Origin of the sequence: Streptomyces sp. NPDC047917 (genome assembly GCF_043204345.1) — a bacterium.
Taxonomy (GTDB): Bacteria; Actinomycetota; Actinomycetes; order Streptomycetales; family Streptomycetaceae; genus Streptomyces; species Streptomyces sanglieri.
The window spans coordinates 772,747-829,382 of record NZ_JBIDCA010000001.1 but is presented as its reverse complement, the minus strand read 5'-3'; the positions used below and the strand labels follow the sequence as shown (position 1 = coordinate 829,382).

Here is a 56,636-nt window from a genome sequence, read left to right as displayed (position 1 = left end):
CTCCATCCCCACCGAGGAGACCGGCACCCGGCACCGCACCGCGGACCGGGTCTCCAAGCAGTGCAATTTCCCGGTCGTCTCGGTCTCCCAGTCGATGCGTCTGATCGCGCTGTACGTGGACGGGGAGCGCCGGGTCCTGGAGGAGTCCGCCGCGATCCTCTCCCGCGCCAACCAGGCCCTCGCCACCCTGGAGCGCTACAAGCTCCGGCTCGACGAGGTCGCGGGCACGCTCTCCGCGCTGGAGATCGAGGACCTGGTGACGGTCCGGGACGTGACGGCCGTCGCGCAGCGGCTGGAGATGGTCCGCCGGATCGCGACCGAGATCGCGGAGTATGTGGTCGAGCTGGGCACCGACGGCCGGCTTCTCTCGCTCCAGCTGGACGAGTTGATCGCGGGTGTCGAGCCGGAGCGCGAGCTGGTGGTGCGCGACTACGTGCCGGAGCCGACCGCCAAGCGGTCCCGCACGGTCGCCGAGGCGCTGACCGAGCTGGACGCGCTCTCCCACACCGAGCTGCTCGAACTCGCGGTCGTGGCACGGGCCCTGGGCTACAGCGGCTCGCCCGAGACGCTGGATTCGGCGGTCTCGCCGCGCGGCTTCCGGCTGCTGGCCAAGGTGCCGCGGCTGCCCGGGGCGATCATCGACCGGCTGGTGGAGCACTTCGGCGGTCTGCAGAAGCTGCTCGCCGCCAGCGTGGACGACCTCCAGACGGTGGACGGCGTCGGCGAGGCGCGGGCGCGCAGCGTGCGCGAGGGGCTGTCCCGGCTGGCCGAGTCGTCGATCCTCGAACGCTACGTGTAGCAGTCGTCCGGCAGTCGTCCAGCAGTCGGCGCGGACAGAACGACCGGGGCCCGGGAGACCGGGCCCTACCGCGTTTGCCGGGTCCCGCACCGTCTGCCGGGCCCCACCGCGTCTGCTCGGCCGGCCCCGGCGGCGGGGCCGTGTGCGACGCCGTCGTCCTCGCGCCGCTCAGTCCTTCGCGAGGACGAACGAGGCGCGCTGCACCGGCTCGCCCGGAGCCTTCGCCTCGACCAGATACGTGCCGGGCGCCGCCGTTCCCGCGGGCGGCGTCGCGCACTGCGGGGAGCTCTTCCTGCGGTCCCACTCCACGGTGTGGACGACGGTCGCGCCCGCCGGGACCTTCAGCAGCAGCCCGGCCGCGTTGCGCGGGCAGTCCTTGGAGGACCACACCTGGTCGTCGTCGCCGCCGGCCTCGGTGATGGTGAGCACCGCGCTCTTGGGCCCGAGGTCGGCCTTGCAGGTGGTGGCCGAGGTGTTCTTGACGACCAGTTCGAACTTCGGCTTCTCGCCGGGGGCGTATTCGAGTTCGGTGCTCAGGCTCAACCGGATTGCCGTGGGGGTGCAGTCCGGGAGCGAGGAGGAGGCCGGGACCTGCTGGCCTGCCGTACCGCCGCCGCTCGCACCGCCGGACCCGGCGTCCGAGCCGCCGCCCGCGCCCGTACCGCCGCCGCCGGGACCGCCGCCGGAACCCGCGTCCGTACCGCCGTCGCCCGAGCCGCCGCCCGAGTCGTCCGACTCGTCGCGCCCGCCGGGCTGTTGGCTGATGGCCGGGCCCGATCCGTCGGGGCCCGGCGTGATCTCCTGCACGGGGCCCGAACCGGCGGGGCGGGAGTCGTCCTTGCTCTTCTTGTCCCCGCCCGAGGTGACGACCCACACGATCAGCAGCGCGAGCAGCGCAACGAGCGTCGCCGCTACGGCCCTCCGTCGCCAGTAGATGGTGGAGGGAAGCGGACCGATCGGATTACGCAAAGATCCCACGGCTCAAACTGTACGAGAGATCGGCGCCAACTCCCGCCCCACCCGCCGCCCGGAGCCGCAAGTTTTACGGATCATCATCACGGACAGCCCGTTTCGGCCCCGTACAGGCGCCCAGTTGACCGTCCGAACGGCTTCCTCACCGCCCGCCGGGTTGACCGCCGGACGACGCCCGGATGAACACCAGGTTTCATTGACTACCCTCTGTCACATGGATAGTTCAGTCACCGCGCCCCTCTACCGGGACATCACCGACTTCGCACATGACATGCCGTCATGGGTGCAGCATCTGGCCGAGATATGGACGGAGCTCGGACTCCTCCTCTTCGGTGTCCTGTTCATCACCGGGTGGTGGCGTGCCCGGCGCCTGGGCGACGGCGCCCTGGCACTGGCGGTGCTCGCGCCCGTCGCGACGGCCTTCGGCTATGTGGTCAGCGAGGTGCTCAAGTCGGTGGTGGACGAGGAGCGCCCGTGCCGGTCGGTCGCCGGGGCGGCGGCCTCGCTGGTGACCTGCCCGCCGACGGGCGACTGGTCCTTCCCCAGCAACCACTCCGCGATCGCCGGCGCGGCGGCGGTCGCCCTCGCGATCGCCCGCCCCCGGCTGGCCTGGCTCACCGTGCCGATGGCCCTGCTGATGGCCTTCTCCCGGGTCTTCGTCGGTGTGCACTATCCGCACGACGTGGCGGTCGGGCTGCTGCTGGGGGCCACCGTCTCGGCCCTGGCGGTCGCCGTACTGCGCCGCCCGGCGGAGTCGCTCGCCCGGACGGTACGGAGCAGCGGGGCGCCGCTGGCGGCCTGGGCCTCGGGGCCGGGCGCGGCGCCGGCCCGCCGCTCCCGGCGACGGGGGAAGCGGCACTGACGGCCCGGGGGCGCCCGCTTGGGCCGGTTGCCGGACGACCGGGGCGCGGACGGGTGGCATTATCACCCCAAGGGCCCTCACAAGGCGCGACACCACCGTGCGCTCATCCGTCGTCCGCGCTTCCGTGCCAGGATCGGCGGTGCGATGACTGCCATGACTGCGACACAGACGCCCCCCGCCTCCCTCCACTCTCCCGTCATCGGGTGGTTCGACCAGCACGCCCGCGATCTGCCCTGGCGCCGCCCCGAAGCGGGCGCCTGGGGTGTGATGGTGAGCGAGTTCATGCTGCAGCAGACCCCCGTGAACCGGGTCCTCCCGGTGTACGAACAGTGGCTGGCCCGCTGGCCCCGCCCCGCCGACCTGGCCGCCGAGCCGCCCGGCGAGGCGGTCCGTGCCTGGGGCCGGCTCGGCTACCCCCGCCGGGCGCTCCGCCTGCACGGGGCCGCGCAGGCCATAACGGAGCGGCACGGCGGCGACGTACCGAGCGAGCACGGTCAGCTGCTCGCACTGCCCGGGATCGGTGAGTACACCGCGGCGGCCGTGGCCTCGTTCGCGTACGGACAGCGGCACGCCGTGCTCGACACCAACGTCCGCCGGGTGTTCGCCCGGGCCGCGTCCGGGATCCAGTACCCGCCGAACGCGACCACCGCCGCCGAGCGCAAGCTCGCCCGCGCGCTCCTGCCCGAGGAGGACGAACGGGCGGCCCGCTGGGCCGCCGCGACGATGGAGCTCGGCGCCCTCGTCTGCACCGCGAAGAACGAGGACTGCAACCGGTGCCCGATCTCCGGGCAGTGCGCCTGGCGGCTGGCCGGGAAGCCCGCCCACCAGGGGCCCCCGCGGCGCGGCCAGACCTACGCCGGCACCGACCGGCAGGTGCGCGGGCGGCTGCTCGCCGTGTTGCGGGACGCCATGACACCGGTGCCGCAGTCGGCGCTCGACGCGGTGTGGGACGAGCCGGTGCAACGCGCCCGCGCACTGGACGGCCTGGTCGCCGACGGCCTGGTCGAACCGCTGGCCGGCGGGCAGTACCGGCTGCCGCTGAGCTGAGCTCCGTACCCGCCCCATACCCGCTCCGCTCCCCTCCGCTGTTACACAACCGATGGACAGCCGTGCGTCGGCGTATGGCTGCTCCGCACAGCCCCGTGACAACAGCTCCGTAGCGTCTTCTCCGTCAGCCCGGCCGAACGATGGCCGGCGGCGGCTCTACGGGGATACACGGGGACGGAGGCGGTTGGAATGGCGCACGGCGAGGTGCTCGAATTCGAGGACTACGTACGCACTCGGCACGACGCGCTGCTGCGCAGCGCGCGACGTCTGGTCCCCGACCCTGTGGACGCGCAGGACCTGCTCCAGACCGCCCTGGTCCGTACGTACGGCCGCTGGGACGGCATCGCCGACAAGTCCCTGGCCGACGCCTATCTCCGCCGCGTCATGATCAACACCCGTACCGAGTGGTGGCGGGCCCGCAAGCTGGACGAGGTTCCCACCGAGCAGCTTCCCGACGCGAGCGTCGAGGACGGCACCGAGCAGCGTGCCGACCGCGCCCTGCTGATGGACGTGCTCGGCGTACTGGCTCCGAAGCAGCGCAGTGTCGTCGTGCTGCGACACTGGGAGCAGATGAGTACGGAGGAGACGGCTGCCGCGCTCGGCATGTCGGCCGGTACGGTGAAGAGCACGCTGCACCGTGCGCTGGCACGGCTGCGCCAGGAGCTGGAGAGCCGTGAGGCGGCGAACCGGGAGACCGTGCTCGCCGAGGAGCGGCGCCCGGCCGCGGGTCGTGCTCCGGCGCGTGCGCGGACGCGGGCGGGCAGGCATATGGACGAACGGGGGCGGGAGCGTTGCGCGGCCTGACAGCCAGCGACGACGGTGGCGGCGGCGACCGTGGCGGTGGAAGAGACGACGGTGGCCGTGCGGCCACCGTCGGACGTGGCCGGATCCTGACCGGCTGGGCGGCGAGCGCCACGACCCTGGTCGGCCTCGCCGCCTTCGGGCTGCTCATCGTCGGCTGCTCGACCGGCGGCACCGGCACCCGGGACGAAGGCCCGGCCGGCACCCAGCCCGTCGCCCAGGTCACGCCCAGCGGGGAGCCGTCCTCCACCGCCCGGCCTTCCTCGCGGATCGACCCGGTGGCACTGCTCAAGCGGGACCCCAAGGTCAGCGAGCGGGTCCGGACGGATCTCAAGCCCTGCACCGGGTCCGAGTACCCGGTGGACACCTCGTACGGCACCGTGACCGGCGGCCCCTCCCCCGATGTCGTGGTGAACGTGATGACCTGCGGCGATTCGGTGGGCGTGGGCACCTATGTGTACCGCCCGCGGAGCAACGGCTCGTACGAGAACGTGTTCGCCATCGAGCAGCCCGCGGTCTACGGCACCATCGACCGCGGTGATCTGGTGGTCACGACCCAGGTGTACGAGAAGAAGGACTCGGTCGCCTACCCCTCCGGCGAGGAAGTGATCACCTACCGCTGGGCGGGCAACCGGTTCAACGAGCACGACCGGGTGCACAACGACTTCAACCGAGCCGTCGGCAGCGGCGGAGCGGCTCTGCCAGGAGACGCCGAGCCGGCGGGGAACTGAGAGCAGTCTGATGGCCGAGACCCACGTCCTGTTCGTCGAGGACGACGATGTCATCCGCGAGGCCACCCAGCTGGCGCTGGAGCGCGACGGCTTCGCGGTCACCGCCATGCCCGACGGTCTGTCGGGGCTGGAGGCGTTCCGGGCCGACCGCCCCGACATCGCCCTGCTCGACGTGATGGTGCCGGGGCTGGACGGGGTGAGCCTCTGCCGGCGGATCCGCGACGAGTCGACGGTGCCCGTGATCATGCTGTCGGCCCGCGCGGACTCGATCGACGTGGTGCTCGGCCTGGAGGCCGGTGCGGACGACTACGTCACCAAGCCCTTCGACGGCGCGGTCCTGGTCGCCCGGATCCGGGCCGTCCTGCGCCGCTTCGGCCACGCCACGGGCGGGCGGCCGGGCATCGGGGAGCCGGAGCCGCAGCCGGTCGGCGGGGTGCTGGTCTTCGGTGATCTGGAGGTCGACACCGAGGGCATGGCGGTCCACCGGGCCGGCGAGCAGGTGGCGCTGACCCCGACCGAGATGCGGCTGCTGCTGGAGTTCTCCGCGGCGCCCGGCACGGTGCTCTCCCGCGACAAGCTCCTGGAGCGGGTCTGGGACTACGGATGGGGCGGTGACACCCGGGTCGTGGATGTCCATGTGCAGCGGCTGCGCACCAAGATCGGCCAGGACCGGATCGAGACGGTCCGCGGCTTCGGCTACAAACTCAGGCCATGAAGCGGCCCGCCCTGCGGACCGGAGTCCGCTGGAAGATCAGCATCGCGATCGCGGCGGTCGGCGCGCTGACCGCGGTCGCGCTCAGCTTCGTCGTCCACAACGCGGCCCGGGTCTCGATGCTGGAGAACGCCCGCGAGGTCCAGCTGGAGCGGCTGACGTACGCGCAGTTGCTGTACGAGGCGACGAAGACGAAGAAGACCGACCCCCGGTTCGGCGCGAAGCTCAACGATCCGACGATGCCGCGCAGCCTGCGCACGGAGACCGGTCGCAACCGGCGCGCCACCCATGTCGAGGAGACCGCCAAGGGCGTGCCCGACGTGTGGGCGGCCGTGCCGGTCGGCAACGGCGACGTGCTCTCGTTGCACACCCGGTTCGCCGGCCGCAGCTCCACGATCATGCGCGATCTCGACCGGGCGCTGATCATCGGCTCGGTCTCGGTGGTGTTCGGCGGCTGTGCGCTGGGCGTGCTGATCGGCGGCCAGCTGTCACGCCGGCTGCGCAAGGCGGCGGCAGCGGCGGGCCGGGTCGCGCAGGGCAACACCGAGGTACGGGTCCGGGAGGCCGTCGGCGGTGTCGTCCAGGACGAGACCGACGAGCTGGCCGGTGCGGTGGACGCGCTGACGGACGCGCTGAACGCGCGGATCGAGGCGGAGCGCCGGGTCACCGCGGACATCGCGCACGAGCTGCGTACGCCGGTGACCGGTCTGCTGACGGCGGCCGAGCTGCTGCCGGACGGCCGCCCCACCGAGCTGGTACGGGACCGGGCGCAGGCGATGCGCACGCTCGTGGAGGACGTGCTGGAGGTGGCCCGACTGGACAGTGCCTCGGAGCGGGCCGAGCTCCAGGAGATCGCGCTGGGCGAGTTCGTCAGCCGGCGGATCGCGCTGCTGGACCCGGATGTGCGGGTGCGGGTCGTCCACGAGTCCTGGGTCAACACCGATCCGCGCCGGCTGGAGCGCATCCTCGGCAATCTGCTGGGCAACGCCGCCAAGCACGGAGCCACCCCGGTGGAGGTCACGGTCGAGGGCCGGGTGGTACGGATCCGCGACCACGGCTCCGGGTTCCCGGCGGCGCTGCTGCGGGAGGGGCCGAGCCGGTTCCGTACCGGGAGCAGTGACCGGGCCGGGCACGGGCACGGTCTCGGTCTGACGATCGCCGCCGGTCAGGCGCGGGTCCTCGGGGCCCGGCTGACCTTCCGCAACGCGGCGCCGGAAGGGGCGGCGCCGGGGACGAACGGGGCGATCGCGGTGCTGTGGCTGCCCGAGCACGCGCCGACGAACACCGGCAGCTTCCCGATGCTCCAGGTGTCCGAGCAGCGGAGTCCGAGCGACGGCGACGACGACGGCGGCGCCGCGAAGGGCGCGAAGGGCGTGAAGGGCGTGAAGGGCGTGAAGTCCGGCCGCGGGCGAGCCGGCGCCTGAGCCGGATACGACGAAAGGCTCCCGGGGCGCGCCCGGGGAGCCTCCTTCGTACACCGCCGTGGATCAGACGGACTCGGCCTGATTGGTGGCCGGGCCCGCGCCGCGCAGCGGCACCTCCTTGACGAAGACCGAGGCGAACAGGGCGGTCAGCCCGGCCACGACGCCCACCGTGAACGCGATGTGCGTGCCGGACGACACCGCGAACTGGTACGCCTCACGGGCCGCCTCCGGCAGCTTCGCCAGGCTCGCCGCGTCCAGCTGCGCGGACTTCTCGGTGGCCGCGCCGCCGCCGCGGGCCGCCATCTCGTCCTGCACCCGCCCGGTGAACAGCGCGCCCATGATCGCGACCCCGAAGGAGCTGCCGAGCGTACGGAAGAGGGTCGTCGCGGAGGAGGCGACACCCATGTCCTTCATCTCGACGCTGTTCTGCGCGACAAGCATCGTGATCTGCATCAGGAAGCCCATGCCCGCGCCGAGCACCGCCATGTAGACGCCGGAGGTGAACCGCGTGGTGTCGACGTCCATCCGCGAGAGCAGGAACAGCCCGGTCGCCATCAGTACGGAGCCCACCACGGGGAAGATCTTGTACTTGCCGGTGCTGGTGGTGACCCGGCCCGCGACGAGCGAGACGACCATCATCGACAGCAGCATCGGCAGGAGCAGCAGACCCGAGTTGGTCGCCGAGGCGCCCTGGACGGACTGCTGGTACAGGGGCAGGAAGAGCACCGCACCGAACATCACGAAGCCGGACATGAAGCCGACCACGGACATCAGGGTGAAGTTGCGGTTCCGGAAGATGTGCAGCGGCATGATCGGTTCTGCCGCCTTCGTCTCGACGAAGAGGAAGCCGACGAGCGAGGCGACACCGATCGCGGAGAGCTCCATGATCATGGCGGAGTTCCAGTCGTACTCCGTACCGCCCCAGGTGGTCACCAGGACGATCGCGGTGATGCCGAGGGTCAGCAGCCCGGCGCCGAGGTAGTCGACCTTGGCCTTTGCGGCCTTGCGCTTCGGCAGGTGCAGCACGATGGTGACCATGGCGAGGGCGACCGCGCCCAGCGGCAGGTTTATGTAGAAGCTCCAGCGCCAGCCGAGGTGGTCGGTGATGGTGCCGCCGACCAGCGGTCCGCCGATCATGGCGATGGCCATGACGCCGGCCATCATGCCCTGGTACTTGCCGCGCTCACGGGGCGGTACGAGGTCGCCGATGATCGCCATGACGCCGACCATCAGGCCGCCCGCGCCGAGTCCCTGGACCGCCCGGAAGCCGATCAGCTGGCCCATGTCCTGGGCCATTCCGCTCAGCACCGAGCCGATCAGGAAGATCACGATGGACGTGAGGAAGATGCCCTTGCGCCCGTACATGTCGCCGAGCTTGCCCCAGATGGGGGTGGAGGCCGCGGTGGCCAGGGTGTACGCGGTGACGACCCAGGACAGGTGCTCCAGGCCGCCGAGGTCACCGACGATGGTCGGCATGGCCGTACCGACGATCAGGTTGTCCAGCATGGCCAGCAGCATCGTGATCATCAGCGCGAGCATCACCACCCGGACGCTGCGCTGCGGCGTCCCGGGTTTCTCCGCCGGACGGCCGGCGACGGCCGCCTTCCCGCCGACCGCGTTCTTCAGATCGGACATTGGTCCCCACTCCCCTGATCCCCTGTGCGGGCCGGGCACTTACTTGCCGCCCGGCTAGTAACTACACTGGGGAAAGTAGACCCCTAACTAGCCGGGCGTCAAGTAAGTTTGTAGCAAAGGAGAGCTTCATGGGGAGCACGCCGCAGCAGCGCCGTGGAAACACGCGCCAGCGCATTCAGGACGTCGCTCTGGAGCTCTTCGCCGAACAGGGCTACGAGAAGACCTCGCTCCGTGAGATCGCCGAGCGGCTGGACGTCACCAAGGCGGCGCTGTACTACCACTTCAAGACCAAGGAAGACATCCTGGTCAGCATCTTCGAGGACCTCAACCGTCCGGTCGAGGAGCTGCTCGCCTGGGGCAGGGAACAGCCGCGCACGCTGGAGACGAAGAAGGAGATCCTCGTCCGCTACAGCGACGCCCTGGCCGCCGCCGCCCCGCTGTTCCGCTTCATGCAGGAGAACCAGGCGGCCGTACGCGACCTCAGCATCGGGAAGACCGTCAAGGAACGCGTCATGGCACTGGTCGACCTGTTCATCGAACCCGATGCCTCGCTGTCCGATCAGGTGCGCTGCTCCACCGCGCTCTTCACGATGCACGCCGGCATGTTCACCATCAAGGACCGCGAAGGCGACCCCGAGGAGAAGCGCAAGGCCGTCCTCGAAGTCGCCTTCGAACTGGTCACCCGGGCACACGGCGTGGAATTCGCCGGGTAGCGGGGCCGCCCCGGCCGGATCAGACCGAGACGCCCTTCTTGTGCAGGAAGCCGACCGGGTTGACCGCGGAGCCGTAGTCGGCGGTGTGCCGGATCTCGAAGTGCAGGTGCGGGCCGCTGGAGTTGCCGGTGTTGCCGGAGAGCGCGATCTTCTCGCCCGTCTTCACGGCCTCGCCGATCCGCACCTCGATCTTCGACAGGTGGGCGTACTGCGAGTACGTGCCGTTGGCGTGCTTGATCACCACGGCGTTGCCGTACGCGGGACCGTCGCCGCCACCGTTGGGGCCGGCCTTCACCACGGTGCCGCCGTGCGCGGCCTCGACCTTGGTGCCGACCGGCACGGCGAAGTCCTGGCCGGAGTGCTTGTGGGCCCAGCGGCTGCCGTCGTTGCCGAAGCTCGCGCTCAGCTCGTAGCGGCCGACCGGGGCCTCCCAGCCGTGCGCCTTCTTCAGGGCCGCCTTCTTCGCCGCGGCCGCCTTCTTGACCGCCGCCGCCTTCTTGACCGCGGCCTTCTCGGCGGCCTTGCCCTGTACGGCCGCCTGCCGGGCGACCGAGTCGGCCGTGCCGGCGTCGATCAGGTTCACCGAATCCGGGGCGCCCGCGGTGCCGGCCGCGAACGCAGCGCCCGCACCGAGAACCATCGACGTCCCCAGACCGGCCGCCACGACGGCGCCACGGACACGGGACAGGGACGGGCGGCGGGAGTGCTGGAACGAAACGCGCTTCGACATATGCGGAGAACCTCCGGAGATGACTGGACCCGGCACTTCGCCGGGCTGGCCATCCCTTGGTAACCCGCACCCCGGCCATTGCTCAAACACCCCATCTACGAACAAATGCCGTAGTCGTCGCCTCGGGAATTCGCCGCGACGGGTTTACGTCGACCCGCCTCCGAACCCGTCGAAACCCTTGTTCCGGCCAGGTTTAACCCCAGTTCCAAACCGCTCGAACCGGACAGATCCTGGCATCACGGGCGCCATCCCCACCCGCACCGCATGCCCCCTCCACCGCCGGGCCGAAGGTCCCCGACACGATCACGACCACCCCTCCTACCGCCCCTAGTAGGCCCGGATCGGGCTGTGCGCCTTGTCACCGCCGACGGCCCCGAAGCCCGTCCGTTTCGGGACCTTCGGCCTGTGCGCAGCCCTTAGGCTGACCCGACGACCACTCCGGGGGGCAGGCCATGGCCACTGACGGCGCAGGGACCAGCGACATGGACGGCATCGAGCTCGCCGATGCCGTCGAGTCGATCCGCAACCAGCTCATCGACGCCGCGGGCCGCGCCACCGGCCGCCCCGTGGCCTTCGAGGTCGGTGACATCCAGATGGAGTTCACCCTCGAACTCCGCAAGGAGATCAAGGGCGGCGGCAAGGTCAAGGCCTGGGTGGTCGAGGCGGGCGCCGACGCCTCCCGCGCGACCGGCCGCACCCACAAGGTCGCGTTCACCCTGAAACCGCGCGACGCCGCGACCGGCGGACCCTGGCAGATCGGCCACGAGGACCCGGGCAGCACCGCGCACTTCGGCGCCGGGGCGCCCCGGCCGTGAGCACCGCACCACCCGCCGCACCCGCGACACGCACCGTCGTCGTCCTCGGCGCCGGAACGGTCCAGGGCAGCGGCACCCTGCTCACCGACCGGCTCGTGCTGACCTGCGCCCATGTGGTCAAGGGCGGCGGCCGCGCCGAAGTCGCCCACCCGCGCCTGCCGGACCTCCGGCCGGCGACCGTCGCCTGGATCGACCACGACCTCGACGCCGCCCTCCTGCTGACCGCCGCCCCGGTGCTCCCGTTCACCCCGGTACGGCTCGGCGTCCTCCACGCCGAGCAGGCGCTCTCCGGCTGCGAGATCACCGGCTTCCCCGACATCCAGCGGTACGGCCCCGACGGGCGCCTGGAGGCCGACCAGTACACGGCCACCGTCCTGCCGATGGCCGGGCACCTGCGCGGACTGCTGGTCTGCGAGCTGGACGGCCCGCCACCGCCGGGAAACGACCGGGAGCCCCCGTCGCTGCGCGGCATGTCCGGCGGCCCGGTCTTCGCCGGGAACATCCTCATCGGCATCGCCCGGCAGATCCCCCGGCAGCGCGGCGGCCGGCGCGTGGAGTGCGTACCGCTCGCCCCGCTCGTCGCCTCGCAACCGTTCGAGCTGGTCTACCGGCAGACCGGCACGGCACTGCGCCACGAGCGGGTGCACGGCCACTTCCCCAGGGACGCGCGGTACGAGGAGGAGTACGCGACGGCGCTCGGAGCCGCGTACCGCCGCACGAAGATCTTCGGCCTCGACGAGCTGGGCCGGCGCGACTCCGAATGGGACCTGGACACCGCGTACCTGAGCCTGGAGGCCCAGCAGGGCCCCGGGCGCGCGGGGCTGCCGCCCACCCGGATCGACGCGCTGCTCCCCGACCGCCCCCGGGTACTGCTGCGCGGCGAGGCCGGCGCCGGCAAGACCACACTGCTGTGGTGGCTGGCCGCCCACGCCTCGGCCGGCACGCTGGACGCGCGGCTCGCCCCGCTCAACGGCCTGGTCCCGTTCGTCGTGCCACTGCGCACCCTGCGCGCCCGGGGCGGTACGTTCCCCGCCCCCGCGCAGCTGCCCGACGCGGCCCGGCTGGTGATCGACACGGCCCCCGAGGGCTGGGTCGGCCGGGTCCTGGAGTCCGGCCGGGCGCTGCTGCTGGTCGACGGCCTGGACGAGGTCCCGCGGGACGACCGCGAGCAGGCCCACGAGTGGCTGTCCCGGCTCCTCGACCGGTACCCGGGCGTCCGCTGCGTGGCCACGGTGCGCCCGCTGGCCGTCGAGCCGGGCTGGCTGGACTCCCAGGGCTTCGAGGAGCTGCGGCTGCTGCCGATGGGGGACCGGGACATCGAGGCCTTCGTCGCCGCCTGGCACCGGGCCGCCCGGCTGGACGACGACGACCACGAGACGCTCGGCAGGCTGGAACGGGACCTGGTCCAGCAGTTCGCCCAGAACCCGGCCCTGCGCGATCTGGCCCGTACGCCACTGCTCTGCGCGGTGATCTGCGCCCTGCACCGCCGACGCCAGGGCCTCCTGCCGGAGACCCGCTGGAGCCTGTACGACTCGGCCCTCACCATGCTGCTCGGCGACCGCGACAAGCAGCGCCGGATCGAGGCCCCCGAGGGCATCACCATGAACGTGGAGGAGCAGGCCCAGCTCCTCCAGCGGATCGCGATCTGGCTGGTCCGCGGCGGCCAGTCGGAGCTGCACCGCTCAGCGGCACTGCGTCAGCTGGAACGTGCTCTGCCCGGCATGGAGCGGCTGCGCGGCCAGGGCTCGCCCGAGGCGATCCTGAACCATCTGCTGAACCGCAGCGGGGTCCTCCAGGAACGCGCCGACGACATCTACCAGTTCGCCCACCGCACCTTCCAGGACTTCCTCGCCGCGAAGGAGTTCGTCGAGGGCGACCAGCTGCACGAACTGCTGGGCCGGGCGGGCTCCCAGCAGTGGTACGACGTCATCCTGCTGTCGGCCGGCCACTGCGGCCGCCGCGAACACCCCGTACTGGTCAACGGTCTGCTGGACACGCGGCCCGGCCCCGCCGACACCGTCACCCGGGACGAGCTCACCGTCCTGGCCGCCCTCTGCGCCCAGCACGCGACCTGGCTGGACGAGACGACCCGGGACCGGGTCCGCACGGCCGTCACCGAACTCTTCCCGCCGAGGAACTACGAGGGCGTACAGCTGCTGGCCCGCCTCGGCCCGGCCGCTCTGGACCATCTGCCCGACCCGGCCCACGTGGCCGACGGGGACGGGTCCCGCCCGTTCGTCGACCTGATCAACGAAGTCGGCCGGGCGGAAGGCCTGCCGCACGCCCGCCGCTGGGCACTGGCCCACCCGGAACACAGCTACGCGTTCACGAAGCGCTGGGACAGGTACCCGGTGCGGGCATACGCCCGGCAGGTCCTTGCCCTCTTCGACCTGGCGTACGGCGATCTGCGGATCGACACCCCGGAGAAGCTGGCGGCACTGCGCGACCTGCCGTCCGTCAAGGGCCTGGAGATCGCCGGGGACTTCACCGCCGCCGACCTCCACCCCGCTCTGCACGACGGCCCATGGACCGAACTGACCTTCCGGCGGAACTCCCGTCTGACCGACCTCTCGTTCCTGACGGACTGCGCCACGCAGCTCAGAACCTTCTCGCTGAGCGACTGTCACGGCGTACGGGACCTCGGCCCGCTCACCGGACTCCCCGCGCTGAAGAATGTCGTGCTGGACATGAGCTGTCTCCCCGGCACCGCACTGGCCGCCACGGCTTCGAGACAACTACGCTCCCTGTGGCTCGACCACCTGACCGTCGAACGGCTCTCCCAGCTGCCCGCCCATCCCGAGCCGAACTCGCTGAAGATCGAGCGGACGGCTTCGCTGGAGATCGACTCGCTCGACGGCTGGACGAACCTGCGCCGGCTGGGACTGAGCACCCGCACCCCGGCCCGGCCGCTGCTCGCCGCTCTCCGGCAGGCTCCGCGGGTGGCCCACCTCACCCTGTCCCTGTCGTCCGCGACGGAGTTCGCCGACGAACAGCCCGTGTTCTCCCTCGCCGATCTGGGCCTCTACCTGGAGACCGATGTGCTCGGGCTGGAATGGATCCCCCGGGTCTTCCCGGCTCTGAGGTCGTTGACGCTGCTTCCGCCCAGACATGTCGAACACATCGACATCTCGCCGGTCCGGGCGCTGCCCGGCTGTGAGGTGAGAGTGGCCGGCTCCGCGACGGTCGTGGGCGCCGCTCCCTCCCCCTGACCCTCCACACACCGAAAAAAAGGGGCTGCCCCGGACCGTTTCGCACGGTCCGGGGCATCCCCTTCGATTACTGCTCAGGCGCTCGGAGGCGTCCTCACACGTCCTTCGACATGTTCGGGCCCGCGCCGCCCGCGGCCTGCTCGATCGGCGGGACGTCGGGCAGTGCCGACTTCTCCTCGCCGCGGAAGGTGAAGGTCTTCTCCTCACCCTCGCCCTCGGTGCCGACGACCACGATGTGACCGGGGCGCAGCTCACCGAAGAGGATCTTCTCGGAGAGGATGTCCTCGATCTCGCGCTGGATCGTCCGGCGCAGCGGCCGGGCGCCCATCACGGGGTCGTAGCCCTTCTTGGCGAGCAGCGTCTTGGCTTCACCGCTGAGCTCGATGCCCATGTCGCGGTCCTTCAGACGCTCGTCCACCTTGGCGATCATCAGGTCGACGATCTGGATGATGTCTTCCTGGCTGAGCTGGTGGAAGACGACCGTGTCGTCGACACGGTTGAGGAACTCGGGCCGGAAGTGCTGCTTGAGCTCCTCGTTGACCTTGTTCTTCATCCGCTCGTAGCCGGTCTTGACGTCGCCCTGGGCGGCGAAGCCCAGGTTGAAGCCCTTCGAGATGTCCCGCGTCCCGAGGTTGGTCGTCATGATGATGACCGTGTTCTTGAAGTCCACGACCCGGCCCTGGGAGTCGGTCAGGCGACCGTCCTCCAGAATCTGGAGCAGGGAATTGAAGATATCGGGGTGGGCCTTCTCGACCTCGTCGAAGAGGACGACGGAGAACGGCTTGCGGCGCACCTTCTCGGTGAGCTGGCCGCCCTCTTCGTAACCCACGTAACCGGGGGGCGAACCGAAGAGGCGGGAAACCGTGTGCTTCTCGCTGAACTCCGACATGTCGAGGGAAATCAGCGCGTCCTCGTCGCCGAAGAGGAATTCGGCGAGCGTCTTGGAGAGCTCCGTCTTACCGACACCGGACGGACCGGCGAAGATGAACGAGCCACCGGGGCGCTTCGGGTCCTTCAGGCCGGCCCGCGTACGGCGGATCGCCTGCGAGAGGGCCTTGATGGCGTCCTTCTGCCCGATGACGCGCTTGTGGAGCTCGTCCTCCATGCGCAGCAGACGGGAGGACTCCTCCTCCGTCAGCTTGAAGACCGGGATGCCGGTGGCGGTGGCCAGGACCTCGGCGATCAGCTCGCCGTCGACCTCGGCCACGACGTCCATGTCGCCGGCCTTCCACTCCTTCTCGCGCTTGGTCTTCGCGGCGAGGAGCTGCTTCTCCTTGTCGCGCAGGGACGCGGCCTTCTCGAAGTCCTGCGAGTCGATCGCGGACTCCTTGTCGCGGCGGACGCCGGCGATCTTCTCGTCGAACTCGCGGAGGTCCGGCGGCGCGGTCATCCGGCGGATGCGCATCCGGGAACCGGCCTCGTCGATCAGGTCGATCGCCTTGTCCGGCAGGAAGCGGTCCGAGATGTACCGGTCGGCCAGCGTCGCGGCCTGGACCAGCGCCTCGTCCGTGATGGAGACGCGGTGGTGGGCCTCGTAGCGGTCGCGCAGACCCTTGAGGATCTCGATGGTGTGCGGCAGCGACGGCTCCGCGACCTGGATGGGCTGGAAGCGGCGCTCCAGCGCGGCGTCCTTCTCCAGGTGCTTGCGGTACTCGTCGAGCGTGGTGGCGCCGATGGTCTGGAGCTCGCCACGGGCCAGCATCGGCTTGAGGATGCTGGCGGCGTCGATCGCGCCCTCGGCGGCACCCGCACCCACGAGGGTGTGGAGCTCGTCGATGAACAGGATGATGTCGCCGCGGGTGCGGATCTCCTTGAGGACCTTCTTCAGGCGCTCCTCGAAGTCACCGCGGTAGCGGGAGCCGGCGACCAGCGCGCCGAGGTCGAGGGTGTAGAGGTGCTTGTCCTTGAGGGTCTCGGGCACCTCGCCCTTGACGATGGCCTGCGCCAGTCCTTCGACGACCGCCGTCTTGCCGACGCCGGGCTCGCCGATGAGGACCGGGTTGTTCTTGGTGCGGCGGGACAGCACCTGCATGACCCGCTCGATCTCCTTCTCGCGCCCGATGACCGGGTCGAGCTTGGATTCGCGAGCGGCCTGGGTGAGATTGCGGCCGAACTGGTCGAGCACCAGGGACGTGGAGGGCGTGCCTTCCGCGGGGCCGCCCGCGGTCGCCGCCTCCTTGCTGCCCGAGTACCCGGAGAGCAGCTGGATGACCTGCTGCCGCACCCGGTTCAGGTCGGCGCCCAGCTTCACGAGGACCTGGGCGGCGACGCCCTCGCCCTCGCGGATCAGGCCGAGCAGGATGTGCTCGGTGCCGATGTAGTTGTGGCCGAGCTGAAGGGCCTCGCGGAGCGAGAGCTCCAGGACCTTCTTGGCCCGGGGCGTGAAGGGGATGTGCCCGGACGGGGCCTGCTGGCCCTGGCCGATGATCTCCTCCACCTGCTGGCGGACCGCCTCGAGCGAAATCCCGAGGCTCTCCAGGGCCTTAGCGGCGACACCCTCACCCTCGTGGATAAGGCCCAGGAGGATGTGCTCGGTGCCGATGTAGTTGTGGTTGAGCATCCGGGCTTCTTCCTGAGCCAGGACGACAACCCGCCGCGCGCGGTCGGTGAACCTCTCGAACATCGTTAATCGCTCCTCAGAGCGGTCAGGCAGTAAGGGGTCGGTCCCCTCCCTGTCCTTCCGCAGCTTAGTCCCGCAAGCGGGGACCGCTCATTCCAACTGCCGACACCGTCCTTGGCCTCCTGCCCCGAACGCCGACAACTTCTCCAACCCGATGGTGCGAGACGATGTTCCCGCAGGCCAGGCAGATACCCCTTTCGCCAGTACGCCGATGGCGAACGTGAGATGCCCGAACCTGCGTGTCGCCCCTCCCCACTAGGGATGTCCTACCCGCAATTACAGACAGTCCATGCGGCGCGCGCCGGTTCCCTCCGCTACGGGCGAACATATTGCCGCTCCCGAATACGCCCCTACACCCCCATCCCGGACACATCGCGCACCCGCTCGCGGACTCTGCGTAACCCTGGGGGTGTCCGGGCCGTTCTTCCGGCATGGCCATCACCGTCCCGTACCCCGCGCCATCGGTCACCGGCGAGCGGGAGAGCGGCGACTGTGCCCGCTGGGCGCAGTGGTACGAACGCGAACTCGGCTGGGCGACGGCGGGGACCGCACCGGTGCGGTTGCTGACCGGGCTCCGGTTCGACGTGCTCCAGGTTCCCGCGGCCGCCGGCCACGCGGCGCTGCGGCGGCTGGACCGTACGGGGCCCGTGGCGCTGTCGGGGGCGCGGATGAGCCTGCTGGTCGCGGCGGGGAGCGCCGACGAGCTTCCCGGGCTGCTCGACTGGCTGGAGTGGGGCGGCGTCGCCCTCTCCCTGACCGCCATCGGCGCGGGCGGCCGGATCACCGCGCCGGTGCCGCCCGGACGGATGGCGGGCCGGCCGGGGACCGCTGCATGGCTGCGGCCCCCCGGGCTTCGACACGAGGAAGGGTCGGAATTCCCGGCCCTCGCCGGCCTCGGGAGCAGGGGTGGGGGTGCTCCCGATCTCGTACGGCTGGTGGACGCGGTGGCTACGGAATGCCACCGGGCCCGGTTGATGCGTGCCCGAACGGGGCCGTCGACGGATGCGTCGACAGCTCAGCCGTTGGCCTTCTCGTAAAGGTCGCGGATCTCCGCGGGTACACGGCCGCGGTCATTCACATTGTGGCCGTTCTCGCGGGCCCACTTACGGATCTCGGCAGTGTCCTTGTTGCCACCCGCAACGGCGCGACCCTTGCCACGGCCGGACGCGGCGCGGCCACCCGTACGCCGGCCACCCTTGGTGTACGGCTCAAGAAGACCACGGAGCTTGTCCGCGTTGCTCGTCGTGAGGTCAATCTCGTACGTCTTGCCATCGAGAGCGAACGTGACCGTCTCGTCCGCCTCGCCGCCGTCGAGGTCATCGACAAGAAGGACCTGAACCTTCTGTGCCACTGGATTCCCTTTCATCGAAAATGCAGTACGCGGAAAGGAAACCGCTTTTCCCCGGAAAACACAAACCCCCGGGAGAGGTTCAGGATCGCTGGAACGCGGGAAACATGCGCGATTCGGACATAGGGCTCCGGTTTCTTGTGACGGTCACAGATCGCTGTCACAGATGCAGAAGCATCCGGCTGTTGCCCAAGGTGTTCGGCTTCACCCGTTCGAGGCCCAGGAACTCTGCTACACCCTCGTCATAGGAACGCAGCAGCTCACTGTAGACATCTCCGTCGACCGGCGTCTCTCCGATCTCCACGAAGCCGTGCTTCGCGAAGAAGTCGACTTCGAAGGTGAGACAGAAAACCCGCCGTACGCCCAGCCAGCGGGCGGTCTGCAACAACTTGTCCAGCACTTGATGGCCGACTCCGGCGCCCCTGATGCTGTGGTCGACCGCGAGAGTACGCACTTCGGCGAGGTCTTCCCACATCACGTGCAGTGCCCCGCAGCCGATGACCCGGGCGTCCTCGTCGCGTTCCGCGATCCAGAACTCCTGGATGTCCTCGTAAAGCGTCACGGTCGCTTTGTCGAGCAGGATGCCTTCGCGTACGTACCCGTCGAGGAGACGGCGGACCGATGCCACATCGCTGGTCCTGGCCCGTCGGACTGTGATGGCCGTGTTTATGACCGGTGGTTCGGTACGGGAATCGGCATGGGGAAGCTCTGAGGACATACCCCGACGCTATCGCCCGGCCTCCGGGCCCGCCCCATCGGCCGGATCTCCGACCGCTTCGCCGGTTGCTTCCCCACCCGCCGCGCCGGCCGGTTCGCCGGCGGGTTCGCCGGACTGCGGCTCGGAGGTCCCGGAGAGGTTGGGCTGAACGATCCGCATGGCGTCCTGGAGGGCTTCGCGCTGCTCGGCGGACATCATGCCGAAGAAGGCGACAAGAGCGGCCGCCGGGTTGTCACTGCGCGACCATGCTTCGTTCATCAGTGCGGCCGAGTAGGCGGCGCGGGTGGAGACCGCCGTATATCTATATGCGCGGCCGTCGACTTCCCTGCGCACCCAGCCCTTCTGATGGAGATTGTCCATTACCGTCATGACGGTGGTGTAGGCGATGGAGCGTTCCCGCTGAAGGTCCTCAAGGACTTCCCGCACGGTGACCGGACGGTTCCATTGCCAGACCCGTGTCATCACGGCGTCTTCCAGATCTCCCAATTGGCGGGGCACAATGTCACTTTAGTGCCACATGACCGGAATGACCGGTTTATTGATCCGGCAAAAGGGCGCACGGCTCCTCAGGAGCCGTGCGCCCTTCGTGTGCCGCGGGGTGCCGGTTCAGGCGCCGTCGGCGCGCGGGGTCTGCTGGACCGACTCGGCGCGGCCGATCGCCAGATCCACGGCCGCGTCCTCCTTGGCCTTGTTGGGACCGCCCTGGCTCTTGACGATCGTCACGACGAGGCCGATGAAGAAGACGGCCATCACCACGGGGGGAACGAGCGCGGATACGTAGTCCATGCCGTCCAGAGTAGCGAGGCGGATATGGGCTTCCGCGCCGCCCCTCCGCTATCCCGCGGCGCGCTGCTGCGGCGGCGGGACCGGGCGGCGGCGGGGCGGGAAGACCTCCGAGGGCTTCGGCGCGGGCCGGCCGGCCGGCCGGGTGGGCCGGGCGGGTTCCGCCGGGGTCTTGGGCCGTTCGGGTTCGGCGTCGGCGGCCCGGCCGCCGGGCAGGGCGAGCAGCCTGCTGCGCGGCGCGGGCGCCTGCACCGGCACGGCGCGTCCGGCGAGGCGGGCGCGGACCGAACGCTCGGCGAGCACCTGACAGCGCTCCAGGAGCGCCGCGGCCACCGGCCGGTGGCGCAGCGCCCGCAGTGCGGCGAGGTCGTCGGGGCCGGGGTCGTACCCGCCCGCGAGGGCGTCCTGGAGCAGTTCCAGGTAGCCGCTGACGGAGCCGGGGAGGGCGTTGCGGTAGCGGACGAGGTCGGCGAGGAGGAACGTACGCAGCCGTCCCGCCTCGCCGACCGCCTCGTCCACCGCGTCGGCCAGCCGCAGGCAGTCCTGGACGTCCTCGTCCGGCAGGGGCATGGGATGGAGGGCGATGGCGAGGGCACGTCGGAGCACCCGCAGCTCGTCCGCGCTGAACGCCATGCCGCCGCGTGATCCGTATGGCGTGGGCATAACGCGACAATACGTGCTAAATGGACAAAATCCGCTTAACTGGCCGTCGGCGGCGCGGCGGCGGCGCACCGCCACCGCGGGCCGTTCCCGCAGGTACGGCCGGTGTCCGCTACATCCGGGACACGTTCCGCTCGTACACCAGACGCAGTCCGATCAGGGTGAGCCAGGGCTCGTGCTCGTCGATGACGGAGGACTCCCCCAACACCATCGGCGCAAGGCCGCCCGTCGCGATGACGGTGACGTCCTCCGGGTCGGCCGCCAGTTCCTTCTTCATCCGGGCCACGACGCCGTCGACCTGGCCGGCGAAGCCGTAGATGATGCCCGACTGCATCGCCTCGACCGTGTTCTTGCCGATCACGCTGCGCGGCCGGGCCAGCTCGATCTTGCGGAGCTGGGCGCCCTTGACGCCGAGCGCCTCGACCGAGATCTCGATGCCGGGGGCGATGACACCGCCGGTGTACTCGCCCCGGGCGGAGACCGCGTCGAAGGTGGTGGCCGTGCCGAAGTCGACGACGATCGCCGGACCGCCGTACAGGTCGGCGGCGGCGGCCGCGTTGATGATGCGGTCCGTGCCGACCTCCTTCGGGTTGTCCATCAGGATCGGCACCCCGGTCTTGATGCCCGGCTCGACGAGGACTGCGGGGACGTCGCCGTAGTAGCGGCGGGTCACCTCGCGCAGCTCGTGCAGGACGGCCGGGACCGTGGAGCAGATCGCGATGCCCTCGATGCCGTCGCCGAGTTCCATGCCGAGCAGCGGGTGCATGCCCATCAGGCCCTGGAGCAGCACGGCCAGCTCGTCGGCGGTGCGGCGGGAGTCGGTGGAGATCCGCCAGTGCTCGACGATCTCCTCGCCGTCGAACAGGCCGAGGACGGTGTGGGTGTTGCCGACGTCGATGGTGAGCAGCATCAGGCGTCGGCCCCGTCGGTGTCGCGGAAGTCCAGGCCGATGTCGAGGATCGGCGAGGAGTGGGTGAGCGCCCCGACGGCCAGGTAGTCGACGCCCGCCTCTGCGTAGGCACGGGCGGAGTCCAGGGACAGCCGGCCCGAGGACTCCAGGACCGCGCGGCCGCCGACCAGCGCGACCGCCTCGGCGGTCTGGATCGGGGTGAAGTTGTCCAGCAGGATCAGGTCGGCGCCCGCGTCGAGCACCTCGCGGACCTGCTGGAGGGTGTCGACCTCGACCTCGATCGGTACGTCCGGGAACGCGTCCCGTACCCGCTTGAACGCCTCGGCGACGCCGCCCGCGGCGATGACGTGGTTGTCCTTGACCAGCGCCGCGTCCGACAGCGACATCCGGTGGTTGACGCCGCCGCCGCAGCGCACCGCGTACTTCTCCATGGCGCGCAGGCCCGGGGTGGTCTTGCGGGTGTCGCGGACCTTGGCGCCGGTGCCTTCGAGCACGTCGGCCCAGGCGCGGGTGGCGGTCGCGATACCGGAGAGCCGGCACAGCAGGTTGAGCGCGCCGCGCTCGCCGGTGAGCAGGTCGCGGGTGCGGGTGGTGACGGTCAGCAGCTTCTGGCCGGGGACGACCCGGTCGCCGTCCTCGACGTGCCGCTCGACCGCGAACTCCTCCGTGCAGACGATGGACAGGACGGCCTCGGCGATGCGCAGACCGGCCACGACGCCCGCCTCGCGGGCGGTGAAGTCACCGGTGGCCACGGCGTCCTCGGCGACGGTCGCGACGGTGGTGACGTCCACCCCGCCGTCCAGGTCCTCCTCGATGGCGACGTGCGCGACGTCCTCGACCTGGACCGGGTCCAGGCCCGCGTCGGCGAGGAGCTGGGCGAGGTCCGGGTCGAGGCCGCACTCCAGCGGGTCGAGCTCGTAGTCCCCGCCGCAGCCGCAGCCGTCCCCGCAGCCTCCCTCGGACGGTGCGGGCGCGCCGATCCGGACCAGCGGTACGTCCACGGGTGTGGGGCGCGGATTCTCTTCGGGCGTGCTCACGGTTACGGCTCCTCGGTGACGTCGGCGGGGTGGGTGGGGGGTGCTGCTGCGCAGTCTGGTGCCTGCGCGGGGCCTACGGGCCCGAATGCCTCGGTCTCCGTCCGACGGAGGACGGGCAGACGCTCCGGGGTGAGCCGGACGACGAGGTGGCGGCGCCAGTTCTCGTCGTCGCGCTCGGGCCGGTCCTCGCGCCAGTGGCAGCCGCGGGTCTCCTCGCGCTGCCGGGCGGCGGCGACCAGGACGCGCGAGACGAGCAACAGGTTGGTGACCTCCCACGCCTCGACGCCGGGCACCGCGACCTTGGGCTCGTCCGCCGCCACCGCCAGCGCGGCGCTGTCGTGGAGGGCCTCCAGCTCGTCGGCGGCGGTGTCCAGGCTCTCCCCGGAGCGCAGCACTCCGGCGCCCCGGGTCATGATCCGCTGGATCGTGGACCGGGCCTCCGGCGCGATCAGCGGGGACGGCGCGCGGTGGTCGCCGGCTTCGGCGGGGCCCGCGCCGGGCCGCTCCTCGATGATGTCCGCCGCGATGCGCTCGGCGAAGACGAGGCCTTCCAGGAGGGAGTTGGACGCCAGCCGGTTCGCGCCGTGCACACCAGTGCAGGCGACCTCGCCGCAGGCGTACAGGCCGGGCACCGTGGTACGTCCGCGCAGGTCGGTGCGGATGCCACCGGAGGCGTAGTGCGCGGCGGGGGCGACCGGGACCGGTTCGGTGACCGGGTCGATGCCGTGGGCGCGGCAGGCCGCCAGGATCGTGGGGAAGCGCTGCTCCCACATCTCGGCGCCGAAGTGGCGGGCGTCGAGGTACATGTGCAGGGTGCCGTGCAGTTCCATCTGCCGGGTGATGGCCTTGGCGACGATGTCGCGCGGGGCCAGCTCGGCCAGCTCGTGCTGCCCCACCATGAAGCGGGTGCCGGACGCGTCGACGAGATGGGCGCCCTCGCCCCGTACCGCCTCCGACACCAGCGGCTGCTGGCCCTCGGAGCCGGCGCCGAGGAAGAGGACCGTCGGGTGGAACTGGACGAATTCCAGGTCGGAGACCTCGGCTCCGGCGCGCAGCGCCAGCGCCACGCCGTCGCCGGTGGAGACCGCCGGATTGGTGGTGGCGGAGAAGACCTGGCCCATGCCGCCGGTGGCCAGGACCACCGCGGGGGCGCGGACCGCGCCGACGCCGTCGTGCTGGCCCTCGCCCATGACGTGCAGGGTGACGCCCGCGGTACGCCCTTCGGCGTCGGTGAGGAGGTCCAGGACGAGCGCGTTCTCCACGGTGTGCAGGGCGGCCTCGCGGACCGCCTCGACCAGGGCGCGGGAGATCTCGGCGCCCGTGGCGTCGCCGCCCGCGTGGGCGATGCGGCGGCGGTGGTGGCCGCCCTCACGGGTCAGCGCGATGTCGCCGCTGTCCGTGGTGTCGAAGTGGGCACCGGTCCCGATCAGCCTGCGTACGGCGTCGGGGCCCTCGGTGACCAGCATCCGGACCGCCGCCTCGTCGCACAGGCCGGCGCCCGCGACCAGGGTGTCGTCCAGGTGCTGCTCGGGGGTGTCGCCCTCGCCGAGGGCGGCGGCGATGCCGCCCTGCGCCCAGCGGGTGGAGCCGTCGTCGAGGCGGGCCTTGGTGACGACGACGGTGGCGAGGCCGGCGGCCGCGCAGCGCAGTGCGGTGGTGAGACCGGCCACGCCGGAGCCGACCACCACGACGTCGGCGTCGATGGACCAGCCGGGGGCGGGGGCGGTCAGGCGTATTCCGGTCACGTGGTGGCTCCGAAGGTCAGCGGGATGTTGTCGATGAGCCGGGTCTTGCCGACCCTCGCGGCGACGGCGAGGACCGCCTCGCCGGTGGTGCGGTCGTCGGGCAGCTCGGTGAAGTCGGCCGGGTCCACCAGCGCCAGGTAGTCCAGGACGAGCGGGGGCTGTGCGGCCGCCGCGTCGTCGAGGATCAGCAGCGCGGCGGCCCGTACCGCCGAGGGCCCGTCGACCGGGCGGGCCAGGGCCACCGCCTGGGTGTCGGCGGCGGCGCGGGCCTCGCCGAGCGCGGTGAGCGCGGCGGCCCGGCCGGTGGTGGCCGGGGTGGTCTGCGCGCGGGCGTGCAGCGCCTGCTGGGCGGCGAGCCGGTCACGGGCGGCGAACAGGGCCTTGGACAGGGCGAGGGCGGTGTGCCGCTCCTCGGCGTCCAGGAAGCGGTTGCGGCTGGAGAGCGCGAGGCCGTCCGGCTCGCGGACCGTCTCCACGCCGGCGATCTCCACCGGGAAGTTCAGATCGCGCACCATGCGGCGGATCAGTGCCAGCTGCTGGGCGTCCTTCTGCCCGAAGAACGCGACGTCGGGGCGGGTCAGGTGGAGGAGCTTGGCCACGACGGTGAGCATGCCGTCGAAGTGTCCGGGGCGCGAGGCCCCTTCGAGCCGCTCGCCCATGGGTCCCGCCGAGATCCGGACCTGCGGTTCACCGCCGGGGTAGACCTCGTCGACGGAGGGTGCGAAGACCGCGTCCGCCCCGGCGGCGGCCGCCACGGCGAGGTCGGCGTCGAGCGTGCGGGGGTAGCGGTCCAGGTCGGCTGCCTCGCCGAACTGGAGCGGGTTGACGAAAACGGTGACGACCACCTGGCCGTCGGGGCCCGCCGCCGCGCGGGCGGCGCGGATCAGGGTGGCGTGGCCCTCGTGCAGGGCGCCCATGGTCATGACGACGGCCCGCACCCCCTTGAGCGGGGCGGACGCGCCGAGCTCGGCGGCGGTACGGAGCAGGGCGGCGGGGCGGGGGGTACGGGGCGGGGCGGCGGGGGCGTCGGGCAGGGCGGCGGGGGTGCCGGGGGTGCCGGATCCGGAAGCGCCGGCGGTGCCGGGCCCCGGGGTGCCGGGCGGGTCGGCGGGGGAAGCGTCGGACGTACCCGGGCGGGGGGTGCCGGTCGTGTCGGTCATCGGGGCTCCTGTGATCCGGTGCCGTCCGCGGTGCCATCGGCCAGGACCCCGAGCAGGTCCTCGGCCAGCTCCGGCTTGAGCATGCCGTGGGCGAGGGCGCGGTCGGCGGTGGCGCGGGCCATCGCGACGTATCCGGCCACGGTCTGCGGGGCGTGCCTGCGCAGCTCGCCGATGTGCGCGGCGACCGTGCCCGCGTCACCGCGGGCCACCGGGCCGGTCAGCGCGGCGTCGCCGGAGCGCAGGGCGTTGTCGAGGGCGGCGCCGAGAAGGGGGCCGAGCATCCGGTCGGGGGCGGTGACCCCGGCCGTACGCAGCAGCTCCATCGACTGGGCGACCAGGGTGACCAGGTGGTTCGCGCCGAGCGCGAGCGCCGCGTGGTAGAGCGGACGGGAATCCTCCGCGATCCACTCGGGCTCGCCGCCCATCTCGATGACCAGCGCCTCGGCGGCCAGCCGCAGCTCCTCGGGGGCGGTCACGCCGAAGGAGCAGCCGGCCAGCCGCTGGACGTCGACGGAGGTGCCGGTGAACGTCATCGCGGGGTGCAGCGCGAGCGGGAGCGCGCCTGCCCGCAGCGCCGGGTCCAGGACCCGTGTCCCGTACCGCCCCGAGGTGTGGACGAGCAGCTGTCCCGGCCGCACCGCGCCGGTCTCGGCGAGGCCCTCCACCAGGCCGGGCAGGGCGTCGTCCGGGACGGTCAGCAGCACCAGCTCGGCGCGCGCGAGGACCTCGGCGGGCGGGACCAGCGGTACGTCGGGCAGCAGTGCGGCGGCCCGGCGCACGGACGCGTCGGAGACGCCGGAGACGGCGACCGGCCGGTGCCCGGCGAGCTGGAGCGACGCGGCGAGAGCGGGGCCGACACGGCCCGCGCCCACGACGCCGACCGTGAGGCGGGCGGGGCGGTCCCTCGCTTCGAGGGGGTCATGGGGGGCTGTTGCATTCACGCGGCGGTGGCCTTCCGTTCCAGTCCGCGGGGGGTACCGGACGATTTCTCTGCATGCTACGCCAGCGTTTCGTCCGGACCCTCGGCTGTCCACAGCCTGTGGGAAAAGTCCGGGCGGGGGCGCACGGCCCCGGGCCGTGAGCGCCCGTAAATCGTGCGGGCCCGGGCCGCACGCTGCGTGATGATCGTGCCATGGCAGACACCACAGACACCGACAGGCAGTCGCAGCCGGCATCACCGGATGAGCAGGCACTACCGAGGGATCAGGCATCGCCGGGAGGCCAGGCATCGCCGGGGAACCAGGAGGCTCAGGGGGACCAGGACGGGCAGGGGGACCAGGACGGGCAGGGGGACCAGGAGGAAGCGGAGCGGCAGCGCCGGATCAACGCCTGGGCCGCGGCCGAGCGGGTCCTGGTCCGGGCGCCCATGCACCTCTCGCTCGGTGAGCGGCTGACCGCGCTGGCGGCCGGGGCCGGGGCCGTCACCGATCTCGACCGCCCCGCCGACATCTACGGCGACGGCGTCGTCGCCGAGCTGGAGGAACGGATCGCGGGCCTGCTCGGCACGGAGGCCGCCGCGTTCTTCCCGACCGGGACGATGGCGCAGCAGGTCGCGCTGCGGTGCTGGGCCGGGCGGACCGGCAACCCCACGGTGGCGTTGCACCCGCTCGCCCACCCCGAGGTCCACGAGCGCGGCGCGATGGGGGCGGTGAGCGGGCTGCGCACCGTCCACCCGACCTCCGCGCCCCGGCTGCCCACGGCGCAGGAGATCCGTGACTTCGAGGAGCCGTTCGGCACGCTGATGCTGGAGCTGCCGTTGCGCGACGCCGGTTTCGTCCTGCCGACCTGGGAGGAGCTCCAGGACGTGGTGGCGGCCGCCCGGGAACGCGATGCGGTGGTGCACATCGACGGCGCGCGACTGTGGGAGTGCGCCCCCCACTTCGGGCGGGAGCTGCCGGAGATCGCGGCCCTCGCGGACAGCGTGTACGTGTCGTTCTACAAGACCCTCGGCGGCATCTCCGGCGCCGCGCTCGCCGGTCCCGCCTCGCTGATCGAGGAGGCCCGCACCTGGCGCCACCGTTACGGCGGGCAGCTCTTCCAGCAGTTCCCTGCGGCGCTCGCGGCGCTCATCGGCCTCGATCAGGAGCTGCCGCAGCTGCCTTCGTACGTGGCACAGGCCAAGGTGGTGGCCGGGGCACTGGCCGAGGGATTCTCGGCGGTCGGCGCCCCTTGGTTCCGGGTGCATCCGGAGCCGCCGCACACGCATCAGTTCCAGGTGTGGCTGCCGTACGGGGCGGACGTCCTCACGGAGGCAGCGGTGCGGCAGGCGGAGGAGACGGGCGTCTCGCTCTTCCGCAAGTGGTACCCCGCGGCCGCCGGGCCGCCCGGGACGTCGTTCACCGAGATGACGGTGGGACGTGAGGGGCTGCGGTGGACCGCCGACGACGTACGGGACGCGGTGCGGGAGTTCATGGAGCGGCTGGTCTGAAGGCTGTCGCCCGGGCCGGTGCCGTACTCAGGCGCCGGACGGGCGGCACTTCCCCGGCTTCGCGGACTCCCCAGACTTCCCGGGCTCCCCCGGCTTCCCGGACTTCCCCGGCTTCCCGGGCTCCCCCGACTCTCCGAGCTCCCCGGACCTACTGGCCTTCCCGGGCTTCCCGGCCTTCCCGATCCTCCAGAGCAAGGAGCGGAGCGCCGCCCACACGCGGCCGTGCGCCGGGCGGCCCGCGATCACCGCGTCGAAGCGGCGCCGTTCGCGGGCCTCGCGCACCACGCCCCAGTCGTGCCGGCCCGGCAGTGGTGGCGGCAGCTCGCCGCGCTGGGCCGCGCGGTAGCTGTCGATCATGTGCTGCTGAATGGCGTCCATGGCCTCAGCGTGGGCCGGTCCCGGCCGGCCCCGCCCGCCGATTGACGAGCCCCGTCAAATGGCGCCGGGCCTTTCGCGGTCACCCCGCACTATGGAGGGGTGAGCGTGCACATCGACATCGCCGGGCTGAGTCCCGACCGCATCGTCTTCGAGACCTCCCCCCTCGCCGAGCTGGGGCTGGCCCTGCATGCCCTCTCCGAACCGGGACACCACCCGGGCCTGCACGGCTGGGCGACGGCGACCTCCAGCGCGCTGGAGCCGGACCTCGCCGACCGGCTGCACGAGGCCGATTTCCTGTGGCGCCACACGTTCTCGGACGTCTTCATGCCGTTCGCCGGGATCCGCGGCGGCAACGGCAGGACGGGCGCCAACCTCGCCGAGGACCTCGACATCCTCGACCGGCTGGACGACGAGCGGTTCGTCGCCGCCGCCCTGGAGTTCACCTGCACCAGCCTGTACGGGCTCGGCGCGCCCTCCCCGCTCACCGATCCGACCATGCGCGCCCGCACCCTGGAGATGGCGGCGGCGCGCGGCCCCCGGCAGGTGGAGTTCGCCCAGCAGCTGCTGGCCGACCCGGCCCCGGTACGGGCCTGGGTGCGGCGCCTGTTCGAGGACTGCGACCGGGCTTTCTTCGCGGACACCTGGTGCCGGGTCCAGGTCCAGCTGGCCTCCGACGCCCGGCACAAGAACGACCTGCTGCGGCGCAAGGGGCTCGGCGAGGCGATGGCCGCGGTGTCCACGGCGCTGACCGTCGACGAGGCCGGGACCAGGATCAGCGCCGACAAGCTGAGCGAGGGCCGGACCAGCGCCGTCGGCCCCGGGCTCACCCTGATCCCGTCCACCTTCGGCTGGCCGCACCTCAACCTGCTGCACGCGCCGGGCTGGCGCCCGGTGATCCACTACCCGGTGCACCAGCCCGAGCTGCCCTCGCCCGCCTCCGTGGAACTGCTCCAGCTGCGCATGGAGGCGCTGGCCCACCCGATGCGGATGCGGCTCTGCCGCCACCTCGCCCGTTCCCCGCACACCACCGGCCAGCTCGCCGACACGCACGGCATCACGGCGCCCGAGGTCTCCCGGCATCTGGCGGTGCTGAAGAAGGCGGGCCTGGTCACCACCCGGCGGCGCGGCCGGTACGTACTGCACCAGCTGGACCTGACCTCGGTGGCACGGCTCGGCAGCGACTTCCTCGAAGGCATCCTGCGCTGAACCACCGGGCCGCCCCGGGCACGGCCCGGGTCAGACCGACCCGCCGCCGGCCCGGACCAGTCCGGTCTCGTACGCGAGGACCACGACCTGCACCCGGTCACGCAGGCTCAGCTTGGTGAGGATGCGGCCCACGTGCGTCTTCACGGTCGCCTCGGAGAGCACCAGGCGCGCCGCGATCTCGCCGTTCGACAGGCCCTGGGCCACCAGCAGCATCACCTCGCGCTCGCGCTCGGTGAGCCGGGCGATGTCCTTGTGCTGCGGTTCGCTGTTGCCGCTCGGCAGCATCGGGGAGAAGCGGTCGAGCAGCCGGCGGGTGGTGGACGGGGCGACGACGGCGTCCCCGCTGTGCACGGAGCGGATGGCGGCGAGCAGTTCGGCGGGCGGCACGTCCTTGAGCATGAAACCGCTGGCCCCGGCCTTCAGCCCGGAGAAGGCGTACTCGTCGAGGTCGAACGTGGTCAGGATGAGCACCTTGGGCGCGTCCGGCTCCGCGCACATCCGCCGGGTGGCCTCGACACCGTCCAGCCTCGGCATCCGTACGTCCATCAGCACCACATCGACGGCGGTGGAGCGGAGGTTCTCGATCGCCTCCGCGCCGTCGCCCGCCTCGGCCACGACCTCCATGTCCGGCTGGGCGGCGAGCACCATCCGGAAGCCGGTGCGCAGCAGCACCTGGTCGTCGACGAGCATCACGCGGATGGCCATGAGGTGTCCTGTCTCCTGTCTGTCCCGCAGATCCGAGTTCCGTACTCCGGATCCCAAGTTCTGTACTGCGGATCCCAGGTTCTGTACTGCGGATCCCAAGTTCTGTACTGCGACGATTCCGAAGAACCGGGTCGGGCCCTAGTGGGCCGGCTTGAGCGGCAGCAGCGCGCTGATCCGGAAGCCGCCGCCGGGACGCGGTCCGGCGTCCAGCGTGCCGCCGACCATGCCGACCCGCTCGCGCATCCCGATCATTCCGTGGCCCGCGCCGTCGGCGCCGCCGTCCTCGTACAGTTCGTGCGCCGCGCCCCGGCCGTCGTCCTCGACCAGCAGCCCGAGCCCGTCGTCGAAGTAGACCAGACGCACGCTGGCCCCCGCATCGGGACCGCCGTGCTTGCGGGTGTTGGTCAGGGCCTCCTGCACGATGCGGTACGCGGTCAGCTCGACCCCGCTGGGCAGCGGGCGCGGGGTGCCCTCGACCTTGAAGTCGACAGCCAGGCCGGTCTGCCTGACCTGCTCGATCAGGTCCTCGATCTGGTCCACGTCCGGCTGCGGGACGTACTCCCCGCTCTCCTGCGCATCGCCCGTCCGCAACACCCCGAGCAGCCGCCGCATCTCGGCGAGCGCCTGCCTGCCGGTGCTGGAGATGGTCTCCAGTGCCTGCCGGGCCTGGTCGGGTGCGGCGTCCATGACGTACGCCGCACCGTCGGCCTGCACCACCATCACCGACACGTTGTGCGCGACGACGTCGTGGAGCTCGCGGGCGATCCGGGCCCGCTCGGCCGCGACCGCGACCTTCGACTGCGCCTCGCGCTCCCGCTCCAGCCGGGCGGCGCGCTCCTCCAGCTGACTGAAGTAGGCGCGCCTGGTCCGCATCGAGTCGCCCAGCACCCAGGCGAGCACGAACGGCACGGTCAGCACGATGACGACGAAGGTCTGCTCGGCCCAGCCGCCCTGCGGTGCCTCCTGCTGCCAGCGCAGCTTGGACAGACCCGCCGCGCCCAGGCTGCAGACCAGCGCGAGCCGGGACGCCCAGCGCTCCCCGACGGTGGCCACGGTGAAGACGATCACCAGCATGGCGAAGTTCGCGACACCGGGGCCGACCCCGGTGACCAGTTGCGCCACGCCCATCGCGATGGCGAGCAGCAGCATCTTCTCCGGCACGCGCCGGCGCAGCGCGACGACGACGCAGAGACCGAGGGCGATCGGAACAGCGGCGGCGCGCCCCGCCCCGATGCCCGGGGCACCCACCATGGACATGCCGGAGAGCACGAGGAGGACGACGGCCCAGAAGCAGTCGACGCCCGTCGGGTGTCTGCGGATGAAGTCGTAGAGGCGCTGCACGTAACCCAGCGTAGGGACAGGCGGGGGCACCCGGGTCAGCCGAAGGGCCGATCCGGCTCCGGGGACCGTACTCCCCAAGGTGGAGACTTGGACAGGTGACGGATGAGTGGCGTGGGTGGCAGGTGGCGGCGGAGACCGCTTTGTACGGGGACGGGGGGTTCTACCGGAGCCCCGAGGGGCCAGCGGGCCACTTCCGTACCTCCGTCCACGCGTCCCCGCTCTTCGCCTCCGCCGTCGCCCGGCTGCTGGTCGGGACGGCACGCGAGCTGGGCACCGGATCGGTCGATCTGGTGGACGTGGGCGCCGGCCGGGGCGAGCTGCTGACGGGGGTGCTGGCGGCGCTGCCCGCGGCGGGCGGCGACGGCCTCGGCGTACGGGCGTACGCCGTGGAACTGGCCGCCCGCCCGCCCGGTCTGGATCCCCGGATCGAGTGGTGCGCCGAACCGCCGCCGCGGACGTACGGGCTGCTGTTCGCCAACGAGTGGCTGGACAACGTCCCGACCGAGGTCGCCGAGACCGACCCGGACGGCGTCGACCGGTACGTCCTGGTCCGGGCGCAGGACGGCGCCGAGCGGCTGGGCGAGCCGGTGACCGGGGCGGACGCCGAGTGGCTGCGCCGCTGGTGGCCGTCGGCCGGCCCGGGTGGCCGCGCGGAGATCGGCCGCCCCCGCGACGAGGCCTGGGCGCGGGCGGTGTCCACGGTGTCCGGGGGGCTGGCCGTGGCGGTGGACTACGCCCATGTGCACGACGCCCGGCCCCCGTTCGGCACCCTGACCGGCTTCCGGGCCGGCCGCGAGGTCCGGCCGGTGCCGGACGGCAGCTGCGACCTCACCTCGCACGTGGCACTGGACGCCTGCGCCGCGGCCGGGTCCTGCGCCGGTGCGCCGCCCGAACTACTGAGCCAGCGCGAGGCGCTGCACCGCCTCGGCGTCGGCGGCGGACGCCCGCCCCTGGCCCTGGCGTCGGCCGACCCGGCCGGCTACGTACGGGCGCTCGCCTCGGCGGGCGAGGCGGCGGAGCTGACGGCCCGGGGCGGCCTCGGCGACTTCGGCTGGCTGATGCAGCGCAGAGGCTGAGCCCGGGCCCCGGCCGACCGGACACGGAGGTCCGGGGCCGGGCACGGGCGCGGAGGTCCGGGGCCGGGGTCCGAGACCGGGGCCAGGGTCCGAGACCGAGGCCAAAGGACGAAACCGGGGCCGGGGGCTGAGGCTGGGGTCCGAAGCCACGCACGACGCCCGAGGCCGGGGCCCGAAGCCACGCACGGGGTCCGGGGCCGGGGTCCGGGGCCGGGGCCCGGGGCCGGGGCCCGGGTGCGTTCGCGCGATACTGGCCGCATGACGGAGACGACGGTCGGCATCGGCGGCGCGGCGGAGAGCACCGACATGGTGCTCAACATCGGCCCCCAGCACCCCTCCACCCATGGCGTGCTCCGACTGCGCATCGTCCTGGACGGCGAGCGCATCCGGCACGCCGAGCCGGTCATCGGCTACATGCACCGCGGCGCGGAGAAGCTGTTCGAGGCCCGCGACTACCGGCAGATCGTGATGCTCGCCAACCGCCACGACTGGCTGTCGGCGTTCTCCAACGAGCTGGGCGTCGTGATGGCCGTGGAACGCATGCTCGGCATGGAGGTCCCGGAGCGCGCGGTCTGGACCCGCACCCTGCTCGCCGAGCTGAACCGGGTCCTGAACCACCTGATGTTCCTCGGCTCGTACCCGCTCGAACTCGGCGGGATCACCCCGGTGTTCTACGCCTTCCGCGAGCGCGAGGAGCTCCAGGCCGTGATGGAGGAGGTCTCCGGCGGCCGGATGCACTACATGTTCAACCGGGTCGGCGGCCTCAAGGAGGACCTGCCGGCGGGCTGGCTCGGCCGCGCCCGGGACGCCGTCGCCTCGGTCCGGTCCCGGATGGACGTCTACGACGACCTGGTGCTCGGCAACGAGATCTTCCGGGGCCGCACCCGTGGCGTCGGCGTGCTCTCCGCCGGGACCGCGCACGCGTACGGGGTGTCCGGGCCGATCGCCCGCGCCTCGGGCGTCGATTTCGATCTGCGACGCGACGAGCCGTATCTCGCGTACGGGGAACTCCAGGACACCCTGAAGGTGGTCACCCGCACCGAGGGCGACTGCCTGGCCCGCTTCGAGTGCCTGCTGGAACAGACCCACAACGCCCTGGACCTCGCGGACGCCTGCCTGGACCGGATGGCCGCCCTGCCCCCCGGCCCGATCAACCAGCGGCTGCCCAAGGTGCTGAAGGCCCCCGAGGGCCACACCTACGCCTGGACCGAGAACCCGCTCGGCGTCAACGGCTACTACCTGGTGTCCAGGGGCGAGAAGACCCCGTACCGGCTGAAGCTCCGCTCCGCCTCGTTCAACAACATCCAGGCGCTCACCGAGCTGCTGCCGGGCACGCTGGTCGCCGACATGGTGGCGATCCTGGGCTCGCTCTTCTTCGTCGTCGGCGACATCGACAAGTAGGCGACATCGGCAAGTAGCGGCGGCCGTCCCGGGGCCCGGGGCGGCCACCCTCCGCCCTACGAGATCGCGCTGCGCAGCTCCACCACGTCCAGCTGCTCGGTCTCGTCGTGCGCGGTCAGGTCGATGACCTCGCCGACGACCCGGTTCCCGGTCTTGCCGGTGTGGTGCGCGGCGAGTGCCTCCTCGCCCACCACGTCGGCGAGGTCCTCGTTCTGCACGGACTCGATCGCGGCCCGCGCCGCCTTCTGCGTACCGAAGAAGTCGAAGCTGCCCTGCGGCACCGGATGGCGGCGGGACGCCGCGTACGGGGCGACGGCGGTGGAGGCCGGTGCGGTGCGCGCCGGGGGCAGCGCGGCGGACTGCCGGGGTGCGGGCAGGGCGGCCGGCGGACGCAGGTGCTGCGCGCCGGTCCGGTCCTCGGCCGCGGCGTGCCTGCCCCGCTGCTCCTCCGCCTCCCGGGACCGCTCCGCGAGATCACGCTTCCTGGCCTGCTCGGCGGTGCGGCGCGCCTCCTGGAGCGCCCCGTTGCGGGAGAGGTCCTCCAGCGCCTGGGCGGCACGCAGATAGGCGGCCGGCGTCGGGGTGGAGCGGGCGGCGGGCAGCTCCCGGGGCGGGGCGGCGGCTTCGAGCGCGAGCTGCCTGCGGCCCTCCAGTGCGCTGGCCCGCTCGGTCTCGGCGGTGGCGTACCGGCGCAGCAGGGCGGCGTGCTCGCCGCGCAGGTTGGCCAGCTCCACGCGCTTGCGGCGCAGCTTCGTCTCCAGCCGGGTGCGCAGCTCCCGCGACTCCTCCAGGTCGGACTCCAGCTCGGCGATCCGTTCCTCGGCCCGCCATTCGTCGCCGGCCCGGGCCCGGGTCAGCTCCGCGACCCGGCGGCCGGCCTCCCGGTCCCAGCTGCGCATCAGATACGCGCCGGTCACGGCGGCGGCCGCGGCGGCTGCCGCCAGACCGCGCAGGACCAGGGGCTCGGCGAGCAGCCAGGTGCTTCCGGCACAGAGGACCGAGACTCCGACGACTGCCGACGACGGAAGGATTCTGTGCAGAGGTGGCGAATGGCGATGGCGTCCACGTGGCATGGCCTGAAATTTACCGTGTGTACGGGGCACTTGGGGGGCCGCCCGGCAATCTGTTCCCTCCCGGTTACCTGACGGCCCCCATTCTCCTGCCCGACGGCCTCTTTCCCCCTCGATTCCTACTTCTGGACGAGGCTCTTCGAGCGCAGATACTCCTTGGCCACATCCGCGGGCTTTGCGCGCTCCGCGTCGACCTTGCGGTTCAGTTCCGCGAGATCTCCGGTGGTGAGCGCCTTGGTGAGCTTGCCGAGCGCGTCGGCAATGTCCTGCGAACCGGCGTCCTCGGCATTGAGGACCGGCAGCACGTTGTCGGCGTTCTGGAGCTTCTTGTCGTCCTCCAGGAACACCAGGCCGTAACTGTCCAGCACCGCGTCCGTGGTGGTGGTGAGGACCAACTGGTCCTTGCCGTCCTTGACCGCCTGCTTGGACTGCGGCGTACCGACTCCCTTGGGGTCGATTCCGGTGACATCGATGCCGTACGTCTTCTTCAGACCCGGTGCGCAGAACGGCCGCACCTCGCACTCGTCACCTGCCGCGATCTTCACCGCGGCCTTCGACCTGCCGAGGTCGGAAAGGGTCTTGAGCTTGTTCTTCGCGGCGAATTCCTTCGTCACCGCGAAGGCGTTCTGGTCGACGGCGGCACCGGGCGGGAGCACCTTCAGTCCGCGCGGGATGGCGAGCTTCTCCAGCGCGGCGACGGTGGCCGCCGTGTCACCGGAGGCGACCGGCGCCTTCTCGGCCTTCTTCGCGCCGTTCACCTTGGCATTGAGGAATTCGGCGATCGTCGCGGCGTATTCCGGGACGACATCGATCTCGCCCTTCTCCAGCGAGGGCTCGTACAGTTCCCGGTTCGCCACCGTGGTGATCGAGGTGCTGTACCCGGCGTCGCCCAGGACCTGCGCGTACAGCTCCGCGAGCACCTTGGACTCGGTGAAGGAGGCGGCGCCGACGACGAGGGAGCCCTTCTTGCCGGAGCCCGCGGCGCCGGCGGATGCCGAGCCCGCCTTGTCCTTCTCCAGGCTGTCGCCGCCGCAGGCGGCGAGCGAGCCGGCCAGCGCGACCATGCCGATGACCGCGCCGGCTATGCGCGAGGTCTTGCTCATTGTTGTTCTCCGTCCACAGCAACCGTCTGATCTGGAATGGGATGGGATGGAATGGGATGGGGTCCGGGGATCACGGACCGGGAAGGGGATCGGGTCCGGGGATCACGGACCGGGAAGGGGATCGGGTCCGGGGATCACGGACCGGGAAGGGGATCGGGTCCGGGGATCACGGATCGGGAAGGGGATGGGATCCGGGATCACGGATCGGGAAGGGGATGGGATCCGGGATCACGGATCGGGTCCGGCTCGGCCGCCATACGCCCTCAGGCCGCCCGGCGGCGGCGCAGCGGTGACAGCAGCCGGTCCAGGCCCGCCAGCACCGCCTCCACCAGCAGCGCGAGCACGGCGACCAGCACCGCCCCCGCGACCACCTGCGGTGTGTTGTACGTGTTGAAGCCGGCGGTGATGATCCGGCCCAGGCCGCCCTGGCCGACCATCGCGGCGATCGTCGCCGTGGCGACCACCTGGACGGCGGCGGAGCGCAGCCCGGTCATGATCATCGGGTAGGCGAGCGGAAGCTCGACCCGTACGAAGAGCTGCCGTCCGGACATTCCCATGCCCCGCGCCGCCTCCGTCACCGACCGGTCGACCTCCGTCATCCCGACGTAGGCGTTGGTCAGCAGCGGTGGCACGGCGAACAGCACCAGCGCGATGACCGTCGGCACATATCCGGCGTTGCGCAGCGGCGAGACCATGAAGAGGGCCAGCACCGCGAATACCGGGACCGCCCGCCCCACGTTGGAGAGGTTGACGGCCAGCGCGCCGCCCTTCCCGATGTGCCCCAGGTACAGCGCGACCGGCAGCGCGATCGCGCAGGCCAGGGCGAGCGAGACACCGCTGACGTACAGATGCTCGACCAGCCGGTGGGCCGCACCGCTCTCCCCCGACCAGTTGGCGCCGGTGGTGAGCCAGGTCCAGGCCTCGCCGAGAACTCCCATGGATCAGACCGCCTTCGCCACGGTGTCCGCGCCCGTCCGCACGGCACGTATTCGGGTCCAGGGGGTCAACAGCCGCTGCACACCGAGCAGCAGCAGATCCGCGACGACCGCGAGCAGGACGCACAGGACCGAGGCGGTGAGCACCTGGGCCTTGAAGAAGCTGGGGAGCGCGTCGCCTATGAGGTTGCCGAGGCCGCCCCTGCCGATGATCGATCCGACCGTGGTCAGCGCGATCGTCGACACCGTGGCGATCCGCACACCGGCCATCAACGCGGGCATCGCCAGCGGGAGTTCGACCTCCCAGAGCAGCCGCACCGGCCCGTACCCCATCCCCTTCGCGGCCTCCTTCGCCTCCTGGGGGACGGCTTCGAGGCCGGCCAGGATGTTCCGCACGAGGATGGTCAGCGAGTACAGCACCAGGCCGGTGACCACCAGCGCGGCGGAGAGCCCGAACAGCGGCAGCAGCAGCGAGAACATGGCCAGCGAGGGCACGGTGTAGAGGATCGTCGTCAGCCCGAGCACCGGTCCGGCGAAACGGCGGCTGCGACGCGCGAGCAGCGCCAGCGGAAAGGCGACCAGCAGCCCGATCACCACCGAGACCGCGGTGATCCAGATGTGCTGGACCGTCGCATCGGTCAACTCCTGGCTGCGGGAACGGAGATACTCCCCGCAGATCCAGTCGTTCGTCACCAGGCAGTTCTGTCCCGCGGCCATCCGTCCCCACCTCCCGGTCGCCGTCTCGTACGTATGTATGGGCGACCCTATCCTCGACCACTGACAATCGCGGGGGCCGTTGTATTTCAGCAACACGTCCTTCACAGAACACGCGTCACAATGGGGAACCATGATCCGTTTCGAGCACGTCACCAAGCGGTACGCGGACGGCACCACCGCCGTCGACGACCTTTCCTTCGACGTCGCCGAGGGTGAACTGGTCACGCTCGTCGGGCCGTCGGGGTGCGGCAAGACGACCACCATGAAGATGGTGAACCGGCTGATCGAACCGACCGAGGGACGGATATTCCTCGACGGGGACGACATATCCGCCATCGACCCCGTCCGGCTGCGCCGCCGTATCGGATATGTGATCCAGCAGGTGGGGCTCTTCCCGCACCGCACGGTGCTGGAGAACACCGCGACCGTCCCGCATCTCCTGGGCTGGAAACGGGGAAAGGGACGGGAACGCGCGGCGGAACTCCTCGACCTTGTCGGACTTGACCCTTCCGTTTATGGCGACCGCTATCCGGAACAGCTCTCCGGAGGTCAGCGCCAACGCGTCGGCGTGGCCCGGGCACTGGCCGCGGACCCGCCGGTACTGCTGATGGACGAGCCTTTCGGCGCGGTCGACCCGGTCGTACGGGAACGGCTGCAGAACGAATTCCTGAAACTTCAGGAACAGGTCCGCAAAACCGTCCTGTTCGTCACGCACGACATCGAGGAAGCGGTCCGGCTCGGCGACCGGATCGCCGTCTACGGACAGGGTTCCATCGAGCAGTTCGACTCCCCGGCCACCGTGCTCGGCGCCCCCGCCACCCCGTACGTCGCGGACTTCGTCGGCGCCGACCGCGGCCTCAAGCGGCTCTCCGTCACCCCCATCGAGGAGGGCGACCTCGACCAGCCGCCCGTCGTCCACCTCGACGACTCCCTCGCGAGGGCGACCGAGCGGCTGCGGGCCGAGGGCGCGCGCTGGGCCGTCGTGCTGGACGGCAAGGACAATCTGCACGGCTGGATCCCGGCCGACGGGGCCGGGGCCGGAACCGGAACCGACGGCACGGTGCGCGCGCACGCCCGCCGCATGGAGGCGTGGCTGCCCGTCGGCGCCCCGCTCAAGCAGGCGTTCGCCACCATGCTCCAGCACGACGCGGGCTGGATCGCCGTCATCGACGCGGAGTCCACCGGCCGGTTCCTCGGCGTGCTCACCCCGGCCCGGCTGCACGAGGCGCTGCGCCGCTCGATCGACGCGGACGCCCAGGACGTGCCGCGCGCCGAGGTGGCGGTCGAGACCGTGGAGAGCGTCGGCAAGGCCGCCGCTCGGTGAGCCGGAGTCACCGAGCGGCGACCCGGACCGGTTCTCGCTTCAGTTCTCGCTTCAGTTCTCGCTGAGCCGGCTGCTCATCCAGTCCAGCGCCGAGGGGATCTCCCGCCGCCAGGTGTTGAAGTTGTGCCCGCCGCTGTCGAGCACGATCGAGGAGACCTGGGCGGGCGACTTCACCTTGGAGATGAACTGCTGCGTGGAGCGGTAGTTCCCCTCGCCGTGCCTGGACGTCGTGACCAGGAAGGACGCGTCGGGCTGCTTCGGCAGGTGGTCCAGCGTCCACATCAGATCGGCGCGGTTGCGGGCCTGCTGGTCGCCCTGGAAGAGATCACCGGTCGTCGGGTCCTCGGCCGCCTTGTAGTACGCGGAGAGCCCGACGCTCGCGGCGAACCGGTCCGGGTGGTGGAGGCCGATCTTCAGCGCACAGTATCCGCCGGTCGAATTGCCCATGATGCCCCAGTTGTGGGCCAGCTTTCCGACCCGGTACACGTCCGAGACGACGTTCGGCAGATCCTCCGCGAGGAACGTCTCGGTCTGCGGCCCGCCCTTGACGTCCACGCACTCGGTGTCCCTCGGCGGCGCCAGCGTCGGCCGCAGCATCACCAGGATCATCGGCTGTGCCCGGCCCGCCTTCACCCGTTCATGCGCCGTACGCGGATATCCGAGACCCTTCAGGAGGTTCTCCGGGATACCCGGGTAACCGGTCAGCACGACCACGGCGGGGAACTTGCGGCGGGCGAACGCCGGCTGGAAGTACTCGGGCGGGAGGTACACGTACGCCGAGCTCTCGATCCCCGACCGCCGGCCCGAGATCACGACCTTGTCGATCCGTCCGCTCTTCGCCGGCCGCGAGGCGCCCGGCACGTCCGGCAGCTGCATCCCGACCCGGACGATGTTCTTGGCCGCCAGCGTCCCGGCCGCGTGGTCCGTGACGACGCCGAGATCCTGCTTCTGGCCGAGCAGATCGGCCCACGATCCGTAGAAGAGGAAGGAGTTGTTGGCCAGCAGACCGACCGAGGAGAAGACCGTCACCTGGGTCACCAGCAACAGGCCGACCCGGCCCAGCACGGCGCGCACGCTGCGGCGGGCCAGCCGGGGCCAGAGCCAGATCGTGGCGGCGAAGAACACCAGGGCCAGCCCGATGACCAGTCCCAGGAACACATTGCTGGTGAGACCCATGGGGGTGAGCTTTCTTGTCTGGAAATTTCCGGCTGTCGGGTGAACCCCGGATCCGGAAGCCTCGTCCTACTAGTCGCACATCGTCCGGAGGGCTACGACCGAAGGACTACAAGAATCTCTCGCGGAACCACGGGAAGCGATGTCTGTCACGCTAGATGGGGATAAATCGGGATCGGTTCCGAGCTCTGTACGCAAGTTCGTACGCGGCCCGCGCCCCGAATCCGTACCGACGCTGGTCGGTACCGCCTGCACCGTCGTCGGCCTGATCGATGTCGCCGCAGGCGTGTTCCCGCGCTTCCGGCACAGCCGGATGCACACCCTCGCCGAGGTACTGCCCGGCGCCCTCGGGCCGTTCGCCGCCGCGCTCTCGCTGAGCGCCGGCGTCCTGCTGCTGCTCCTCGCCCACGGCCTCAAGCGGCGCAAGCGGCGGGCCTGGCGGGCCGCCGTCGTACTGCTGCCGGCCGGAGCGCTGGCGCAGTTCACCTACCGGCACTCGGTCATCGGCACGCTCGTCTCGCTGGTGCTCTGCCTGCTGCTGGTCCGCAACCGCGGCGAGTTCGCCGCGCTCCCCGACCCCCGCAGCCGCTGGCGGGCACTGGCCAACTTCGTGCTCCTCGGCGCGGGTTCGCTGGCCCTCGGACTGGTCGTCGTCAGCGCCCACCCCGGCCGGGTCGTCGGGAACCCCAGCGTCGCCGACCGGCTCCAGCACGTGCTGTACGGAATGCTCGGCTTCGAGGGGCCCGTCGAGTACGCCGGTGACACCTCCTGGACCGTGGCGTACTCCCTCGGCGCCCTCGGCCTGCTGACCGCCGTCACCACCATCTACCTCGCCTTCCGCCCCGAGCACCCGGCCGCCCGTCTCACCGAGGACGACGAGGCCCGGCTGCGCGCCCTGCTGGAGAAGCACGGCGGCCGCGACTCGCTCGGCCACTTCGCGCTCCGCCGCGACAAGGGTGTCGTCTTCTCCCCCAGCGGCAAGGCCGCCGTCTGCTACCGCGTGGTGTCCGGGGTGATGCTGGCCAGCGGCGACCCGATCGGCGACGTGGAGGCCTGGCCCGGCGCCATCGAACGGTTCATGGACGAGGCCAGGGCCCACTCCTGGACCCCTGCCGTGATGGGCTGCAGCGAGACCGGCGGCGAGGTCTGGACCCGCGAGACCGGGCTCGACGCCCTGGAACTGGGCGACGAGGCGGTGGTGGATGTCGCGGATTTCTCGCTCGCCGGGCGCGCGATGCGCAACGTACGCCAGATGGTGAAGCGCATTGAACGCCTCGGCTACGAGACCCGGGTCCGGCGCGTGAGCGACATCGGCGAGGACGAACTCGCCCGCATCCGCCGGGCCGCCGACGACTGGCGCGGCACCGACAACGAACGCGGCTTCTCCATGGCGCTCGGCCGGATCGGCGACGCGGCCGACGGGGACTGCGTCATCGCCACCGCCCACAAGGCCGGCGAACACACCGACGACTCCCCCTACGGCGACCTCAAGGCCGTACTCCACTTCGTCCCGTGGGGCCGCGACGGCATGTCCCTCGACCTGATGCGCCGCGACCGCTCCGCCGACCCCGGCATGAACGAGCTGCTGATCGTCGCCGCCCTCCAGGCGGCCCCCCAGCTCTCGGTCGAGCGGGTCTCGCTGAACTTCGCGATGTTCCGTTCGGCCCTCGCCCGCGGCGAGAAGCTCGGCGCCGGACCGGTGCTGCGGACCTGGCGCGGACTGCTGATCTTCCTGTCCCGCTGGTTCCAGATCGAATCGCTGTACAAGTTCAACGCCAAGTTCCGGCCACGCTGGGAACCCCGCTTCGTCGTCTACCGCACCGCCCGCGACCTGCCCCGCATCTCCCTCGCCGCCATGCAGGCGGAGGGCTTCGTGAGCCTGGCGCTGCCCCGCCCCTTCGCCCGCCGCTTCCCGGCCCCCCGGCCCCGCCCCTGCGCCCACACCGCGGCACCCGGCCGGGAGCAGCACGCGCGCGCGGCGTAGCTCCGCTCCGTACGGGGCCTACGCTGGTCGCATGAGTACGTTGCGTGGACGAGGCACGGTCCAGGGCCTTCCGGAGTGGGACCGCTGCGCGGTCATGGGTGTCGTGAACGTGACCCCGGACTCCTTCTCCGACGGAGGCCGCTGGTTCGACACCACGGCCGCGGTCAAACACGGCCTCGACCTGGTCGCCCAGGGCGCCGACCTGATCGACGTGGGCGGCGAGTCGACCCGCCCCGGCGCCAGCCGGGTGGACGCCTCGGAGGAGCTGCGGCGCGTGGTCCCGGTGGTCCAGGGCCTGGCGTCCGAAGGGGTCACGGTCTCCGTGGACACCATGCGTGCCCGGGTCGCCGAGCAGGCGGTCGCGGCCGGAGCGTCCCTGGTCAACGACGTGAGCGGCGGCCTCGCCGACCCCGACATGGTCCGGGTCGTCGCCGCGGCCGGCACCCCGTTCGTCGTGATGCACTGGCGCGGCTTCAGCGAGTCCATGAACAGCCGGGCGGTGTACGGGGACGTCGTCGCCGAGGTCGCCCGCGAGCTGCGGGAACGCATGGACGCCGTGGTCACCGGCGGCATCGCCCCGGAACGGATCGTGATCGACCCCGGGCTCGGCTTCGCCAAGGACGCCGCCCACGACCTCTCCCTGGTCGCCCACCTCGACGAGCTGCGCGACCTGGGCCGCCCGCTGCTGGTCGCCGCCTCCCGCAAGCGCTTCCTCGGCCACGTACTGGCGGGCGACGGCGCCGCCCCGCCCCCCGCCCGCGAACGCGACGCCGCCACCGCGGCGATCTCCGCGCTCTCCGCCCACGCCGGCGCCTGGGCCGTCCGGGTCCACGAGGTACGGGCCACGGCCGACGCCGTGCGGGTCGCCCGCGCCGTTGAGGGAGCCGCGTGAGCGGGCCCCGCGACGAGCACGCGGAGGCGGCCGCCGACATCGCGGCCGTCGAGCAGGCCAACACCGCCTTCTACGAGGCGATGGAGCGCGGCGACTTCGAGGAGCTCTCCGGGCTCTGGCTGCCGGGCGAGGACCTCACCGTCTCCTGCGTACACCCGGGCTGGCCGGTGCTGAGCGGCCGCGGCGAGGTGCTGCGCAGCTACGCGCTGATCATGGCGAACACCGAGTACATCCAGTTCTTCCTGACCGACGTCGGGATCTCGATGACCGGCGACACGGCCCTGGTGACGTGCACGGAGAACATCCTCAGCGGCGGCCCCGCGGAGGAGGGCAACGCGCTCGGACCGCTGGTCGGCCAACTCGTCGTGGCCACCAATGTGTTCCGGCGCACACCCGACGGCTGGAAGCTCTGGTCCCACCACGGCTCGCCCGTACTGACCGAAACCGGTGAGGAAGAGGACGAAGAGACCCCCTCCTGACCTGCCCGTCGGACGGCCGGGCCCCGAAAGGGGTTGGAACGGGGCAGTGGGGGTATACGCGGCTACCAGTCCCGTGGGGCCGTGTCCACGGCCCCCGCGGGCGAGCACTGTCGGTGCTCGCAGGTAGATTCGAAAGAGAGCACCTCGCCGTCCGCACACGGCCCCGTGTCTCTACGACCAACGACAGCAGGAGTGATTCACGTGGATCGTGTCGCGCTGCGCGGCCTCAAGGCCCGTGGGCACCATGGCGTCTTTCCCAAGGAACGGGAAGAGGGCCAGACCTTCATCGTGGACCTGGTGCTCGGCCTGGACACCCGCCCCGCGGCAGCCGCCGACGACCTGACGAAGACCGTGCACTACGGCGTGGTCGCGGAGGAGGTCGTCGAAGTGGTGCAGGGCGACCCCGTGGACCTGATCGAAACGCTCGCGGAGCGCATCGCCCAGCAGTGCCTCAAGCACGAAGGAGTCGAGGAGGTGGAGGTCGTGGTGCACAAGCCGGACGCGCCGATCACCGTCCCCTTCGACGATGTGACCATCACCATCACCCGGAGCCGAGTATGACTGCGTTTTCCACCGACGGGCAGAGCGACCCGACCGTCCAGCCGGTGCCCGCCTCCGTGGTCGAGCAGGTGGACGCGGCGGACGTCACCCTCTCCAACCCCAAGCGCGCCGTGATCTCCCTGGGCTCCAACCTCGGCAACCGCCTGGAGACCCTCCAGGGCGCCATCGACGCACTGGAGGACACCCCCGGACTGCGGGTCAAGGCGGTCTCCCCGGTGTACGAGACGGAGCCCTGGGGTGTCACCCCCGGCTCCCAGCCCTCGTACTTCAACGCGGTGATCGTCGTGAAGACGACGCTTCCCCCGTCCTCCCTCCTGGAGCGCGGCCAGGCCATCGAGGAGGCCTTCGACCGGGTCCGCGAGGAGCGCTGGGGCCCGCGCACCATCGACGTCGACATCGTGGCGTACGCGGACGTCGTCTCCGACGACCCGGTGCTCACCCTCCCCCACCCCAGGGCCCGTGAGCGGGCCTTCGTCCTCGCCCCGTGGCACGACGTCGACCCCGAGGCCCAGCTGCCCGGCGCCGGCCCCGTCGCGGAGCTGCTGGCCGGAGTCGGCCGCGACGGGGTACTGCCCCGCGCCGACCTGGAACTCCGCCTGCCCGAGTAGTCGTTAGTCTCAGTCGTTAGGCTCGACGGAAACGGATCACCGGCGGCGAAGGGCGGATCACTCGGTGAAGCAACTCAGGCTCGGGGTACTGGCCGGCCTCTTCGCCGCTGCCGGGGTGCTCTCCTGGGGCGGTGCCCGCCTCTGGGACTCCCTGGGCAGCCTGCCGAGCGTTCCCCTCGCCGCTCCGATCGTGCTCGCGGTGATCGCCGTCATCCTGCTGGCGACGGCGCTCTCCATCCGTTCCCGGCTGCGCGCCCAGCGCGAGCGCCGGCCGGGAGCCAAGGGCATCGAGCCACTGATGGCGGCACGCGCGGTCGTCTTCGGCCAGGCCAGCGCCCTGGTCGTCTCCCTGGTCTCCGGAATGTACGGCGGCACCGGCGTCTTCCTGCTCGGCTCCCTCGACATCCCGGCCCGCCGCGACCAGGCGATCTACGCGGGCTTCGCCGTCCTGGCAGGCGTCGCGGTGGTCGCCGCGGCCCTCTGGCTGGAACGCATCTGCAGGCTCCCCGACGACGAGGACAACGACCGGAGCTCGGCGGCCGCGTAGGGCCACCGAGCTCCTGCGGTGCGGATGCGGGGCCGGTGGTCCGGTCAGCGCGCCATGATCAGGCTCATGGCCTCGGCACGTGTCGCCGGGTCGCGGAGCTGTCCGCGCACCGCCGAGGTCAGTGTCTTCGCCCCCGGCTTGCGGATACCGCGCATCGACATGCACATGTGCTCGCACTCGACGACGACGATGACCCCGCGCGGCTCCAGGATCTCCATCAGGGACTCGGCGATCTGCGTGGTGAGGCGCTCCTGGACCTGCGGACGCCGGGCGTAGACATCGACCAGCCGGGCCAGCTTGGAAAGACCGGTGATCTTGCCGCTGGTCGCCGGGATGTACCCGACGTGCGCGACGCCCCGGAACGGCACCAGATGATGTTCACAGGTACTGAAGACCTCGATGTCCTTGACCAGCACCATCTCGTCGTGGCCGAGGTCGAACGTGGTCGTCAGGACGTCCTCGGGCTGCTGGTGGAGGCCCGCGAATATCTCCTTGTACGCCCGCGCCACCCGGCCCGGCGTCTCGCGCAGTCCCTCGCGGTCCGGGTCCTCGCCCACCGCGATGAGGAGTTCGCGCACGGCGGCCTCGGCCCTCTTCTCGTCGAACTCGCCGATCGAACCCTGGCCGTCCAGCGTCACCGGGTCGGTCATCTGTGCCTCGTTCCTCTGAGCTGTCACGCGCCATGCCTCCGCACGGACGTACGAAAAAACCGCGCCCCCACAGGCTAGAACCTGTGGGGGCGCGGCTTCCATTCCGGGCCCGGTGCGATCCCCGTGAAAGGGGCCACACCGGGGAACGGGGTCAGCTCTCGGGCCGGTCCTCCGGGACGACCTCGGTGGCCGGGACGGTGTCCGTGGGGACGACCGAACCGTTCGCCGTGGTGGCGCCGTTGGTGAGGGCGAGCTCCTTCGGCGAGAGCACCGGCGGACGCGTCGAAGGCGTACGCCGGGCCGAGCCGGTCCACGCCGGACGGGCCGGGCGCTTCACGATCGGGGCGAAGATCTCGGCGATCTCCTCCTTGCCGAGCGTCTCCTTCTCAAGGAGCTGGAGCACCAGGTTGTCCAGGACGTCGCGGTTCTCGACGAGGATCTCCCACGCGTCGTTGTGGGCGGTCTCGATGAGCTTCTTGACCTCCTCGTCGACGAGGGCCGCGACCTCTTCCGAGTAGTCGCGCTGGTGGCCCATCTCCCGGCCCACGAAGGGCTCGGTGTTGTCGCCGCCGAACTTGATCGCGCCGAGACGCTCCGTCATGCCGTACTGCGTGACCATCGCGCGGGCCGTTGCGGTGGCCTTCTCGATGTCGTTGGCGGCACCGGTGGTCGGGTCGTGGAAGACCAGCTCCTCGGCCGCGCGCCCGCCCAGCATGTAAGCCAGCTGGTCGAGCATCTCGTTGCGCGTCGTGGAGTACTTGTCCTCCTCCGGGAGCACCATCGTGTAACCGAGGGCGCGGCCGCGGGAGAGGATCGTGATCTTGTGGACCGGGTCCGCCTGGGGGGAAGCCGCCGCGACCAGGGCGTGTCCGCCCTCGTGGTACGCGGTGATCTTCTTCTCCTTCTCGGACATGATCCGGGTCCGCTTCTGCGGGCCCGCCACGACACGGTCGATGGCCTCGTCGAGCATCTTGTTGTCGATCAGCTTCAGATCGGCGCGCGCCGTGAGGAGCGCCGCTTCGTTCAGCACGTTCGACAGGTCGGCACCGGTGAAGCCGGGCGTACGACGGGCGACGGCGCCGAGATCGACGTCCTTCGCGACCGGCTTGCCCTTCTGGTGCACCTTGAGGATCTCCAGACGGCCCTGCATGTCCGGCCGGTCGACCGCGATCTGCCGGTCGAAACGGCCCGGACGCAGCAGCGCCGGGTCGAGGATGTCCGGCCGGTTCGTGGCGGCGATCAGGATGACGCCGCCCTTCACGTCGAAGCCGTCCATCTCGACGAGCAGCTGGTTCAGCGTCTGCTCGCGCTCGTCGTGCCCGCCGCCCATTCCGGCACCGCGGTGCCGGCCGACGGCGTCGATCTCGTCGACGAAGACGATCGCCGGGGCGTTCGCCTTGGCCTGCTCGAAGAGGTCACGGACCCGGCTGGCACCGACACCGACGAACATCTCGACGAAGTCGGAACCGGAGATCGAGTAGAACGGGACGCCCGCTTCGCCGGCGACGGCGCGTGCGAGCAGCGTCTTGCCCGTACCGGGAGGCCCGTACAGCAGGACGCCCTTGGGGATCTTGGCGCCGACGGCCTGGAACTTCGCCGGCTCCTGGAGGAACTCCTTGATCTCCTGGAGCTCCTCGACGGCCTCGTCCGAGCCCGCCACATCGGCGAACGTCGTCTTCGGGGTGTCCTTGGTGATCAGCTTGGCCTTGGACTTCCCGAACTGCATGACCCGGGAGCCGCCGCCCTGCATCTGATTCATCAGGAACAGGAAGACGACCACGATCAGGACGAACGGCAGCAGCGAGAGGAGGATCGAGATGAACGGGGACTGCTTGGACGGCGAGACCGTGTAGCCCTCGTCGATCTTGCCGCTCTCGAACTTCTGCTGCAGCGTGTCCGCGAGCTGGACACCCTGGTTGCCGATGTAGCTCGCCTGGAACTTGGTGCCGGACTCGCCCGAGAGCTTCTGGCCCTTCTTCAACTCGATCTTGATGATCTGATCGTCACCGGTGGTCAGCTTGGCCTGCGCCACCTGGTCCTTGCTGATCGCCTGGATCACCTTGCCGGTGTCCACCGATTTGTAGCCGCCCGACGAGCCGACGACTGTCATCAACACGACCACGGCGAGGACGGCCAGCACGATCCACATGACCGGCCCACGGAAGTATCGCTTCACGTCCATCCATACGGGGCGAAGCCGCCCCGTCCCTCCTGCCCGTAGGTAAATGCTGCTGTGAGAAAAGACTGTTCTTCGGACGGTACCCCAGCATTGTCACCCGCGACTGCCGGGGACGTCTGTCAAAACCCGCCTTCGAAGGCTCAACGGCGGGGATCCCGTGAAAGGTTCCCCGCCGTCGGCTCCGGTCGGTCCGGGCACCGCCGGTGCCGGGCGAAGGGCCCCGGAAGGGCTCCGTGCGGAGGTCAGCCCCCGTAGACGTGCGGGGCGAGCGTGCCGACGAAGGGGAGGTTGCGGTACTTCTCGGCGTAGTCGAGGCCGTAACCGACGACGAATTCGTTGGGGATGTCGAAACCGACCCACTTGCAGTCGAGCGCGACCTTGGCCGCGTCCGGCTTGCGCAGCAGGGTGCAGATCTCCAGGGACGCGGGCTCCCGCGAGCCGAGGTTCGACATCAGCCACGACAGGGTCAGCCCCGAGTCGATGATGTCCTCGACGATCAGGACGTGCTTGCCCTTGATGTCGGTGTCCAGGTCCTTGAGGATCCGGACCACTCCGGAGGACTGGGTGCCGGCGCCGTACGACGAGACGGCCATCCAGTCCATGGTGACGGGGGTGGACAGCGCGCGCGCCAGATCCGCCATCACCATCACTGCGCCCTTGAGGACGCCGACGATGAGCAGGTCCTTGCCCGCGTACTCCGCGTCGATCTTCGCGGCCAGCTCGACGAGCTTCGCGTCGATCTCTTCCTTGGTGAGGAGCACCGACTGAAGGTCGGTGCCCATGTCCTTCTCGTTCACCCGCGTCTCTTTCTCTGCCTGCCCGGTCCGGGGTGTTGCCCCCGCACCTGCGCGGCCGCTCGCCTGCGTTGTCAGCCGCCTGTGCTTCAGCTCTGCCGAATGACCAGTCTGCCACCCTGCCGCATGGCTTCGACCCGACCGGGCAGGTTGATGGCCCGCTGGCCGCGCCAGCCGGTGATCAGACGGTCGACTTCCTCGATGTGCCGGGCGAAGAGCGAACCGGCCGGGGAACCGGCCTCCATGGCGGCCCGGCGCAGGACCCGGCGGCGTACGGCGGGCGGCAGCGCGTACAGCTTGGCGCACTCCAGACGGCCCGCGTCGTCCCGCACGGCGCGGTCGGCCTGGGCGGCCCAGGTGTCCAGCGCGTCGGCGTCGTCGCGGGAGAGCTGCGCGGTGCGGGCGAGGGCCTCGACGACCCCTTTGCCCAGCGCCTTCTCCAGGGCGGGCAGGCCCTCGTGGCGCAGCCGGGAGCGGGTGTAGGCGGGGTCGATGTTGTGCGGGTCGTCCCAGACGGGCAGCGACTGGACGAGGCAGGCCTTGCGGGCGGTCTGCCGGTCGAGCTGGAGGAAGGGGCGGCGGTATCGGCCGGCCGGTCCGGACGCGGCGGCCATGCCGGAGAGCGAGCGGATGCCGGAGCCGCGGGCGAGGCCGAGCAGCACCGTCTCCGCCTGGTCGTCGCGGGTGTGTCCGAGCAGGACGGCGGCGGCGCCGTGCCGCTCGGCCGCCGCGTCCAGGGCGGCGTAGCGGGCGTCCCGGGCCGCGGCCTCGGGGCCGCCGTCGTGGCCGACCCGCACGGCGACGGACTCGACCGGGTCGAGGTGCATCGCGGTGAGGCGGTCCACGACCTCGGCGGCCCGGGTGTCGGAGCCGTCCTGGAGGCCGTGGTCGACGGTGATCCCGCCGGCCCGGACGGAGAGCTTGGGGGCCTCGAAGGCGAGGGCGGAGGCGAGGGCCATGGAGTCGGCGCCGCCGGAGCAGGCCACCAGCACCAGCGGGGTGTCGGGGCGTTCGGGGAGTGCGGCGCGCCGCCTGCCCGCACCGGCTTCGGCGAGCTCGGGGTGCGGGGTGCGCCGGGTGAGGTCGGCGCTTCGGTTGTGATCGGTGAGTACGTCGTGGAGTACGCGGCGGACCGCCAGGCGTATCGCCGCGACCGCAGGATGGGGACCCATGTCCGGTGCCCTTCGTGGAGTTCGGTGAGGTGCCCTCGAAGTGGCGGACCGGAGATCTGCCGTCACTCAGAGTGCGTCGATGGTGACAGAGGCAAGCCGTCCATCGAGCATTGCACGCCTTCCCATGCCCCTACGGTCCCTCGGATGGGTGATTACCGGCGCGTTCTCATCCTGTCGTCCGCCGTCGGACCGGCCATGATCAGGACTCTGCCTTACGGTGCACCCTCGCGATCCAGTCGGCGGGCCTGGCGATCTCCGCCTTGGTGGGCAGGGTGTTCGGCGAGGTCCAGACCCGGTTGAAGCCGTCCATGCCGACCTCGTCGACCACGGCGCGGACGAACCGTTCGCCGTCGCGGTACTGGCGCAGTTTGGCGTCGAGGCCGAGGAGCTTGCGCAGCGCCTGGTCGAGCCGGCCCGCGCCGCGTGCCCTGCGCTGCTGGAACTTCTCCCGGATCTCGCCGACGGAGGAGACCACCTCGGGGCCGACGCCGTCCATCACGTAGTCGGCGTGGCCTTCGAGCAGGGACATCACGGCGGTGAGCCGGCCGAGGATCTCGCGCTGGGCGGGCGTCTGGACGAGTTCGACCAGGCTGCGGCCGCCCTCTTCGCCCTCCTCGCCCTCGGGGCGCCCCCCGGCCAGGGACTGGGCGGCCTCGCGGAGCCGTTCCAGCACGGTCATCGGGTCGACGTCGGTCTCGTCGAGGAATGTCTGGATCTCGCCCTGCAGATGGTCGCGGAGCCAGGGCACCGCGGTGAACTGGGTGCGGTGGGTCTCCTCGTGGAGCGCGACCCAGAGCCGGAAGTCGTGCGGGTCGACCTCCAGTTCGCGTTCGACGTGCACGATGTTCGGGGCGACGAGCAGCAGCCGGCCGCCGCCGTCGGCCGAGGCGGGGAGCTCGCGGGTGGCCGGGGCGAACGTCTCGTACTGGCCGAGCACCCGGGAGGCCAGGAACGACAGCAGCATCCCGACCTCGACGCCGGTGACCTTGCCGCCGACCGCGCCGAGCACGGCGCCGCCGGGGCCGCCCGCGCGCCGGTCCTGCATCTTCCCCAGCAGCGGGCGGAGCAGTTCGCGGAAGCCCGCGACATTGGCCTTGATCCAGCCGGCCCGGTCCACGACCAGGACGGGGGTGTCCTCCGGTTCGGTCCCCTCCGGGATCATCCGGGTGAAGGAACGGACGTGCTCCTCCGCGGCCTTGGCATGCCGGCGCAGCTCCGCGACGACCTCGCGGGCCTCCTCGCGGCTGATCTCCGGCCCCGGCCGCACAAGTCGGGTCGCGGTCGCGACCGCGAGATTCCAGTCGACCATCTCGGCACCACCGATGCTCGTCATGCGTCAACCGTACGTGCTCGGGTCCGTCCGCGGTGCGGTGTTGAAGGCTCAGAGTCTGTCGGGTGGCCTTCGATCGGAAAGCGGACGCGGTCTGGTGCGTGCGATTCCAAGGCGCCGGGATGGCCTCGGGTGGGGCCTCCCCTGCTCGAACGGAGTTGAGAGCTTGGGGAAGGAGCTACCAGGCCATCCCGGCAACGCGGGAAGCGTGCGTGCCAGACCGCGTCCGCCCGGTCAGAGGCCACCCGACAGGCTCTCAGCCGGTACGGGAGGCGAGGGTGGTGGCGAGGGTGTCGAGCGCGGTCTGGGCCTCGGACGGGGAGGTCGTGCCGGATGCCAGGAAGGCGAAGGCGAGCAGCCGGCCCTGCCGGTCGACGACTGTTCCCGCGAGGGTGTTCACGCCGGTGAGGGTGCCGGTCTTGGCGCGGATCAGGCCGGTGCCCCCGGACTTCCCGGTGAAGCGGTCGCTGAGCGTGCCGCTGAAACCGGCCACCGGGAGGCCGGTGAGGACCGGGCGCAGTTCGGGGTGGTCCGGGTCGGCCGCTCGGGCGAGGAGGCCCGCCAGCAGTCCGGCGGTGACCTTGTCCTTGCGGTCGAGTCCGCTGCCGTCGGCGAAGTCCGCGCCGGCCAGCGGCAGGTGGAGCTTCCTGAGCTGTGCGGTGACGGCGCGTCGGCCGCCCGCGAAGTCCGCCGGTTCGCCGGCGGCGAGCGCGGTCTGCCTGGCGAGTGCCTCGGCGATGTCGTTGTCGCTGTTGGTCAGGGCCCGCTCGACCAGGGCGGAGAGCGGTACGGAGCGGTGTTCGGCGACCTTGCGGGAACCGGTGGCCGGGCGGCCGGGCTCCGGCTCCGCCCCGGTGTCGATCCCGGCGTCGTCGAGGAGCTTGGCGAAGGTACGGGCGGTGTCCCCGGCCGGGTCGTCGCTGCGCGGGGCGGGTCCGCTGGTGGTGTCGTCGAGCCTGCCCTCGTCGGTCATCAGGGCGCTGACGGGTGCGATGTTCTCGTTGGGGCCGATCGGGTGCCGGGGCGGGCCGGAGTAGCGGGAGGTGTCGTAGGTGAGGCGGGCCTTCTCGACTCCGTGGTCCTTCAGGGCGCGGGCGGTGTCGGTGGCCAGCCCGCGCAGGGCGGCCCGGTCGAGGACGGGGTCGCCGCCGCCGACCAGGATGAGGCGGCGGAAGTCGGGGGACGCCCGGACGGTGGTGGCGATGCGGTGGTCGGGGCCGAGGGCGGTCAGGGCGGCGACCGCGGTGGCGATCTTGACGGTGGAGGCGGGCGTCATGGGGGTGCCGGCGCCCTGGCCGTACAGCCGCTCGCCGCTGGCGGTGTCGATGACGACGGCGGCGTGCCGCTCGCCCAGCGCGGGGTCCTTCAGCAGCGGGCCGAGGGCGGCGCGGAGGGCGGCGGCTGCGCTGTTCGAGGTGGTGCGGGTGTCCGGGGCGGAGTTGTCGACGGCGGCGGAGAGTGCGGCCAGGACGGCCGGGGCGCTGGGTGCGGGTTCCGGTCCGGACGGGGCGGCGGATTCGTGATGTGCGCCACCTGTGCCGCTCCGGGCGGCGGCCCAGTCCCTCTCGGCCTTACGCTGACCCGAGTCCCATGGGCCGGCGGCAAGGACGACGCCGGCTGCGAGCGCCAGGCCCAGGCCGGCGGAGACGGCGGTGAACTGCCGGTCGTTCAGTCCCCTCGACCTGATCATGCCGGCCCGACGGGCGAGCCTGCTCAGCTTGTCCAGCGGGTTGACCGACGGTCTTTTCACCGGCTCGTCCACCGTTGACCAGCCCCTTTCGCGAGCACACATCTGCGTGGGGGACACTTAATCACCAGTCGTATGTGTTGATCATGGAGGAGCCACCCGTGGAGTTCGACGTCACCATCGAGATCCCGAAGGGTTCGCGGAACAAGTACGAGGTGGACCACGAGACCGGTCGGATCCGCCTGGACCGTCGACTCTTCACCTCGACCAGCTACCCGGCGGACTACGGCTTCGTCGAGAACACCCTCGGCGAGGACGGCGACCCGCTGGACGCGCTGGTCATCCTGGACGAGCCGACCTTCCCCGGCTGCCTCATCAAGTGCCGTGCCATCGGCATGTTCCGGATGACCGACGAGGCCGGCGGCGACGACAAGCTGCTGTGCGTGCCGGCCTCCGACCCCCGGGTGGAGCACCTGCGCGACATCCACCACGTGTCGGAGTTCGACCGCCTGGAGATCCAGCACTTCTTCGAGGTCTACAAGGACCTGGAGCCCGGCAAGTCCGTCGAGGGCGCCGACTGGGTCGGCCGCGCCGAGGCCGAGGCCGAGATCGAGGCCTCCTACAAGCGTCTTGAGGCGCAGGGCGGCGCGCACTGACCCCAGGGTCGCGGCCGGTTTCCGGCCGAGGTACGTGACACGGTTCCGTTTGCGGTTCCGTGCCGGAGCGGGCGGTACTCCCTCTGTGGAGTGCCGCCCGTTCCGTGTGTCCTGACCCGGGCCCGTGTGCCGCCCTCCTGGCGTCCCTGCCGCCTCCCGTGGCCATACTGGGCACAGGTGCGGCCGACGGTGCGCAGTCGAGGAGGAGCGAGGTCGAGTGGTGGCGGAGCAGGGCGGTCCGGAGGACCAGAAGCCCCAGTCCGACGAGGCGCGCAGTGCCTTCGTCCCGCCGGCCGGGGTGGACCGGCGCGCGTCCGCGCCCGACGACGACCACCCGACCTCGGAGTTCGCCGTTCCGTCCGGTCTGGCGGCCGAGCCCCAGGGGCCGGGAACGGGTTCCGCTTCGGGTTCCGCTTCGGGGCCGGGTCCGGGTTCGGGCCCGAGTTCGGACACGATCGGTTCGGCCTTCGCGCCGCCGAGCACGTACAGCGCCCAGCACTCGCCGCCCGCCTTCACCCCGGCCCACGGCAGCCCGATGATCCGGCTGACCAAGGAGGCCCCCTGGCAGGACCGGATGCGCACGATGCTGCGGATGCCGGTCGCCGAGCGCCCGGCGTCCGAGCCGGTGCAGAGGGCCGACGAGGCGGGGCCCGCAGTGCCGCGCGTGCTCGACCTGACGCTGCGTATCGGGGAGTTGCTGCTGGCGGGCGGCGAGGGTGCCGAGGACGTCGAGGCGGCCATGTTCGCGGTGACCCGCAGCTACGGCCTGGACCGCAGCGAGCCCACGGTCACCTTCACCCTGCTGTCGATCTCGCACCAGCCGTCGCTGGTCGACGACCCGGTGACGGCGAGCCGTACCGTACGCCGGCGCGGCACCGACTACACCCGGCTGGCAGCCGTCTTCCGGCTGATCGACGACATCACCTCCGAGGAGGTCGAGGTCTCGCTGGAGGAGGCCTACCGGCGGCTGGCGGAGATCCGGCGCAACCGTCACCCGTACTCCGGCTGGGCGCTGACGCTGGCCGGCGGTGGCCTCGCGGGAGCGGCGTCGGTGCTGGTCGGCGGTGGTCCGCTGGTGTTCGTGGTGGCGGCGGTCGGCGCGATGCTCGGCGACCGGCTGGCCTGGCTCTTCGCGGGCCGGGGGCTGCCGGAGTTCTACCAGTTCGTGGTGGCGGCGATGCCGCCCGCCGCGATGGGCGTGGCGCTGACCCTCACCCACTGGTCGGACGTACGGCCGTCGGCGGTGATCACCGGTGGGCTGTTCGCGCTGCTGCCGGGGCGGGCGCTGGTGGCGGGGGTGCAGGACGGACTGACCGGCTACTACATCACCGCGGCGGCGCGGCTGCTGGAAGTGATGTACCTGTTCATCGGCATCGTCGTCGGTGTGCTGCTGGTGCTGTACCTGGGTCTCCAGCTGGGCGCCCAGCTGAACCCCGAGGCCAGATTCGTCCCGCACGACCGGCCGGTGGTGCAGATCCTGGCGTCGATGGCGCTCTGTCTCGCGTTCGCGATCCTGCTCCAGCAGGACCGGTCCACGGTTCTGGCGGTGACCCTCAATGGCGGTGTGGCCTGGGTGATCTACGGGGCGATGGCCCGTACCGGCAATATCTCGCCGGTGGCGGCGACAGCTACGGCGGCCGGTCTGGTGGGTCTGTTCGGGCAGCTGTTCTCGCGCTACCGGTACACCTCGTCGCTGCCGTTCATCACGGCGGCGATCGGTCCGCTGCTGCCCGGTTCGGCCACGTACTTCGGTCTGCTGGCCGTGGCGCAGGGGAGGGTGAACACCGGGCTCGCCTCGCTGTCGACGGCGGTGGCCACGGCCCTGGCCATCGCGATCGGGGTGAACCTGGGGAGCGAGATCTCCCGGCTGTTCATGCGGGTGCCGGGTGCGGTCGGCGGGGCCAACCGCCGCGCGGCCAAGCGGACGCGCGGCTTCTGAGACCCGGCGGGACGTACGTCAGCGCTTGGCGTGCCGGCCGCGCTGGCCCGGGGACGGGCTGCCCCCGGCGGACGGGCCCTGGCCCTCGCCGTCGCCGGACGCCGCCTCCTTCTTCGACTTGGAGCGGGCCCGCAGGAACTCGATCCCGATCGGCACCACCGAGATGAGCACGATCAGGATGAGCATCGCCTCGATGTTCTCGTGGACGAAGTCGATCTTGCCGAGGGCCGAGCCGAGCAGCGTGACGCCGACGCCCCAGAGCACTCCGCCGATGATGTTGAACACGATGAACGAGCGGTAGTTCATCCGGCTCACACCGGCGATGATCGGCGTGAACGTACGCACCACGGGCACGAAGCGGGCCAGGATCAGCGACTTCGGGCCGTACTTCTCGAAGAACTCGTGCGCCTTCTCGACGTTCTCCTGCTTGAAGAGGCGGGAGTCCGGGCGGTTGAAGAGCGAGGGGCCGACCTTGCGGCCGAAGAGATAGCCCACCTGGTCGCCGATGATCGCCGCCAGCGCCACCAGGAGGCAGACCAGCCAGAGCGGGGTCTTCAGCTGGCCGGTGGTCACCAGCAGACCCGTGGTGAACAGGAGCGAGTCGCCGGGGAGGAAGAAGCCGATCAGCAGTCCGGACTCGGCGAACACGATGAGGAGTACGCCGGGGAGTCCGAAGGTGTTGATCAGATAGTCCGGGTCCAGCCAGCTCGGGCCGAGCGCAAGCGTATTCAAGGGTCCGGGGCTCCTGGATCGTTCGATGGCGGCTGCGTGGCCGCCCAAAGCTATCAACGCGGGATGACGCCCCTGGGTTCCAGTGGCCCGCGCGGGGATGCACACCGGGGCAACCGGGACAAAGCTGTCCCCAGGAGG

The 56,636-nt window shown here is 71.4% G+C and carries 53 protein-coding genes (1 of these 53 running past the window's edge); 24 read left to right on the top strand and 29 right to left on the bottom strand.

Going from position 1 to position 56,636, the window contains the following annotated elements:
- Positions 1-799: the 3' portion of a DNA integrity scanning diadenylate cyclase DisA gene (gene disA / locus ACGF8B_RS03685; RefSeq protein WP_266731937.1), read on the top strand. It extends 326 nt beyond the left edge of the window; the window shows 799 of its 1,125 coding nt (coding positions 327-1,125); its start codon lies beyond the left edge, outside the window; the stop codon is at positions 797-799.
- Between the two features lie 168 nt (positions 800-967).
- Here disA and ACGF8B_RS03680 read toward each other — a convergent pair whose 3' ends face one another.
- Positions 968-1,777: a hypothetical protein gene (locus tag ACGF8B_RS03680; protein ID WP_392734373.1), complete on the bottom strand. Its 810-nt coding sequence runs from the start codon at positions 1,775-1,777 to the stop codon at positions 968-970.
- 208 nt (positions 1,778-1,985) lie between these two features.
- Between ACGF8B_RS03680 and ACGF8B_RS03675 the strand changes: the two genes are divergently transcribed.
- From ACGF8B_RS03675 to cseC, 6 genes are all read left to right on the top strand, one after another.
- Positions 1,986-2,633 carry a phosphatase PAP2 family protein gene (locus ACGF8B_RS03675; RefSeq protein ID WP_392734371.1) on the top strand — a complete coding sequence of 216 codons (648 nt, stop codon included), beginning with the start codon at positions 1,986-1,988 and terminating at the stop codon, positions 2,631-2,633.
- A 144-nt stretch (positions 2,634-2,777) separates the two neighbouring features.
- Complete coding sequence (locus tag ACGF8B_RS03670) at positions 2,778-3,680, top strand: A/G-specific adenine glycosylase (protein ID WP_124719462.1); 903 nt, start codon at positions 2,778-2,780, stop codon at positions 3,678-3,680.
- Between the two features lie 189 nt (positions 3,681-3,869).
- Positions 3,870-4,484 (top strand): SigE family RNA polymerase sigma factor, encoded by a 615-nt coding sequence (locus ACGF8B_RS03665; protein WP_342284711.1) that lies wholly within the window; start codon positions 3,870-3,872, stop codon positions 4,482-4,484.
- Positions 4,472-5,212: a hypothetical protein gene (locus ACGF8B_RS03660; RefSeq protein ID WP_392734368.1), complete on the top strand. Its 741-nt coding sequence runs from the start codon at positions 4,472-4,474 to the stop codon at positions 5,210-5,212. The genes ACGF8B_RS03665 and ACGF8B_RS03660 overlap by 13 nt, the downstream gene beginning before the upstream one ends.
- Positions 5,213-5,222: 10 nt before the next feature.
- Complete coding sequence (cseB, locus tag ACGF8B_RS03655; RefSeq protein WP_124719464.1) at positions 5,223-5,927, top strand: two-component system response regulator CseB; 705 nt, start codon at positions 5,223-5,225, stop codon at positions 5,925-5,927.
- Positions 5,924-7,348, top strand: a complete 1,425-nt coding sequence (gene cseC / locus ACGF8B_RS03650; protein ID WP_392734366.1) for a two-component system sensor histidine kinase CseC — start codon at positions 5,924-5,926, stop codon at positions 7,346-7,348. Before cseB ends, cseC begins: the two co-directional genes overlap by 4 nt.
- Positions 7,349-7,411: 63 nt before the next feature.
- Here cseC and ACGF8B_RS03645 read toward each other — a convergent pair whose 3' ends face one another.
- Positions 7,412-8,983 carry an MDR family MFS transporter gene (locus tag ACGF8B_RS03645; protein WP_392734364.1) on the bottom strand — a complete coding sequence of 524 codons (1,572 nt, stop codon included), beginning with the start codon at positions 8,981-8,983 and terminating at the stop codon, positions 7,412-7,414.
- 128 nt (positions 8,984-9,111) lie between these two features.
- On the opposite strand from ACGF8B_RS03645, the gene ACGF8B_RS03640 reads away from it, so the two are divergent.
- A complete protein-coding gene (locus ACGF8B_RS03640) occupies positions 9,112-9,696 on the top strand; it encodes a TetR/AcrR family transcriptional regulator (protein ID WP_392734362.1) in 585 nt (194 codons plus the stop codon).
- A 19-nt stretch (positions 9,697-9,715) separates the two neighbouring features.
- On the opposite strand, the gene ACGF8B_RS03635 is transcribed toward ACGF8B_RS03640, so the two are convergent.
- Positions 9,716-10,426: a M23 family metallopeptidase gene (locus tag ACGF8B_RS03635; protein ID WP_392734360.1), complete on the bottom strand. Its 711-nt coding sequence runs from the start codon at positions 10,424-10,426 to the stop codon at positions 9,716-9,718.
- Between the two features lie 452 nt (positions 10,427-10,878).
- On the opposite strand from ACGF8B_RS03635, the gene ACGF8B_RS03630 reads away from it, so the two are divergent.
- The gene (locus ACGF8B_RS03630; RefSeq protein WP_392734358.1) at positions 10,879-11,241 is read left to right on the top strand and encodes a trypco2 family protein; all 363 of its coding nucleotides are present in this window, start codon (positions 10,879-10,881) and stop codon (positions 11,239-11,241) included.
- Positions 11,238-14,450, top strand: a complete 3,213-nt coding sequence (locus ACGF8B_RS03625) for an NACHT domain-containing protein (protein WP_392734356.1) — start codon at positions 11,238-11,240, stop codon at positions 14,448-14,450. Before ACGF8B_RS03630 ends, ACGF8B_RS03625 begins: the two co-directional genes overlap by 4 nt.
- A 94-nt stretch (positions 14,451-14,544) precedes the next feature.
- Here the strand turns inward: ACGF8B_RS03625 and ACGF8B_RS03620 are convergent, their stop codons facing one another.
- A complete protein-coding gene (locus ACGF8B_RS03620) occupies positions 14,545-17,073 on the bottom strand; it encodes an ATP-dependent Clp protease ATP-binding subunit (RefSeq protein ID WP_342284700.1) in 2,529 nt (842 codons plus the stop codon).
- Positions 17,074-17,501: 428 nt separating this feature from the next.
- Between ACGF8B_RS03620 and ACGF8B_RS03615 the strand changes: the two genes are divergently transcribed.
- Positions 17,502-18,107: an SCO3374 family protein gene (locus ACGF8B_RS03615; RefSeq protein WP_392734352.1), complete on the top strand. Its 606-nt coding sequence runs from the start codon at positions 17,502-17,504 to the stop codon at positions 18,105-18,107.
- On the opposite strand, the gene ACGF8B_RS03610 is transcribed toward ACGF8B_RS03615, so the two are convergent.
- From ACGF8B_RS03610 to ACGF8B_RS03565, 10 genes are all read right to left on the bottom strand, one after another.
- A complete protein-coding gene (locus tag ACGF8B_RS03610) occupies positions 18,086-18,421 on the bottom strand; it encodes an Lsr2 family protein (RefSeq protein WP_124719472.1) in 336 nt (111 codons plus the stop codon). The two genes, ACGF8B_RS03615 and ACGF8B_RS03610, sit on opposite strands and share 22 nt — an antisense overlap.
- A gap of 157 nt (positions 18,422-18,578) precedes the next feature.
- Positions 18,579-19,136, bottom strand: a complete 558-nt coding sequence (locus ACGF8B_RS03605) for an amino-acid N-acetyltransferase (RefSeq protein WP_392734350.1) — start codon at positions 19,134-19,136, stop codon at positions 18,579-18,581.
- A gap of 9 nt (positions 19,137-19,145) precedes the next feature.
- Positions 19,146-19,634, bottom strand: a complete 489-nt coding sequence (locus tag ACGF8B_RS03600; RefSeq protein ID WP_392734349.1) for a BlaI/MecI/CopY family transcriptional regulator — start codon at positions 19,632-19,634, stop codon at positions 19,146-19,148.
- A gap of 108 nt (positions 19,635-19,742) precedes the next feature.
- The gene (locus tag ACGF8B_RS03595) at positions 19,743-19,922 is read right to left on the bottom strand and encodes a hypothetical protein (protein ID WP_392734347.1); all 180 of its coding nucleotides are present in this window, start codon (positions 19,920-19,922) and stop codon (positions 19,743-19,745) included.
- A gap of 48 nt (positions 19,923-19,970) precedes the next feature.
- Positions 19,971-20,552, bottom strand: a complete 582-nt coding sequence (locus ACGF8B_RS03590) for a hypothetical protein (RefSeq protein ID WP_392734480.1) — start codon at positions 20,550-20,552, stop codon at positions 19,971-19,973.
- A 139-nt stretch (positions 20,553-20,691) separates the two neighbouring features.
- Complete coding sequence (locus ACGF8B_RS03585; RefSeq protein ID WP_342284694.1) at positions 20,692-21,489, bottom strand: type III pantothenate kinase; 798 nt, start codon at positions 21,487-21,489, stop codon at positions 20,692-20,694.
- Entirely contained in the window at positions 21,489-22,526 is a 1,038-nt protein-coding gene (gene nadC / locus ACGF8B_RS03580) for a carboxylating nicotinate-nucleotide diphosphorylase (RefSeq protein WP_392734345.1), read from the bottom strand. The genes ACGF8B_RS03585 and nadC overlap by 1 nt, the downstream gene beginning before the upstream one ends.
- Positions 22,527-22,528: 2 nt before the next feature.
- Complete coding sequence (locus ACGF8B_RS03575) at positions 22,529-24,271, bottom strand: L-aspartate oxidase (RefSeq protein ID WP_392734344.1); 1,743 nt, start codon at positions 24,269-24,271, stop codon at positions 22,529-22,531.
- On the bottom strand, positions 24,268-25,194 hold the full coding sequence (gene panC, locus ACGF8B_RS03570) for a pantoate--beta-alanine ligase (RefSeq protein WP_392734479.1): 927 nt from the start codon (positions 25,192-25,194) through the stop codon (positions 24,268-24,270). The genes ACGF8B_RS03575 and panC overlap by 4 nt, the downstream gene beginning before the upstream one ends.
- Positions 25,195-25,427: 233 nt before the next feature.
- Positions 25,428-26,372 carry a Rossmann-like and DUF2520 domain-containing protein gene (locus ACGF8B_RS03565; RefSeq protein WP_392734341.1) on the bottom strand — a complete coding sequence of 315 codons (945 nt, stop codon included), beginning with the start codon at positions 26,370-26,372 and terminating at the stop codon, positions 25,428-25,430.
- A 191-nt stretch (positions 26,373-26,563) separates the two neighbouring features.
- On the opposite strand from ACGF8B_RS03565, the gene ACGF8B_RS03560 reads away from it, so the two are divergent.
- Entirely contained in the window at positions 26,564-27,859 is a 1,296-nt protein-coding gene (locus ACGF8B_RS03560) for a threonine aldolase family protein (RefSeq protein ID WP_392734339.1), read from the top strand.
- A gap of 27 nt (positions 27,860-27,886) precedes the next feature.
- Here the strand turns inward: ACGF8B_RS03560 and ACGF8B_RS03555 are convergent, their stop codons facing one another.
- Positions 27,887-28,237 carry a hypothetical protein gene (locus tag ACGF8B_RS03555; RefSeq protein WP_392734337.1) on the bottom strand — a complete coding sequence of 117 codons (351 nt, stop codon included), beginning with the start codon at positions 28,235-28,237 and terminating at the stop codon, positions 27,887-27,889.
- A gap of 105 nt (positions 28,238-28,342) precedes the next feature.
- Here ACGF8B_RS03555 and ACGF8B_RS03550 point away from each other — a divergent pair, with 105 nt between their 5' ends.
- Positions 28,343-29,443, top strand: coding sequence for a DUF5937 family protein (locus tag ACGF8B_RS03550; RefSeq protein ID WP_392734478.1), 1,101 nt, complete (start codon positions 28,343-28,345; stop codon positions 29,441-29,443).
- A gap of 30 nt (positions 29,444-29,473) precedes the next feature.
- Here the strand turns inward: ACGF8B_RS03550 and ACGF8B_RS03545 are convergent, their stop codons facing one another.
- Together ACGF8B_RS03545 and ACGF8B_RS03540 are read right to left on the bottom strand one after the other, a co-directional pair.
- On the bottom strand, positions 29,474-30,148 hold the full coding sequence (locus ACGF8B_RS03545) for a response regulator (RefSeq protein WP_392734336.1): 675 nt from the start codon (positions 30,146-30,148) through the stop codon (positions 29,474-29,476).
- A 138-nt stretch (positions 30,149-30,286) separates the two neighbouring features.
- Positions 30,287-31,489: a sensor histidine kinase gene (locus tag ACGF8B_RS03540; protein WP_392734334.1), complete on the bottom strand. Its 1,203-nt coding sequence runs from the start codon at positions 31,487-31,489 to the stop codon at positions 30,287-30,289.
- Positions 31,490-31,584: 95 nt separating this feature from the next.
- Between ACGF8B_RS03540 and ACGF8B_RS03535 the strand changes: the two genes are divergently transcribed.
- Complete coding sequence (locus tag ACGF8B_RS03535; RefSeq protein ID WP_392734331.1) at positions 31,585-32,565, top strand: SAM-dependent methyltransferase; 981 nt, start codon at positions 31,585-31,587, stop codon at positions 32,563-32,565.
- Positions 32,566-32,823: 258 nt separating this feature from the next.
- Entirely contained in the window at positions 32,824-33,966 is a 1,143-nt protein-coding gene (locus ACGF8B_RS03530; RefSeq protein ID WP_392734330.1) for an NADH-quinone oxidoreductase subunit D, read from the top strand.
- 56 nt (positions 33,967-34,022) lie between these two features.
- Here the strand turns inward: ACGF8B_RS03530 and ACGF8B_RS03525 are convergent, their stop codons facing one another.
- The 4 genes from ACGF8B_RS03525 to ACGF8B_RS03510 form a co-directional block, all read right to left on the bottom strand.
- Complete coding sequence (locus tag ACGF8B_RS03525; RefSeq protein WP_392734328.1) at positions 34,023-35,039, bottom strand: hypothetical protein; 1,017 nt, start codon at positions 35,037-35,039, stop codon at positions 34,023-34,025.
- A gap of 116 nt (positions 35,040-35,155) precedes the next feature.
- Positions 35,156-36,139, bottom strand: coding sequence for an ABC transporter substrate-binding protein (locus tag ACGF8B_RS03520; protein WP_392734325.1), 984 nt, complete (start codon positions 36,137-36,139; stop codon positions 35,156-35,158).
- A 263-nt stretch (positions 36,140-36,402) separates the two neighbouring features.
- Entirely contained in the window at positions 36,403-37,077 is a 675-nt protein-coding gene (locus ACGF8B_RS03515) for an ABC transporter permease (RefSeq protein ID WP_392734324.1), read from the bottom strand.
- 3 nt (positions 37,078-37,080) lie between these two features.
- A complete protein-coding gene (locus ACGF8B_RS03510) occupies positions 37,081-37,791 on the bottom strand; it encodes an ABC transporter permease (protein WP_259927835.1) in 711 nt (236 codons plus the stop codon).
- A 130-nt stretch (positions 37,792-37,921) separates the two neighbouring features.
- Between ACGF8B_RS03510 and ACGF8B_RS03505 the strand changes: the two genes are divergently transcribed.
- Entirely contained in the window at positions 37,922-39,115 is a 1,194-nt protein-coding gene (locus ACGF8B_RS03505) for an ABC transporter ATP-binding protein (RefSeq protein WP_392734322.1), read from the top strand.
- Positions 39,116-39,166: 51 nt separating this feature from the next.
- Here ACGF8B_RS03505 and ACGF8B_RS03500 read toward each other — a convergent pair whose 3' ends face one another.
- A complete protein-coding gene (locus ACGF8B_RS03500) occupies positions 39,167-40,291 on the bottom strand; it encodes an alpha/beta hydrolase (RefSeq protein WP_392734320.1) in 1,125 nt (374 codons plus the stop codon).
- A 139-nt stretch (positions 40,292-40,430) separates the two neighbouring features.
- On the opposite strand from ACGF8B_RS03500, the gene ACGF8B_RS03495 reads away from it, so the two are divergent.
- From ACGF8B_RS03495 to ACGF8B_RS03470, 6 genes are all read left to right on the top strand, one after another.
- The gene (locus tag ACGF8B_RS03495) at positions 40,431-42,272 is read left to right on the top strand and encodes a phosphatidylglycerol lysyltransferase domain-containing protein (protein ID WP_392734319.1); all 1,842 of its coding nucleotides are present in this window, start codon (positions 40,431-40,433) and stop codon (positions 42,270-42,272) included.
- 94 nt (positions 42,273-42,366) lie between these two features.
- Complete coding sequence (gene folP / locus ACGF8B_RS03490; RefSeq protein ID WP_392734476.1) at positions 42,367-43,164, top strand: dihydropteroate synthase; 798 nt, start codon at positions 42,367-42,369, stop codon at positions 43,162-43,164.
- A complete protein-coding gene (locus tag ACGF8B_RS03485; protein WP_392734317.1) occupies positions 43,161-43,643 on the top strand; it encodes a nuclear transport factor 2 family protein in 483 nt (160 codons plus the stop codon). Before folP ends, ACGF8B_RS03485 begins: the two co-directional genes overlap by 4 nt.
- A gap of 201 nt (positions 43,644-43,844) precedes the next feature.
- The gene (gene folB, locus ACGF8B_RS03480; RefSeq protein ID WP_266915086.1) at positions 43,845-44,204 is read left to right on the top strand and encodes a dihydroneopterin aldolase; all 360 of its coding nucleotides are present in this window, start codon (positions 43,845-43,847) and stop codon (positions 44,202-44,204) included.
- A complete protein-coding gene (gene folK / locus ACGF8B_RS03475; protein ID WP_392734315.1) occupies positions 44,201-44,812 on the top strand; it encodes a 2-amino-4-hydroxy-6-hydroxymethyldihydropteridine diphosphokinase in 612 nt (203 codons plus the stop codon). The genes folB and folK overlap by 4 nt, the downstream gene beginning before the upstream one ends.
- A 64-nt stretch (positions 44,813-44,876) precedes the next feature.
- Positions 44,877-45,359 carry a DUF3180 domain-containing protein gene (locus tag ACGF8B_RS03470; protein ID WP_384752162.1) on the top strand — a complete coding sequence of 161 codons (483 nt, stop codon included), beginning with the start codon at positions 44,877-44,879 and terminating at the stop codon, positions 45,357-45,359.
- Between the two features lie 44 nt (positions 45,360-45,403).
- Here ACGF8B_RS03470 and folE read toward each other — a convergent pair whose 3' ends face one another.
- The 6 genes from folE to dacB all read right to left on the bottom strand — a co-directional run bounded on the left by folE (position 45,404) and on the right by dacB (position 53,246).
- Complete coding sequence (gene folE, locus ACGF8B_RS03465) at positions 45,404-46,009, bottom strand: GTP cyclohydrolase I FolE (protein ID WP_365476664.1); 606 nt, start codon at positions 46,007-46,009, stop codon at positions 45,404-45,406.
- A 151-nt stretch (positions 46,010-46,160) separates the two neighbouring features.
- Positions 46,161-48,191, bottom strand: a complete 2,031-nt coding sequence (gene ftsH, locus ACGF8B_RS03460) for an ATP-dependent zinc metalloprotease FtsH (RefSeq protein WP_124719498.1) — start codon at positions 48,189-48,191, stop codon at positions 46,161-46,163.
- A 239-nt stretch (positions 48,192-48,430) separates the two neighbouring features.
- Entirely contained in the window at positions 48,431-48,970 is a 540-nt protein-coding gene (hpt, locus tag ACGF8B_RS03455) for a hypoxanthine phosphoribosyltransferase (protein ID WP_072487175.1), read from the bottom strand.
- 101 nt (positions 48,971-49,071) lie between these two features.
- Complete coding sequence (gene tilS, locus ACGF8B_RS03450) at positions 49,072-50,154, bottom strand: tRNA lysidine(34) synthetase TilS (protein ID WP_392734312.1); 1,083 nt, start codon at positions 50,152-50,154, stop codon at positions 49,072-49,074.
- A gap of 199 nt (positions 50,155-50,353) precedes the next feature.
- Positions 50,354-51,487 (bottom strand): zinc-dependent metalloprotease, encoded by a 1,134-nt coding sequence (locus tag ACGF8B_RS03445; protein WP_392734310.1) that lies wholly within the window; start codon positions 51,485-51,487, stop codon positions 50,354-50,356.
- A gap of 253 nt (positions 51,488-51,740) precedes the next feature.
- Positions 51,741-53,246 (bottom strand): D-alanyl-D-alanine carboxypeptidase/D-alanyl-D-alanine-endopeptidase, encoded by a 1,506-nt coding sequence (dacB, locus tag ACGF8B_RS03440; RefSeq protein WP_392734308.1) that lies wholly within the window; start codon positions 53,244-53,246, stop codon positions 51,741-51,743.
- Positions 53,247-53,332: 86 nt separating this feature from the next.
- Between dacB and ACGF8B_RS03435 the strand changes: the two genes are divergently transcribed.
- Together ACGF8B_RS03435 and ACGF8B_RS03430 are read left to right on the top strand one after the other, a co-directional pair.
- On the top strand, positions 53,333-53,827 hold the full coding sequence (locus ACGF8B_RS03435) for an inorganic diphosphatase (protein WP_003968257.1): 495 nt from the start codon (positions 53,333-53,335) through the stop codon (positions 53,825-53,827).
- Positions 53,828-54,044: 217 nt separating this feature from the next.
- Positions 54,045-55,766 carry a threonine/serine exporter ThrE family protein gene (locus ACGF8B_RS03430; protein ID WP_392734306.1) on the top strand — a complete coding sequence of 574 codons (1,722 nt, stop codon included), beginning with the start codon at positions 54,045-54,047 and terminating at the stop codon, positions 55,764-55,766.
- Positions 55,767-55,784: 18 nt separating this feature from the next.
- Here ACGF8B_RS03430 and ACGF8B_RS03425 read toward each other — a convergent pair whose 3' ends face one another.
- A complete protein-coding gene (locus ACGF8B_RS03425; protein ID WP_392734304.1) occupies positions 55,785-56,498 on the bottom strand; it encodes a DedA family protein in 714 nt (237 codons plus the stop codon).
- Positions 56,499-56,636: the final 138 nt, after the last annotated feature.

Excerpts from the sequence above, each read along its gene's own strand:
- ACGF8B_RS03675 (WP_392734371.1), top strand. The coding sequence starts at position 1,986 with ATGGATAGTTCAGTCACCGCGCCCCTCTACCGGGACATCACCGACTTC.
- ACGF8B_RS03670 (WP_124719462.1), top strand. The coding sequence starts at position 2,778 with ATGACTGCCATGACTGCGACACAGACGCCCCCCGCCTCCCTCCACTCT.
- ACGF8B_RS03665 (WP_342284711.1), top strand. The coding sequence starts at position 3,870 with ATGGCGCACGGCGAGGTGCTCGAATTCGAGGACTACGTACGCACTCGG.
- cseB (WP_124719464.1), top strand. The coding sequence starts at position 5,223 with ATGGCCGAGACCCACGTCCTGTTCGTCGAGGACGACGATGTCATCCGC.
- cseC (WP_392734366.1), top strand. The coding sequence starts at position 5,924 with ATGAAGCGGCCCGCCCTGCGGACCGGAGTCCGCTGGAAGATCAGCATC.
- ACGF8B_RS03645 (WP_392734364.1), bottom strand. The coding sequence starts at position 8,983 with ATGTCCGATCTGAAGAACGCGGTCGGCGGGAAGGCGGCCGTCGCCGGC.
- ACGF8B_RS03640 (WP_392734362.1), top strand. The coding sequence starts at position 9,112 with ATGGGGAGCACGCCGCAGCAGCGCCGTGGAAACACGCGCCAGCGCATT.
- ACGF8B_RS03635 (WP_392734360.1), bottom strand. The coding sequence starts at position 10,426 with ATGTCGAAGCGCGTTTCGTTCCAGCACTCCCGCCGCCCGTCCCTGTCC.
- ACGF8B_RS03630 (WP_392734358.1), top strand. The coding sequence starts at position 10,879 with ATGGCCACTGACGGCGCAGGGACCAGCGACATGGACGGCATCGAGCTC.
- ACGF8B_RS03620 (WP_342284700.1), bottom strand. The coding sequence starts at position 17,073 with ATGTTCGAGAGGTTCACCGACCGCGCGCGGCGGGTTGTCGTCCTGGCT.
- ACGF8B_RS03615 (WP_392734352.1), top strand. The coding sequence starts at position 17,502 with ATGGCCATCACCGTCCCGTACCCCGCGCCATCGGTCACCGGCGAGCGG.
- ACGF8B_RS03605 (WP_392734350.1), bottom strand. The coding sequence starts at position 19,136 with ATGTCCTCAGAGCTTCCCCATGCCGATTCCCGTACCGAACCACCGGTC.
- ACGF8B_RS03595 (WP_392734347.1), bottom strand. The coding sequence starts at position 19,922 with ATGGACTACGTATCCGCGCTCGTTCCCCCCGTGGTGATGGCCGTCTTC.
- ACGF8B_RS03590 (WP_392734480.1), bottom strand. The coding sequence starts at position 20,552 with ATGGCGTTCAGCGCGGACGAGCTGCGGGTGCTCCGACGTGCCCTCGCC.
- ACGF8B_RS03585 (WP_342284694.1), bottom strand. The coding sequence starts at position 21,489 with ATGCTGCTCACCATCGACGTCGGCAACACCCACACCGTCCTCGGCCTG.
- panC (WP_392734479.1), bottom strand. The coding sequence starts at position 25,194 with ATGACCATGGGCGCCCTGCACGAGGGCCACGCCACCCTGATCCGCGCC.
- ACGF8B_RS03560 (WP_392734339.1), top strand. The coding sequence starts at position 26,564 with ATGGCAGACACCACAGACACCGACAGGCAGTCGCAGCCGGCATCACCG.
- ACGF8B_RS03555 (WP_392734337.1), bottom strand. The coding sequence starts at position 28,237 with ATGGACGCCATTCAGCAGCACATGATCGACAGCTACCGCGCGGCCCAG.
- ACGF8B_RS03545 (WP_392734336.1), bottom strand. The coding sequence starts at position 30,148 with ATGGCCATCCGCGTGATGCTCGTCGACGACCAGGTGCTGCTGCGCACC.
- ACGF8B_RS03530 (WP_392734330.1), top strand. The coding sequence starts at position 32,824 with ATGACGGAGACGACGGTCGGCATCGGCGGCGCGGCGGAGAGCACCGAC.
- ACGF8B_RS03525 (WP_392734328.1), bottom strand. The coding sequence starts at position 35,039 with ATGCCACGTGGACGCCATCGCCATTCGCCACCTCTGCACAGAATCCTT.
- ACGF8B_RS03520 (WP_392734325.1), bottom strand. The coding sequence starts at position 36,139 with ATGAGCAAGACCTCGCGCATAGCCGGCGCGGTCATCGGCATGGTCGCG.
- ACGF8B_RS03515 (WP_392734324.1), bottom strand. The coding sequence starts at position 37,077 with ATGGGAGTTCTCGGCGAGGCCTGGACCTGGCTCACCACCGGCGCCAAC.
- ACGF8B_RS03510 (WP_259927835.1), bottom strand. The coding sequence starts at position 37,791 with ATGGCCGCGGGACAGAACTGCCTGGTGACGAACGACTGGATCTGCGGG.
- ACGF8B_RS03505 (WP_392734322.1), top strand. The coding sequence starts at position 37,922 with ATGATCCGTTTCGAGCACGTCACCAAGCGGTACGCGGACGGCACCACC.
- ACGF8B_RS03500 (WP_392734320.1), bottom strand. The coding sequence starts at position 40,291 with ATGGGTCTCACCAGCAATGTGTTCCTGGGACTGGTCATCGGGCTGGCC.
- ACGF8B_RS03495 (WP_392734319.1), top strand. The coding sequence starts at position 40,431 with ATGTCTGTCACGCTAGATGGGGATAAATCGGGATCGGTTCCGAGCTCT.
- folP (WP_392734476.1), top strand. The coding sequence starts at position 42,367 with ATGGGTGTCGTGAACGTGACCCCGGACTCCTTCTCCGACGGAGGCCGC.
- folK (WP_392734315.1), top strand. The coding sequence starts at position 44,201 with ATGACTGCGTTTTCCACCGACGGGCAGAGCGACCCGACCGTCCAGCCG.
- folE (WP_365476664.1), bottom strand. The coding sequence starts at position 46,009 with ATGACCGACCCGGTGACGCTGGACGGCCAGGGTTCGATCGGCGAGTTC.
- ftsH (WP_124719498.1), bottom strand. The coding sequence starts at position 48,191 with ATGGACGTGAAGCGATACTTCCGTGGGCCGGTCATGTGGATCGTGCTG.
- hpt (WP_072487175.1), bottom strand. The coding sequence starts at position 48,970 with ATGGGCACCGACCTTCAGTCGGTGCTCCTCACCAAGGAAGAGATCGAC.
- tilS (WP_392734312.1), bottom strand. The coding sequence starts at position 50,154 with ATGGGTCCCCATCCTGCGGTCGCGGCGATACGCCTGGCGGTCCGCCGC.
- ACGF8B_RS03445 (WP_392734310.1), bottom strand. The coding sequence starts at position 51,487 with ATGACGAGCATCGGTGGTGCCGAGATGGTCGACTGGAATCTCGCGGTC.